Raw genomic sequence first — 57,671 nt, 5'->3', positions numbered from 1 at the left:
AGCTGAGTTTTATTTTTCCAAAGAGTGCTTAACATTTCATGTGCTTGTAATAGGCACTAGCAGCGTTTTTTTTATAGACCTTTATTGCCCATTCCCATTGATTCTTAGTTTTGTTCTTGAATAAAAAATTCCCCAAAACAAACACGCGAATGTAATTCTTCAATTCTTAAAAAACACCTATTTTATAAAGCATTAATATAAGTTAATGATTTTAAGTGTTTTTTAATCTCAAGGTTGCTTGCGGTGTGTTTTTTTGTCTCTTTTTTGGAATTTAATATTGTTAATATATAAAATTTAAAGAATAAAATATCTTGATTTTATAAAATATTACTACTATTGTAGCCGCAATGTAACAATAAAGTTGTTACCAATTGTTGTTCAAAAGAGCATTTATGTAGTTTGTAGTCACAAAATCTCTCACTTTTTAAAAAACGATAGGGTTACATTTCCATGAATAAAAAATTCTCCACGCTAACTGTTTGCATCAAAAAAGCATTGCTCCCAACTCTTTTACTTGGAACATGTGCACCAGCCTTTGCAGCTGATCAACAAGATGAAAAAAAGAAAGTTACAAAAGAAGATATTGAGCTGATAGAAGTCCGCGGCTATGCGGCGTCAGTTGAGAAAAGTATTAATATGAAACGCTTTTCAAACAGCGTAGTTGATGCAGTTTCTGCTGAAGATATCGGTAAATTTCCTGATCAAACAGTTGCAGATGCATTGCAACGAATTCCTGGCGTGCAAGTAGAGAAAGACTTAGGTGGTGAAAGCGACCGAGTGAGTATTCGTGGTACAGCACCTCATTTAAATATAACGCTGTTAAATGGCCAAAATGTGGCTTCTGCAACGGCTTCAGCATCAATTACACGCCCGTCGCGTGGTTTTAATTATTCATTATTACCAGCAGAAATGGTCGATACTCTCGAGGTTTATAAGTCTGCTGAAGCTGACATTGATGAGGGGTCAATTGGTGGCACTGTTGTAGTAAAAACACGCAAACCGCTTGATAGTGAAGCTAACTATGCAGCGCTTTCAGTAAAAGCATTCCACTTTGAAAACGCAGATGAAACTAAGCCATACGTGTCTGGTTTATATTCATGGAAAAATGAAGCCCAAGATTTTGGTTTTAATGTTGGCTTCGTGCACAAAGAAACAGCAACGCAGCGTGATAGTAAAGAAGTACGTTTTGGATATCGCAGCACAGATGCTAACCAAGATGGTAATGCAGAATTTTATCCAGGGGCAGTGGGTTACAACCGCTACGCAAGTGATAGCGATTTAGATACCGCAACAGCGACATTCCAATACGCTGCAAATGATAACCTTGATTTTGTTTTCAATAACTTATATTCAAAATCAGAACATGAATCATATGGCACGTATTCAAGCGGTTTTATCCTGCAAAATATTGCTAACATTGAGAACCCCGTTATCGTTGACGGTACGGTTGTCGCCGGTGATTTACCAGCACACAATAACTTGGGTTATTATGGTAATGCGGGCTACCGTGGTGAATTTAAGACTCAAGCTCATGATTTAAAAGTGACTTACAAAGCAGATGATTACACTGTTACAGGTCAGCTAGGTTACAGTAAAGCTGACGGTGAGGTGAGTGATGTTTATTCAGAGTACTATGCCAATACAAATGCGTCATTTACGTTAGAAAATGGTACGCCAGATGTGACTTTATCGGCAGATTTAAGCCCACAAGATTACCGTTTAGATTACAACCATAAAAATGACATACTCAATGACTCTGAGGAGCTTTATGCGCAGTTTGACGTTGAATATTTACTAGACACTGGTTTTTTCACTGCAATTAAAGCGGGTGTAAAGTACCGTGAGCATACAAAAGCTGCCAGTTTGATGAAAGCCAACTATCCAAAAGTGTCAGCAGCAGGTGAGAGCTTTAATTTGGGTATGTTTGCAAGCGATTCTACTAGCGACGGCATTTTATGGCAGTTTGATAATAACCAGTATGCAGATTGGATCTCGTCTACTAGCCCAACATCAGGTCCTTATGAGCACCTTGACTACACCTTCGATCTTGAAGAAACCGTTACAGCTGGCTACGTCAAAGCCGTGTTCGAGCACAATAAGTGGCGCGGTAATATGGGCGTACGCGCGGTTAAAACAGAGCTTGACTCTCGTTCAGTTGAGTACACAGGACGTAGTTTTGCGCCTGAAAATATTCAAGATGTATATAGCTCAAATAGCTACGATGACTTCTTACCAAGCGTAAACATTAATTATGACTTTACGGATGATGTTGTGCTTCGCTTTGCTGCGGCTAAAGTAATGTCTCGCCCTGACTACGATTTTTTATCAGCGCGTAAAAGTGGCTACTGTGCAGCGGCAACAGGCTGTAAAGGTTCACAAGGTAATCCAGACTTAAAACCTTATCGTTCGACTCAATATGATTTATCAGCTGAGTGGTACTTTAATGAGTCATCAATATTGTCATTAGCTTATTTCTACAAAGATATTGATTCGTATATCACCAATACAACGATTGAAAAGCAGTGGACATGGACAGACCCTGATACCGGCGTTGAAGAGGTTCGTGATTTCTTAGTGACTCAGCCTCAAAATGGCCTAGGTGGTGAGAATTCGGGCTTTGAAGTGAACTACACTCAAAAGCTTATGTATGGTTTTGGTATTCAAACCAACTATACATATTCAGATGCTGAACTAGAGCAAACACCGGAGCAAAAAGCCGCAGGTGAAGAAGCTGTGTTGCCAAACAACTCAGAAGATACTTTTAATGCGACGGTTTATTATGAAAACACTGCTTTCAGTGCCCGTGTTTCTTATACATATCGTTCAGAATATTTTTATACTAATTACCTTGGCTTAAACCAGTATAAGGATGGTTTTGGTCAATATGATTTAAATGTTAGCTATAACATTTCTGAAGATTTTAATCTTATTTTCCAAGCTATTAACTTAACAAATGAAGAGCAAAAAGCGACTTCAGGTAATAGCACTGGTATGCCAGATGCTAATCGTCCATTAGCAATTCATGATTATGGTCGTCGCTTCTTGATTGGCGCACAAATGAAGTTCTAATACTCATTTTAGTTTAGTGAAATTAAAGGCACAGCAACATGATTGCTGTGCCTTTTTTATGAGGTTGATCATGTATTTAAAAATTTTATCGCTATTGAGCATGTGCTTGGTTTTAAGTGCGTGTAGTTTATTGTCAAAAAATGAAACAACGTATACTGAAAAACAACTGCTTGGTACGATTTACCAACCACAGGTCGCAAGGGAGTTTCGTGCTGCTTGGGTTGCCACAGTAGCAAACATTAACTGGCCAACTGAGCCTGGGTTAGCTGTTACAGAGCAAAAACGGCAAGCGATTCAAATTCTCGATAAATTACAACAGCATAACTTTAATACTGTGATTTTTCAGGTACGCCCGCAAGCAGATAGCTTCTATCAGAGTAGTCGTGAGCCTTGGTCTTATTATTTAACTGGCGAGCAGGGCAGAGCTCCAGCACCATTTTATGACCCACTACAGTTTTGGATTGAGCAAGCACATAAGCGTGGCCTAAAGATACATGCGTGGTTCAACCCTTATCGAGCCCATCATCCTGATGGTGGTCCTGTGTCTGAACACTCTGTGGTCACACGTATGCCAGACCAAGTGGTAAAACTAAAAAATAGTACTTATTGGTTTTTACCAACCGATCAAGATGTGGTTGCTCACACCTTAAATACATTAACGGAACTTGTTAAAAATTACGATTTAGATGGTATTCACTACGATGACTACTTTTATCCTTACCCTTCTTATAATGAAGGCGAAGATTTCCCTGACGCATTACAATATCAGGCTTATGTAAAAGCGGGCGGCGAGTTAACAGTTGCAGATTGGCGTAGAGAAGCGGTCAATCAATTTGTTCAACGCCTTTATGCTCGTGTTAAAGAAACTAAACCCCATGTGTTAGTTGGCATTAGCCCATTTGGTATCTACAGACCCAATAATCCAGACTCAATTCGTGGCATGGATCAGTACGAGAAGCTCTATGCGGATGCTAAGTTATGGCTAATCGAGGGGTGGCTTGATTACTTAACTCCACAATTGTACTGGCCAATAAACCAGTACGCGCAAAGTTATCCACTGTTGGTAAATTGGTGGCAAACACAAAACACCAAACAACGTCATTTATGGCCGGGTATTAACGCACTTCGGTCGTTTGATACAGCGGGTGTCGATGAAGTGGTTAATCAGATCATGATTAACCGAGGATTTTTAGCATCGCCAGGGACTGTTTTTTGGAATGTTGCGGCGCTTGACGGTAGTCGATTAATGAGTGATGCATTAGCAAAAGGCGTGTTTCAGCACCAAGCATTAATACCGCAAACCCCTTGGATAGACATGCCAGCGGTTGAGCCATTTAAAGTTTCATATGAACGTTCAGCAAATTACATTGAGCTATCTTGGCAGCATGCAAATGAACCACAAGTAACGCAGAGCTTGGTGTATTTTAAATACGGTGACGATTGGCATTATCAGCTTTATGCAAACAATAAACATACGCTCAAAGTTGCTACAGAAAAAGAGCAACAAGCATTAACAACAATTAAAGTAATAGCCGTTGACAGATTAGGTAATCAAAGTGATGCAGTTCAATTAGAATTTTAGTTGAGGCTGTACTGCGTGTCCCCTAATTTGTTACGCTTTAAAAAACTAAAAAATGGATACTAAAGTGAAAGCAGTTTTGTTAAGTGCAATCGTACTGATTGGTAGCTCTTATTCATCATGGGCTACTGCCGCAACAAAGCATATCAAAATAGTAAAACCTGTGGTTGCAGCGTTTAAAGCAGGGGATAAAGCGGCGATTGCAGAACGAGTCCACTATCCATTGCAGCGTAAAGCCCCTCTTAAAGACATTGAGAATAAGCAAATGCTTATCGATAAATTTGAGCAGGTATTTGATCAGCAATTTGTTGAGTCGATAGCTAACTCAAATATTCGTCATGATTGGGAGATGATGGGTTGGCGCGGTATTATGTTTGATTCAGGCAAACTTTGGTTAGACTTTGATGGCTCCATTTGGGCTGTGCCTTATGAATCAGAGGCAGAAAAAACATTACGCGAAGCGCTTATTGAAGAGCAAAAACAAGCTTTACACGAAACCCTTCGCGAATTTACTCAGCCGATACTAACTTGGAAGACAAAAAAGCATTTAATTCGTATTGATGAGTTGGCAGAAAATCAATACCGCTATGCGGCTTGGGATATTGAACAATCAATGCTGGATGAGCCAAGATTGGTGTTAACAGGGGGCACGTTAAGCTTTGATGGTAGTGGCGGTAACCATTTTTATACCTTCATGAATAACGGCTATCGCTATGTGTGTCATGTTATCGTGCTAGGTACTGAACAATCTCCGACAGGGCAATTAGAAGTATTTAAAAATAATGTACAGATTTTGTCTGAGTCTGCTTTGAGTTTTTAGGTGTTTTTACTTACTTTGAACTACACTTACTTTTTTAAAGGAGTAAGTTATGAGTACAAAATTTTGGATTTTAAGAGCCACTAGAGTTTTCACGCTGGTGGCTATTTTATTGTTTATGGTAGAAATCCTTAAAGGTCACGACACACAAAGTGCATTGAGTTTTGCGTTACTTTGGTCATTTATTGCAACGGCAATTTTTATCGCAACCCGTTTATATCACTCATCAAAAGGGCGACATTGTGCACTTTGTAATGACACCCCGGATGATAAAAAAGCCAGTTAACTTAGGTTGTAAACAAATACACCGCCCCATACTAGCGCACAAATTGTAAGAGCAATAAGTACGGCTGCTGACCCCAAGTCTTTAGCTAGGCCTGATAACGGATGAATTTCAAGGCCTATGCGGTCTATTGCTGCTTCAATTGCCGTATTGACCACTTCAGCAAACATCACAAATAGCACAGATACAAGCAGCATGATTTTCTCATACAGGGTAATTTGCCAGACAAAAACCACGGCTATGGCAAGGGCCAATAGTATCAGCTCTTGTTTAAAAGCAGATTCATGCTTTGCTAACCACGTGAATGCACGTTGGGAATTTTTAAATGCAAGGCGAATACGTTTAATGCCTATGGGTTTGTTAGTGCTATCAAATTGCATAGTATGAAATCTCTATTTCGTTAGCTTTGTTTTGAGCAAGCATAAAAAATGTCTTGCTCAGGATTATATTTAGTACTTCCGACATGGGTTAAGCCAAGTAGGGTGTCAAAAATGTTATCGTGCGAAAAAGCATGGTTACGCTGTTGTTCAATACATTGGTTAAAGCGGCTATCGGCTAGCTTATTACTCCAAAACAGCATAGGCACTTGAGTTTGCTCTTTTGGCGCTAATGCATATGGAAAACCGTGTAAATACAAACCTTTTTCACCTAACGACTCACCATGATCAGAGACATATAGCAGTGATTTATCATCCGCTTTACTGTCTTTAAGCAAGTTGATTAGTTTACTCAGCACTAAGTCGGTATAAGCAATGGTATTGTCATAAGTGTTTGTGAGTTGCTCGCTGCTACAATTTTGGATATCGCTACGTGGGCAGTCAGGCAAAAATTTAGTGTCTTTTTTTGGGTAGCGGCGATAGTAGGTTGGCCCATGTGAACCAATCATATGTAACACCACTAGTTGGTGCTTTGCATTACTCTTGGCAAGTGTTGCTGCTAACTCATCAACAAGTACCTCATCAAAACAGTAATGGCCATCACAAAGTGGATTGCTCTTTGTCGGTTCTATCGTTTGTGATTTAACACGTACACAAACCCCTTTGCAGCTGCTGTTATTATCAATCCATGTTACTTCAACTCCACTTCGTTGAATGATATCAAGCGCATTCTCTTGGCTTTGTGCTATACGTGAATCATAGCTGTTGCGGTCTAATCGAGAGAACATGCAAGGTACAGAAATTGCGGTTGCTGTACCGCATGAACTAACATTACTGAAATATTTTACCCCAAGCTTACGTGTATTTTGATTGGTTGGTTTTTCATAACCTTGCAGTGAAAAATTGGCAGCTCGTGCTGTTTCGCCTACTACCATAATGGTGAGTGAGCTTTGCTGCTTAGCCAATAAATGCGGTGTTTTATCTAATACTTTGAATGGTAAAGGAGGATAAAAATAATTATCGCGCAAGTACTTATAACCTGCAGTGTAAAATGCAAAAGGAGTTATGTAGCTCGTTAATTGGCGGTTATTACGCCCTACAGAGGCATAATCTTTATAAAATGGTACCGCAATAATGGCTACAACGATAACAGCTGCAAGGTTTAATAGCGCAAAGCTTTTTAGGCGTTCGCGAAAGTGGCCAACAATCTTAAAGCGAGAAAACAAATAGGCTGGCAGCACCCCAAGCACACCAATAAAAGCGATAACTTGTACATTCAGGTATGAAAATGCCTCACCTGAATTTGTTTCTAAGACATTTTGCAACATGCTTTTATCGAAGATCACGCCATAGTTTAAAGTGGCATAAAACAGCAGTGACGAGAGCACCACGCTTGTCAAAAGTATGGGCTTTACAAAGGTGATTAACGACAGCCAACTTAGCACCATTGCCGTCAATGCCAATAAGAAAAACGGCACGGTTATTATGAATAACCAGTCGACATGCCCAGGCTTGGCTGCCGCCTCAAACACGTTATATAAAAATAAGCCGTTAAAAGCGATAACTAAATATAAAGACACTAGCCAGACAAATTGGCTGTAGCTAACGGGCCATTTTTTAGTAAAAAGTAGTTTGATTTGCATACTCATAGTCATTCCTCATCGCTATGATTTATTCGGTAAGCGATACAGCTTTTCGGTATAAGCAAGATTGCTAAATAAGACATGAGCCAGCGCTTTTTTGGCAAGATTTAAGTCAGTGGTGGGTTTATCAATGGCAACTTGGCTTTTATTGGTTGTGTCATAACGCCAATAACTCACTTTTTGGTTTGGCATTAGTATTACCGCCTCACCATTTTCTACATAAGCAAAGTTGTCGTAATACTGCATCATGGCGCGCTCAACAGGGTATTGTTTAGTTAAGTCATAGCCAAGCATGGGAGTTGCTTGCCCTACACCTAATAAAGACAACAAAGTAGCAGGTAAGTCTATTTGGCTGACTAAGCGAGTATCGCGCTTTGCTTTCACATCACTGTTTAGGATCACAGCAGGGATATGGAAGGATTTAAGCGGTACAGGCTCTGAGCCAAACACCCGTACATCATGATCAGCAACCACTAAAAATACCGTGTCTTGCCAGTAATTTTGCGTTTTTGCCTTTGCGATGAATTTACCTAGTGCATAATCAGCGTATTTAATTGCTAGGTCGCGTTTGTAGTTTTCTGGGTCGTGGCCATCAGGTAGCGTTACTTTACCTTCTGGTATATCGAATGGGTCGTGGTTACTTGACGTAAACACAAGGCTGAAAAAAGGCTTGCCCGTTTTATTTAACTCGTTTAGCTCTTTATCAGCTTGATTAAACAAGTCTTCGTCGCTTACTCCCCAAGATGAGATAAACTCTGGGCTTTGTATGTCATTAATATCGACAATATCGCTAAAGCCATTCCCTAAGAAAAAGCTTTTCATGTTATCAAAATGGCTTTCACCGCCGTAGATAAATTGGGTGGTATAACCGGTGCGGGCTAATACATCGGCAAGAGAAAAAAAGTTGCGCTGTGATTTAGAAAGTTTTACCACAGAGCGTGAAGGGGAAGGAGTAAACCCCGTTGTAACTGCTTCGATACCACGAACAGAGCGTGTGCCAGTAGCGTATAAATTATCAAACCCCCAGCCTTGTTGATAAAGCTTATCTAGTTCAGGAGTCACGCCAATGCCACCTAATTCACCAACAAAGCGTGCGCCTAAGCTTTCTTCTAAAATGATAACTAAATTCTTTTGTTTACCGGTGTTAAACGGCAGGTTGTTAGCAAGAGTAGGAATGCTCTCAGTGATAAATTGCTGTTTATAGGCGGCTTGCTTGACTGTTTGTAAAATTTCATCACGTGGCATGGTGCCATACAAGCTACTGGCATTTTTTTCATTGCCCATATTTTTAATAGCAAATGCGACACTGTAAGTTGAATTAAGGGCCAAGGAGTTAACCAGCGAGTCACTTGAAAAGTACACTAACGCAGGATTTAACGGGCGATGACTTACAGTACCTCTTGCGCTAATTAAACAAACTAATAAGGTGGTAACGAGTATTACAACTTGGCTAACTTTTTTAGTGTTTTGTTGTTTACTAAATGCTGCGCTTATAAAGCGATACGTAAACACACAACTTAATGTTGCAATAATTAAGCTGCTTATCATAGCCAGCAGATGGCCATTTAACAGCATAGAGAATACTTCTTGAGGATAATCTAGGTATTCGACAAATAAGCGATTTGGTCGCACATCGTATTGGTTAATAAACGCGGGTGTCGAAGCCTCAACAACCACGATTAAAGTCACAACTAGGCTGCTATAAAGAGTAAAAGCATGTTGAAATAAAGTGGTCTTACTGCGCAAAAACACGTTAGCAAGTAACATCAAAACAGCTAAGGCTGATAAGTAACCAAGACTACTTAAGTCGATTCTCAGGCCACCCATTAGCACCGCTAAGCTATCGCCATCAACGAGCCGTTGCTGTTGCCATAACAGCAAGCCAATTCTCGACAGCATAAAAACTGCCATTAATAATAAGGTAAAACGAAACAAAGGTTTTAAAACGGAGAGTTTTGCTGTCATAGTCGTACTTACTTAATCGAAACTACGGCAATAGTAGGAAGCAAAACTTAAGAAATCCTTATGGTAATCTTAATATTTTCTAAACCAGAAAAACTTCAGTAAATCTTAAGTGAATCTTAAGTTTGGTGGCGTAACCTGATGACGTAAAAGTGTTTTTACCTATTTGAGTAACATATGAAATTGTTAATTATTGAAGATTCAGTGTCATTAAGACGTAGTCTACGAATTGGCCTTGAAAACCTAGGTTTTACCATTGATGAAACTGGCGATGGTGCTGAAGGTTTGAGTATGGCAATGACAGGAGATTACGAATTAATCATACTCGACATTATGTTACCCAGCATTGATGGTATTACCCTATTACAAACAATTAGAGCAAAGCAGCTCGATGTGCGTGTGCTGATTTTATCTGCCAAGCAAGAGCCTGAAGACAAAGTGAAAGGGCTGCTGACAGGGGCCGATGACTACCTAACAAAACCATTTTCGTTTGATGAGCTTCATGCAAGGTTATTAAACTTGATGCGTCGCGGTGGCTTGAAAACAATCAGTGACGTGATCCGCATAGATAACCTGGCTTTGAACTTACAATTAAAACTGTTGCAAGTCGGTGACACTGTCATCGACCTTACACCCAACGAATACAAAATTGTTGAGTGCTTATTTAGCAATCAAAATAAAGTGATTACATCAGAAAAGTTAAGTACTTATATTGCAGGGCAATATGACTTGGTTTCGAAAAACTCTATTGAGGCTCATTTATCATCGGCACGTAAAAAGGTTAGAGCGGCAGGTGGTGAGTTACCTATTCAAACCAAGCGCGGCTTTGGTTACATAATTCAAGGAAGGTGATGAAATCAATTCGCAGTAAATTAGTTTTTACTCTATCCATAGCTATAACAGGGCTTGTTTTAGGTATTTTATTAGCTACAGATATTGCCGTCGACAGCTGGATAGATAATGAGTTTAACCGTGGCTTACACTCAAAAGCTGGTATGCTAATGACACTGGTGCATGAGGACGACCAAGGGATAGGTTTTAACCACCCAGGTGAGTTTATGCCGGAGTTTGATGGCCGAGTTGAACCTGAGTATTTTCAAGTGTGGACTGATGAGGGCGTACTTATTCGCTCACCAAGTCTTGATTTATTTCCAGTAAAGAGCCTTAAGTTTCAAGAACTAAAACTCGGTGAAGCGAAAATAATGACCACCCAGTTACCAGATGGTCGAGATGGACGGATCATTTATACTCGCTTTCAACCGCAGTTTGATCCACATTCGCACCACAGCTCTTATGATGGGGTGAGTAAGCCGAACTTTAAAACACTTACGTTGGCTTATGCCGCATCTTCCGAAGAAGTTGATTTTATATTATGGCTTATCGACATTATTTTTGTGGTCACCACAGTAACAGTCATTGTCTTTATTCGTTTATTTGTGCGTAAATCGGTCGACAGCTCGCTAGCACCACTCAATAAATTAAATCGTGATATAAGTAAGCTCAGTATCGCTGATAAAAACGCAATAATTGTTGTTAAAGAACCAGTTAAAGAGCTGCAGCCGATTGTAAATAGCTTAAATGCCTTTATTCAAGAAAATAGGCAGCTTTACTTTCGCGAAAAACGTTTAACCTCAGACATCGCTCACGAACTAAAAACCCCTATTGCTGAGCTAATCAACATGACCGAAGTGGCAATTCGTTTTCCTGATGAAAAAGAATTTGAAGCCGATTTTAAACCCGAGGTACTAAAAATTAGCCAACGGTTAAAAAGCATTGTGTCGAACTTATTGCTACTGCATAAATACAGTAATGAAGCCTTACCAAAACAAGACGCTTGTGATTTAAATCAGGTCATAATGCGCATCTTAGAAAAGTGCGATTTAGAGCGAGTTGAATTTGCACTTCAAGAAGATATACCGGCGATTGTTAGTAATCTATTTGCACTTGAATCAATCATCACCAACCTTGTCAATAACGCCAAACAATATAGCCCAGAAAAGAGCGTAGTGATTGTAAGTACGCAGTTGAATGACGAGGGTAAGTTGCAATTCTCTGTTACTAATGAATTAAAAGTATCCTTAACAGATGAAGATATTAGCCAGTTATTTGATCCACTATGGCAAAAAGACAGTGCCAGAACGTCTAATGATAACTTCGGTTTAGGTTTATCCATTGCCAAGGCGTTAAGTCGAGCAATTGGTGCAGAGCTTCATGTTTCGTTAAGTGGGCAAAACATAATCTTTAGTTTGATTATTGCTTAAGGTTTTGCAGCTAATTATTTTATGTGCAAAACTGTTCGTACTAACATGTAATAAAAAACAACAATAAGGAACAACACAATGGGAAAAATTATAGGGATTGCTTTAATTGTTATTGGTGTAGCACTCGCGGTTTGGGGTTACAACGTGTATGACTCGGCGAGTGCGCAAATTAGCCGAACTTTTAGCGGCGATACGCCGATTGAAGCTTGGTTAGGTATGGTGGGTGGCGCAATTTGCGCGGTTGTGGGTATTTTAAAAGTTAAATAGCATCAAATATTGAAATCGCTCAGCTAATACCTGATACTGTAATTATATACAGTATCGGGTTTGGCTATGAAAACACAATTACCAGCAAAATATTATTTAAGTCACTTCTTTGAGCTTGCTGAGTTTATTCAATCTCAGTGCAGGCATCTGCTTTTAGCAGAGCAGCAGCAATTTCTTAAAAAACTCCTTCAACTTGATGAGCAAAGCTTGTGTACTTTGCTGCGTATTTATTCTCGTAAGCCAAAAATTGTCGCATTGTCATCATTAAATTATGAAGAGATCCCTAATCTTCACGGTGCTATTTTTAAGTTAAAACAACAAGGACTGGTAGCGCATCCTAACAACGACGAATTAGATCTATTGCTTGAACATTTAACAAAGCCAACCCTGTTAACCTTATTAGCAAACGATGCGTTAATGGCGACTCAAGCTGATTACAAAAAGTCAGCCAGTAAACAGAGCTTAACCCAACTGTGTAAACAACATATCGATCGTAGCCACGCTGATTTAGAGGCATTGTTTAGTCAGTTTGTAGTTAATAGCCGAGACCAATACTATGAATATTTTGAGTTTTTATACAGTGGCCGACTGAGTGGCGGCGATATAAATCATCAAAACCGATTTGTGATGCGTGACTTAGGAATTGCAAAAGTGCGTAGCGATGTCAGCGAGAGCTTATCGCGTTTTCAAACGCTAGCCGAGGCACAAACACATTATCAATTAAACCAATTACGCATGCAGTTTAAGCAAAGCGAGTCACAAACACAGTATCAAAACTTAGCCCATGCGCTTTTAGCTATCAGCTGTGAAGATGAACTAGCCCAGAGTATTAAAAATAAGTTACTTATTCGCCTATACAAACAACTCAAAGAGCATAACTTAGCATTTGCATTTGAGTTACTTGAGCACTGTGAAGGCAGCAGTGAAGCGCAAGAGCTAGCTATTCGCCAGCGTTATAAGCAAGGAGATAAAGACTGGGTTGAGCAAAAGCTTGAAAGTATTATTCAAGACCCACTTGATGATGGCATTTTGTATTTTGCTGAAGATTTTTTACAGCGTAAATATAACAAGCAACAACGTTCACGCTTAACACAAATGCTCATGGATACAGAGCATCAATTAGAGGTTGATGATATTTACCGTGGCGATGTAGAGCAAGGAGTGTGCGAGCACTATCAACAGCTTGGTAACACGGTATTTTTTACTGAGAATAATCTTTGGTTGAGCTTCTTTACCTTAACGTTTTGGCAAGAGCTTTTTATAGAGACTCCGCACCCGCCGTGTAATGAATTTGATATTTACCCAAAAGTGTTGCAGGCTGATTGCTTTTACACTTTGCAACAAACACAAATTGAGCAAAAGCTTGCAAATTTCACTAGCAATGAAGCCTTGTATAAACATGTCTGCAAAAATGCAGGGCAGTTTTACGAAACACCTAATGGTGTTTTTATGTGGCATAGCGATATTTTAGAGCCGCTAGAGGTATTAATAAAACACAGCTCGCTTGCAAATTTAAAAGCGCATTTATTACAAATGTCAAAAACCTTTAAGCAGCTAAAAGACGGCTACCCAGACTTGATGGTGCTAAAAGGGGATAAGCTCACCTTTGAAGAAGTAAAAGCCCCTGGCGACAAACTAAGACGTAACCAACTTGTCAGTGTTGAGGTGTTAAAACAGCAGGGCTTTGCAGTAAATATCGTTGCAGTAAATTGGTTTAATGATCCGAACCGTATTTATAGTGTCGTTGATATAGAAACCACGGGTGGCGTACAAGGTAATAATAAAATCACCGAAATTGCAGTTGTGCAGTTACAAGCGGGCGAAGTGATAAAGCAGTGGGCAAGTTTAATCAATCCTGAGCGAAGTATTCCTGCCTTTATCACTAAGCTAACAGGAATTAATGCTGCGATGGTGCGTGATGCTCCTCGATTTGAAGAGGTTGCCGATACACTGCGTTCACTTTTAAAAGGCAGTGTTTTTGTTGCCCATAATGTGAATTTTGATTACGGTTTTATTCGCAAAGAATACAGTGCAATCGGGCAGGGCTTTAAAATGCCAAAGCTTTGTACAGTGGTTGAGTCGCGCAAAGCATTTCCAAAGCTTAAGTCTTATTCACTCGGTAATTTAGCGGCACATTTTGAATTGAATTTAACTAATCATCACCGAGCATTAGCCGATGCGACTGCTACTGCAGAGCTGCTAAAACTTATCCAACAAACACAATCAAAAAAGGCGAGTTAATCTCGCCTTTTAAACTTAAAGGTTATGGTTATTCGTACTCGATAGGGTCGGTAACGTTATTTAATGCGAAAGCTTCTAAGCGTTCTTGGCAGGCACCACATTTGCCACAGGCTTTGTCGCGGCCGTTGTAACAGGTCCATGTTTGGCTGTAATCAAGACCCATTTTTAAACCGTCTGTTAAAATGTCGATTTTGGTATTGTTTAAGTACGGGCTGAAAATCTCAACAGCGTCGTAATTAGCAATACGGCAAACATCATCCATTTTTTGCACAAACTCAGGGCGACAATCAGGATAAATAGCATGATCGCCTGAGTGCGCACCGTAATAAACTTTGCTGGCTTTTAAAGACACCGCATAACCCACAGCAAGTGAAAGTAAGATCATGTTGCGGTTAGGCACAATTGTGCTCTTCATGCTTTCTTCTTCGTAGTGACCTTCTGGCACGTCAATATCGTCGGTCAGTGATGAACCACCAATCAATTGGTTGATCGCTGAAATATCAACAATTTTATGTGGAACACCTAATTTTTCACATACTTGAGCGGCAACTTTAAGCTCTTTAACATGACGCTGGCCGTAGTCGAACGACAGGGCATACACTTCGTGGCCTTGTTGCAGGGCTTTATTTAATACGGTAAACGAGTCCATACCGCCGGAATAAATAACAACTACTTTTTGCGTCATAACTGTTTTGCTCTTACTTTTGATAGAGGTTTACTTCAGGGCGCGATATACTACACGGCTCGGGCCTAAATAACAATTTTTGCCAGTGTTTTTGGTTTATCTGATGGTATGTATTTTATACCGTCGTGTCGTAAGTGAGATGTCTTTTGTACAAAATTAACGAAGTGTTTGAAACAATTCAAGGTGAAGCGAGTTTTACGGGTACACCTTCAATCTTTTTACGTTTACAAGGCTGCCCTGTAGGCTGTGCTTGGTGTGATACGAAGCAAACATGGGATGTTGATAATGTATATAAAGTGTCTCTTGATGACACGGTCGAGAAAAAAGCGGATTCTGATCATTGGGCAGAAGCATCAGCAGAGCAAGTATTAGCATTATTTAAAGAACGTGGCTATAACGCTAAACATGTGGTGATCACCGGTGGTGAGCCTTGCATGTACGACCTAAATCCAGTGTGTGAATTATTACATGCAAACGGCTACTCAACTCAAATTGAAACCAGCGGCACATTTGAGATTTTAGCGCCTGAGCAAACATGGGTGACCGTATCACCAAAGATTAATATGCGTGGTGGCTATAAAGTACTGCGCAGTGCGATGCAGCGTGCTGACGAAATAAAACACCCTGTTGCAATGCAAAAGCATGTTGAAGAGCTTGAAGACTTATTCTTAAAAACGGGTGTGAATCCACGTTTAGTGTACCTTCAACCAATTAGTCAAAAGCAGTCAGCGACCAAACTTGCTATTGAAACATGTATTGAGAAAAATTGGCGTTTATCAGTTCAGGTGCATAAGTACTTAGGGATTAGTTAGCCTGCTGATGTACTGATTAAAGATGCGTGTTGTGCTCTGTAGAATATATCTTTGAAAGGGCACGCTCTACTCTTTAGTCAGTTGTTCATTCATTAATATTCAATGGATAATGAGTAACTTAGCTAAATCAATTTTTTCGATTGGTGATATCGATATTTCCGATTGTTCATTTCTCTGTAACCTCTTTAAACTATCCTACAAAATATCAGTGCTTACTCTTGGTTTTTAGTTTTTTGGAACCATATAAAGGTAAGTATTGCTTATGCAATTGGAAATAAACTCAAATATTTGGAGATAAAAATGGGTGTATTAGTTGGCCGTCAGGCACCAGACTTTACTGCAGCAGCTGTTCTAGGTAACGGTGAAATCGTTGAAAACTTCAACCTAAAAGAAACTATCAAAGGTAAAAAAGCAGTTATCTTCTTTTACCCGTTAGACTTCACTTTCGTTTGTCCTTCAGAGTTAATCGCTTTCGACAAGCGTTTTGAAGAGTTCCAAAAGCGTGGCGTTGAAGTAATCGGTGTTTCTATCGATTCACAATTCTCACACAATGCATGGCGTAACACTGCCGTTGCTGACGGTGGTATTGGTCAAGTTAAATATGCACTAGTTGCAGACGTTAAACACGAAATCTGTAAAGCATACGACGTTGAGCACCCAGAAGCTGGTGTTGCTTTCCGTGGTTCTTTCCTAATCGACGAAGAAGGTAACGTACGTCACCAAGTAGTTAACGACCTTCCACTAGGCCGTAACATCGACGAAATGATCCGCATGGTTGACGCGCTAGCGTTCCACAGCGAGCACGGTGAAGTATGTCCAGCAGGTTGGACTGAAGGTAAAAAAGGTATGGATGCAAGCCCTGAAGGTGTTGCTAAATTCCTTTCTGAAAACGAAGGCGACCTATAATTTAGGCCTTTGTTAGCGAATTAAAAAACCCGCCAATTGGCGGGTTTTTGTTTTTAAGCTCAACGAGATTAATTAAAGCGCATTGTTAGCTTAGTATAGAAATAACGACCACGTGGGTTATGTACGCTCGATACATAGCCATATAAGTCGCCATCACCATCGCCGATCGCGAACGGAGGATCTTCATCAAACACGTTATTCACACCCACAGATAGTTTGATTTTATCTGAAAAGTTATACGCAGTTTGTAAATCAACCAGTGTTTGCGAATCTACCATACGTGATGTGTTGCTATCAAAGTCTAAGTTTCCATCAAAGTCGATGTCTGGTGTATCTTCAAACTCGCCTGTGTAGCTAACGTTCACATTGGTATTGAAGTCACCCATTTCCCAATTTGTTGAGAAAATCCAACGGTTTTCAGGGTAACGGTACTCGCCTGTGTAATCGCGACCATCTTTTTTAAATTCGTTTTGGTATGCCCATTCTAAATTGAATTTTAAGAAGCCGTAATCGTTCATAGCATGAGTGTAGTTTGCCGACACATCAACACCCGATACTTCTTGCGATGAAACGTTTTCAAAGGTGCTGTAAACTTTTTGGATTACACCTAAACTTTGACCATTTTGTGGTGCTAAACGCACACAGACAGTGCTGTTTTGATCGTTACAGTTGTTATCATAGATAGGGCCGAACTCTTGTTCGTCTATCTTATTATCTTGTGTAATGCTCCATACATCGATTCCAAAGCCAAACTCAGCGGTTGGTGCCCAAATGAAGCCCACGTTCCATGACTCTGATTCTTCAGCTTCAAGGTTCGGGTTACCCGCAAATTGGATATTGTAATCTAGAGCATTACAATCCTGTCCCGTTGCCTGACAACGATAAGTATCTACAAAGAACTGACTTTCTTCAGATGGACCTAAACCAATTTGTGCCAGTGAAGGAGCACGGAAACCTTGAGCCCAAGAACCACGCACAGTAATTGAATCTGTTGGTGCCCAGCGCACAGCTACTTTAGGGTTTGTTGTTGAACCAAAGTCACTGTAATCATCGTAACGACCTGCTAATTGCAGCTCTAAGTTTTCTGCTAACGGAATTGAAAACTCAATATAAGCAGCATACTGATCGCGCTCTGCTGCAGCTGATACAGACTCAGTACCAAAGATTAACCCGCGTTGGAATTGGTCATCTGGAATATCGCTCACATCTTCTTCACGGTATTCAATACCTGCAGCCATCATCACTACATCATCGCCAAAGCTAAATGCTTCACCACTGATATTTGCATCAAATGATGTCATGTGAGATTCGCCGCGACGAACTAAGCTTGTGGTAATACGATCAATAACTGCTTGGTCATTATAGGTGCCACCGAATGGGTTATAGTTACCTGCGTCAATTTCTTGTTGCAAGAAATCAGTGCGCACCCAACCTTGGCTTCTATCGCCTGTTTGCATTGATTTACTACGGCCTTTTTGAACTGCCGCTTCCCAGCTCCAGTCACTGATCTCACCTCTTAAACCAGCAACAAAACGTAACGTATCTGACTCAATGTCCCATTGACGAGGGCCTGCATCTACCGTTCTGTAGCGACCAATCTCGATATCTTGGCCAAATGGGTTATTTGGATGACTTGCTGGCACTGTTAAGCCTGCATCTTCATCAAGAGGTGTAGGGGCACCAGCTGCTTGCGATGTATTATGTTGTACAGCCACTTCTAAGAAAGCTGAAATACCGTTATCAAAGTTGTATTCAAACTGTGATATAGCACCAACACGCTCTGACGCCGGAGTTACATAACCAAATGGACCGTAGTCAAATAAACAGCTCCCACTTGCTGTGGCATTTTCTGCCGGGCATGCAGGGTCAATTGTTTTTTCGCCATCTACGTAAAAGTAGCCAGGGAAGCCACGCGATGAACGAAAATCCATGCCGCCATAAGGTTCTTGATTTGCAGTACCTAAGCGACCCATTTCATCAGAAGACAGCGCTGTGTTGTTAAAGTAGTCAATAATGATTGACGCACTGCTTTTTTCAGTACTCGTACCCCAAACTAGGCTTGCCGTTTTTTCTTCGTAGTTAGGACCATCAGTACCGCCGTAACCTAGGTTTACTTCCAGACCATTAATATCTTTCTTTAAGATGATATTAACTACACCTGCAACTGCATCAGAACCATAAATTGCTGATGCGCCATCCTTTAAAATATCGATACGCTCAATAGCAGAGACTGGGATTGAGTTGATATCAACAAATGAATTGGTAATGCTTTCTGCAAAGGCACTAATAGATACACGGCGGCCATTAATTAGTACCAGTGTTGCATCTGAACCTAAGCCACGAAGACTCACTGCAGCGGCACCATTTGCTGTTGAGTCTTGGTTATTACCGCGCGTAGAGAAAGTTCCATTACCTGCAACTGGCATACGCTCCAATAGTTGCTGTAGATTGTCGTAACCCATATTGTCGATATCAGCACGACTAATAGATTGTACCGGTGAAGGGCCTTCAATATCAGAGCGCTTAATGCGAGAACCTGTAACTTCAATACGCTCGACCTTTTCAGCTCCATCTGATTGTGCGGCAACAGACATAAAACTTGTGCCACTTAACGCTGCAATTGTAAATGCATAGAGAGGTCGCTGTATAAAGCGGTGGGTGTTCTTCATAAATTTCAATCCTTGTTTAATTGTGAAAGTATTGTGAAAATATCACAGTAAAGATTGATATCATGTAAATGATAATGTTTGAAATAGCAAAAAAGTATGGGTTTTTCGAAAGAGTATTGATTTATTTGTAAAAAGCGAGAGTTTATAAGGGATAGGAGCCTAACCTTAAGTTAGGCTCAAAGAGCAGAATTATGCTTTATGTTTCATTAGGCGTTCTTTTTCACGCGCCCAATCTTTGTTTTTTCCGTCTTCGCGTTTGTCGTGCATCTTTTTACCTTTAGCAAGGTGGAACTCCAACTTCACCCAGCATTTTTTCCAGTACATTGCAGTTGCGATTAAAGAAAACCCATCGCGTTCTGTTGCACCGATAAGACGATCGATTTCACGCTTATTTAAAAGTAACTTACGATAACGAAGAGGATCGCAAATCACGTGAGTAGAAGCACTATTGAGTGGCTGAATTTGACTGCCAAGTAAAAATGCTTCGCCGTTTTTAATATGAATATAAGTCTCAGAGATGTTTACTTTACCAGCTCGGATACTTTTTACTTCCCAGCCCTGTAGTTCAACCCCTGCTTCGAACTTATCGTGTAAAAAATACTCATGGCGCGCTTTTTTGTTAAGCGCGATGGTATTACTTGTCGATTTAGATGATTTTTTCTTAGCCATAGTGGTTCATATTATACGTAAAAACAGCGTTTTTACATCGCTTTTTTAAGGCTTTGCATAAATTTTCACGCTACTAAAATTTGGGGAAATAGGCAAAGCTTGCTAAAATTCGCCGACACAGTTGGGAGTGAATATGCCGCAGATAGAAAAAAGTGCGCTGGTAATGTACAGCAGTAAAGAAATGTTTGATCTTGTGAACGATGTAGATGCGTACCCAGAGTTTTTGCCGCATTGCTCTGATGCGAAGATAATTGCACAACAAACCAGCGGCATGACAGCCAGCTTAGAGATCTCGAAAGCAGGTTTGAAAAAGTGGTTCACCACCGAAAATACCTTTATTGATGAGCAAACGGTTACGCTACGCTTAGTGGATGGGCCGTTTAAAAAGCTACAGGGTAAATGGCAGTTTTTACCTCTTGATGAGCAAGCATGCAAAGTGCACTTACATTTAGAGTTTGAATTTGCTAGTAAACTAATTGAGCTTGCTTTTGGTAAAATATTTAACGAAGTTGCTAAAAATATGGTGAATGCGTTTACTCAGCGCGCGAAAACTGTTTACGGAGCACGCACATGATTACTGTTGAGGTTGTATATGCGCTACCTACCACAGCGACAAGTTTACTTGTTGAAGTACCGGTAGGGACTAGTGCAGAGCAAGCGGTGATAAAGTCAGGTATTTTTGACAAATGTCCTGAAATCGATGCTAACAATTTAACATTAGGGATCTGGAATCGAACCTGCAAATTAAATCAGCAGGTTAAGGATGGCGACAGAATAGAGATTTATCGCCCATTAATTGCAGATCCAAAAGATGCACGCAGACGCCGAGCAGAAAAAGCAAAAGAAGAAGGCCGAGCAAACAAAGTAACGGGCGGTCGCCCTTTAAATAAAGCATAACAAAAAGGGTAGCTAAGCTACCCTTTTTGTTAAGTGTGATTCGTTACTCTTGCTCGAGCGGTGTATTGAATTCACTTGGCTGTTCATAATCACCTGAAAGTGAAACCAGTTTATCGTTTTCAAAGTTAAGCGTTAGTGATTTACGCTGTTCGTTACTACGACCAATATTAAATACATAAAGATAATGCCATGTATTATTGTCGAATGAATCTTCAGCTACTGGTTTACCAAGTACATAAAGAACTTGTTCGCGTGTCATATTGACGCGAAGTTTATCAACGTCAGATTGCTCTAAAAAGTTACCTTGTGGAATATTGATACGGTAAACCCAGCTTGAACACCCTGCTGTAGCACTTAAAGTAAGGGTAAGTACTAACCAAAAAGAAAAAGTTTTAAACGACTGCATTATTTGTTTGAATCCTTATTTTTTATACACTGCATGATACCGATTAGTCACAGAAGGTAAAACCCTTTTCAGTAATTGTTTTTACTGAAATGCGATTAACAATCACGAGGCATAAATTTGACCACAGATAATACAGAAAGTTTACCCGATCCAATAAAAAACAGCGATAACTCAGATGCTTCATGGCATTTGTATATTGTTCAGACTCGTTTAGGGCATTGGTATACGGGGATCAGTACCAATGTGCAAAAACGTTTTGAAGCCCACCAAGCTGGCAAAGGTGCGAAAAATTTAAAAGGCAAAGGGCCGCTTAAATTAATTTACCAACAGCAAGTGGGTAGTCGCAGTGAGGCAAGTAAATTGGAGTGTCGCGTAAAAAAGCTCACTAAGGCGCAAAAAATACAGTTTGTAGCCACATCTAAATTACCTATTAAGTTAGTCGGTTAGCTTATCCATAAATTCTGCTATTTTTTGAATAGCGTGTTCATATAAATCGAAATTGATGTGTGCAATCGTATCAGTGCTTTGATGATGATGCTTATCGTGACCCATACCAAAGTAAATATAAGGAATGTCAGCTTTAGCAAAAGAGTAGTGGTCACTTGCCTTAAGCCAGTTAACTTTTAAATCAAACAAACGGTTTAAATAGTGCGAAGAACTTGTTGCTATAAACCGTATTTTCTCGTCAGACAGTGAGTTTATGGTGTTTTTGTACTGCGATTGATGATTTAAAAATGCGATCATACGCGGTTTGTGCTGATTAACCACCAACATGTCTAAGTTAATGTTCAGCTTTACGTCGCTAGGATTTAATGTAGAAACGAAGTAATCACTACCATGTAAGCCATTTTCTTCTGCATCTGTAGCAACAAATACAAGCTTATATGGGGATGTTTTCTCAGCAAAAATGGCTGCTATATAGAGAAGGGCTGCAACACCGCTGGCATTATCATTAGCGCCAGGGTAAAGACGACTGCCTTGTAAACCTAAGTGATCGTAATGTGCGGTTAACACGATTAATTTGCACGATTGGCAGCTGTTTGGCTGAACGGCAATAATGTTACTAGCTTGGGGTTGCTGGTAAAAGGTGCCCGAGTAGTGAAAGTCTTGGCGTTGAATTTGATAACCAAGGTCACTAAATCGCTGGGTAATATATTCTGCAGCCCGCTTAGCACCAACAGTATTCGTTTTTCGGCCATAAAACTGGTTTGAAGTAAGAGTCGCTATATCGTGTTCAAGCTGTTTCTGTGAACTTGCATTGACTTGAAAACAGCAAAAGTAAATTAAACTAGTCGTGATAAGACAGTTTTGCAGTATGTGAACGAAGCGCACGTAGCTTGCTTTCATAGCGTTTTTTATCTTCCTCAAAGTCAGCTTTATCGTTAGCCATGGTTAAATATTTTTTAGCCAGTTTTAAATCGCCAAGTTGATAATAAGTTCGTGCTAAACCAAAATCGGTATCATGTAATTTGGGGTCAAGCTCACGGGCTTTTCTGTAATGCTTGATAGCATCTCTATAGCGTTTTGTTGTATAGGCATCATTGCCAAGCGAAATATGATAATACGGGTTTGCTTGGCGTTTTTTGTCGAGCATAGCTAAAATTTCGCGACCTTGCTGTACTCTGTCAGTTAAATTATAAAGCCGAGCTAAATTGCCAAGAGCAGTGTTGTTGTCTGAGTTTAAGGTGATTGCATATTGATACGCTGTTTCTGCACGCTGAAAATCATTGTTAAGCCTAAAAAGTACCCCAAGATTTCCCCATGCACCAGAGTATTTATAGTCCGCATTAATCGCAGCTAAATAATAACTGTAAGCAAGGTCATAGTCATTTTTCAGCATAGCTGAAACACCTTTGTTGTTGTAGAACATTGCGGTGATTCGGGCTTTATTAATGTTAGTCGTTCTAAATGCTTCTTGGCGACTATTCGGATCAAAATCGATAATAATTGCCCGTTCTTGTGGGTAAATCACCTTATGATTTATGGATGCTCTGTTGCTTTCTTTTACTTTTAAGTTTATGTGGCCTGTTAGCAAATTAAAGCCGTTATTGAGGGCCCAATATTCAGGTATATGAACTTGTTGAAATTGCCCTTCGAGTCCGAGGTGCTCAGCTAAGCTGTAGGCTAATATTGATAGCGATAAACAGTTTGCATTTAGATTGGCATAGCTTTGACCTGCCGTAAGTGTTGCACCTGATTGATATGAAAGTGACGAGTCTCCATTTTTAAGCAAAAAATAAAGTAACTTTTTGGCATTTTGTAACGTTCGAGCTTCTTTAGGAAAGGCATTGTTGAGCTGCTCTTTAATATGAGGGGTCAATGCAAATATCTGCTCTTGGCTTTCGACTTCAGATACAATGAATTCGTTGGCTTGTGTTAACGACAGCGGTGGGGGAACTAAGTTAGTTTGTGTACTATTGCAAGCGGTTAAAAAACTCAGACTCGATATTAAAGCAACGGTAATTGTTTTCATCTGACCCTCTAAATTCATGGCCTAATACTATTTAAGTATAGGCCGTGAATAAAAAAGGGTCAGTGTTATCTGTTACAAAACATGTCAGCGTTTATCAAATGTAGCAACAAGGTCATCTAAGGTTTGTGCGCTACTTGCTAAATCTTTAATCGCTTGCTCTGTATCAATTTGCTCACGCATCACGGTATCGCTGATATCACTAATTTGCTCAATGTTGCGACCTACATCAGCTACCACGTTACTTTGCTCTTCAGTAGCGGTCGCAATGAGTGTTGCCATATCATTGATTTCATTAGCTGCATCATTAATGGCATTGAGTAACTCTACTGAACTTTGCATTGCTTCAACGCTAACCTGAGCCTGTGATTTCGAGTGATTTATATGATTTACCACTGAGTCAGAGGTGTTACTTAGTTCACTGATCATGGTTTGAATTTCAGTTGTTGATTGTGAAGTGCGGTTTGCAAGTGCTCTTACTTCATCTGCCACAACAGCAAAACCACGGCCATGCTCACCAGCTCGTGCGGATTCAATGGCCGCATTAAGAGCCAGTAAATTTGTTTGCTCTGAAATACCTCTGATTGAGTCAACGATACTGGCAATGGCTTGTGTTTTATGTGCCAGCTCATTCACTTGCTCTGTAATATTATCGATATCGGTCGCCAGTTCTATTATCGCTTCTTTACTTTGTGTGACCTGAGTGTGGCTTTGCTTAGTATTATCTTTGCTGCTTTGTGTTAACTTGGCAGTATTTGCAGCACTTGAGGCTATCTCTTGCACGGTAGCGCCCATTTCATTAATAGCAGCAGCAACAGAAATAGTTTGCTCTTTTTGATTATCAAGCGCTTCAGAGTTCTTTTGCGCTTGTTTAAAAACATGAGAGGCACTTTGTCTTATTTCGCTACTTTCTTGTGCAACTTGGCTGATTGCTGTTTCTATCTTAGAAATAAATTGATTGAAACCAGCTGATAAATTAGCAAGTTCAGGCTGCTCTGAGTCAGGTAGTCGGTACGCTAAATTAGCATCACCTGAGCCTAAACGAGTAAACATTTCAGCCATTTTTGAAAGAGGAGATGACAGTGTGCGTGCTAATAATAAGCCTGCAAAGCTCGCTATCAGTGCAATAACAATAGCAAAGCTTATAATTTGCCATTGTAAAACTTGAATGCTCGAAAATACTTCATGTTTTGGTACCTGAGCGATAACAAATAGATCTGTATTTTTGATTGGACTTGCAGCAATTAAAGTGGCTTCACCATTAAGCTCGATTTCTTGAAGGTTGAAGTCTTGGTTTGTTAAGAGTGTGTTTGTAATACCCGGCGAGTAGATACTATCAAGTTTTGCTTTCGCGACTTTATCAGCATCTTTATGCAGCTGGATTAACCCATTTTTGTCAGCTAAAAATACAAACCCTGTTTCTTCGATTTGGAAGCGCTTTAGCATTGCTTGCATATCGTCAATGCTTTTTGCAAGGCCGGCTAAACCAATGCCATTGGTTTGCTGGTGGTTTACAAACATTTTCACATCAGTTGGTGATTCTTGATAGATACTAATAGAAAACGGCTGCGTTGTGTTAGTGAACGCAAAAAACCAACCATCTTGATCTTTAGTTAAAACTCGCAAGAAACCGTCTTGATTCCAGTATTGTGCCGTTTCACGATTAGCCCAAGAAGCGGTTGCTAAATCGTATTGCTTAACGAGGCGGTTAAGCTCTTTTAGCAGTGTTTTATCATCAGTATTGCCTGAACGCGCCCACTCTAATACAAATTCGTTACTAGAGAGTTGCTCAGCGGCGCTGATCATTTGATTTATATCGTGAGTAATATAATTATCAATTGCTTGCAGCTTGCTAGGTAGCTCAGATTCAATCATTCGTTGTTCGATGATTTGTTTTGCACTGTACAGAGCTGTTGCGCCAATGAGAGCGGCAACAATTAATGCAATTGCACTGCCAAGCAGTGTTATCTTTTTAGTAATGGTGAGTTGATTTAACGCCATGAAAGTGTCTTAGTTTACAACATTTAAGTCAGTAATTTTAGCATACACTTTGCAGATGACGAATCAATGTAGGAACAAAAAAAAAGCCCAAAGCATATTAGCAATTGGGCTTGGTTTCTAACAAGCGAAACTTACTTTCCAGGGTTAAACAATTTTCTTCATTGCTGACATATAACCACGTAGCTTGCTACCTACTACCTCAACTGGGTGCTCACGTAGAGCTTTGTTTACAGCAATCAATGCTTGGTTATCTACTTGATTACTTGTTGTATCTAAGCCTTTACCAATTACATCTGTGTCGATGTTTTTCATAAAGTCTTGTAATAGCGGTAAACACGCATGGTTGTATAGGTAACAGCCGTATTCTGCTGTATCTGAAATTGTTCTGTTCATTTCGAATAGCTTTTTACGCGCAATGGTATTTGCGATAAGCGGCGTTTCGTGTAATGACTCATAGTAAGCTGACTCTGCGATAATACCTGCAGCAGTCATGGTTTCGAACGCAAGCTCTACACCAGCCTTAACCATTGCAACCATTAAAATACCTTGGTCGAAGAACGTTTGTTCGTTGATTTCTTGATCTGTATTTTGTTGCTTTTCAAATGCTGTTTCAGCTGTTTCAGCACGCCATGCAAGTAATTTTGCATCGTCTTCAGCCCAATCAGCCATCATGCCACGAGAAAACTCACCGCTGATGATATCGTCCATATGCTTGTTATAAAGCGGACGCATAATTGTTTTTAGCTCTTCGGCTAGTTCAAACGCTTTTATTTTTGCTGGGTTTGACAGGCGGTCAAGCATGTTAGTGACGCCACCGTATTTAAGAGCTTCGGTGATTACTTCCCAACCGTATTGAATTAATTTAGATGCGTAGCTTGGATCAATGCCTTTTTCGACCATTTTATCAAAACAAAGTAGTGAACCTGTTTGCAGCATACCGCATAAAATTGTTTGCTCGCCCATTAAGTCAGATTTTACTTCTGCAATGAATGATGACTTTAATACACCTGCACGATGACCACCGGTGCCAACAGCGTATGCTTTAGCTTGTGCAAGACCATGACCTTGAGGGTCGTTTTCAGGGTGAACAGCAATAAGAGTCGGTACACCAAAGCCACGCTTGTATTCTTCACGAACCTCAGAGCCAGGGCATTTTGGTGCAACCATGATAACTGTTAAGTCTTCACGAATTTGCATGCCTTCTTCAACGATATTGAAACCGTGTGAATATGCTAGTGTTGCGCCTTGCTTCATTAAAGGCATGATTGCAGTAACAACAGAAGTATGTTGTTTATCTGGTGTTAGGTTTAGTACTACATCTGCTGTTGGAATAAGTTCTTCGTATGTACCAACAGTAAAGCCATTTTCAGTTGCGTTTAAGAATGATTGACGACGCTCGGCAATAGCTGACTCACGTAATGTATAAGAAACATCTAAGCCTGAATCACGTAAGTTCAAACCTTGGTTAAGGCCTTGAGCACCACAACCGACAATAACGAGTTTTTTTCCTTTTAAAGCATCAACGCCTTCAGAGAACTCTGAAGGATCCATAAATTCACACTGCGCTAATTGCGCTAACTGCTCTCTTAAAGGAAGAGTATTAAAATAATTCGCCATTGTTAGTGTCCTATAAAAAACTAATTTGTTAGAAAACAAAGAGCCAATCTGTTGCCCCTTGTGTGAGTTAACAGTATGCAATTTTTTGCCTTGCGTAAAATGATATATTTGAATTAAAGTGTTTCATAAAATGAAATGGTGGGTTTATGGATCACAAACATCTACATTACTTTTTGGCTTTAGCTAAGACGCTTCATTTCGCCAGAGCGAGTGAGCTTTGTCATATTAGTGCACCTACGTTAAGTCGAAATATTAAACAGCTCGAAGAAGAAGTCGGAGTGGTGCTATTTAATCGGGATAACCGCTCTGTAAAATTAACGCGAGAAGGTGAGTCTTTTATTGAGTATGCTAATGCGACATTGGCCAGTTGGCATCGTTTTAAAGCAAATGTCCAAGAGCCCCAGCAACATATTTATGGCAATGTCAGCATATATTGCTCTGTGACTGCATCATATAGCTTTTTACATCAAATATTAGAACAGCTTCGCATGCAGCATCCTTATATAGAGATCACCTTAAATACCGGCGATCCCGCGTTAGCTATTAACCGAGTATTAGATGGCCATGAAGCAATGGCAATCGCAGCAAAGCCAGCAAAATTACCTGGGCAAGTTGCTTTTACCAGTATTGGTTACTCTCCTTTGGTATTAATTGCACCAAAAATTGTCTGTCCGATCAGCGAAAAGCTTGCAAGTGCTGAGCAAATTGATTGGTCTGCTTTAGAATTTATTGTTGCTGAGCAAGGTTTATCAAGGCAGCGCCTAGAGCAATGGTGGCGAAAAAATAATATTCATGGCCGTATTTATGCTCAGGTGGCAGGGCACGAAGCAATGGTTTCTATGGTGAGCTTAGGTTTAGGTATTGCTATGGTTCCTAAAATCGTTCTAGATAATAGTCCATTAAAAGACAAGGTGCAGATAGTTAGTGATGCAGAGCAAAGTATTGATGGCTTTGAAATAGGTTTAGCAGTGCTAAACAAAGAGCGCCATGATCCTGCTTTAAACGCTATTTGGAGTATTGCACAATCAATGACACAACAGGCAATCTAATATTTTAAGATGATACAGTTGAAAAGTAGTTGTTAGTGAGCGGCTTGGCGGATTTTATATTAGTTATTTAGTATTGGTTTAGAAAAAAGTATGTCGTGTTTTATGCTGTTTTTTTATACTTCAAGCGGTTTTTATATTGATTTTTTTTAAGCGATTGCTAACGTGAATCTAAATAATAATATCAGGATTGCAAAGATTTATGACCCTGTCAGCACAAGCCGGACATTCTTTAAGTTTTTCAAGTCACTGTTTAAAACAAGCCATCCCTTTGATGGTTAAGTATAAAATACCTATTACGCCACTCAATTATGCGCTGTGGTATTGCTATGTTAGCGAAAAGAATCACGAGCTCAGTCAAGAATTAGACACTATTATCAATAAATATAATACCTGCAGCACTGAGCAAGCCAATTACTTGTTTAACAAATACCTTTCAAATGATGACATGGCTTTGTTTTATCAACTATCTGATGGATTTAGTGATGTTGTTGGTAAGGTCCATCATGATATTAGCGAGGCACTAACTTATTCCGCAGAGTTTGATTCGGTTTTAAAAGAGTGTCGTGACAAACTTAATGAGGCCGATATAAGCCAAGAGAGTGGCTTTGATGAAGTTCTTCTGTGTGTTGAGCGTTTGAGTGACAAATCTGCTGCCTTACAAAATCGTGCTCAGGACTTTCAAAATCAACTTGCGCATGCTTACTCAGAGATCACTGAATTAAAACAAGAACTCATTAAATCTCAAAGTAAGGCTGAAAGAGATCCCCTGACAGGGCTGTTCAATAGAGGCAAGTTTGACGAAGATGTGGTTCAGTTTTGCCAAGCACCTGATATTTCTGGGGTTGCCGTACTTGTTATGGTTGATATTGATCATTTCAAATCATTTAACGACACTTTTGGTCATCAAAAGGGTGATCAAACATTGCGCGCTGTTGCAACTAAATTATTAAAACATGTCTCAAGTGTCGGGCAAGTATACCGCTATGGTGGAGAAGAGTTCTGTTTTACAGCACATTTTGCCACAATCAGTGATATGACCAATTTTACCCAACAGTTACGTCAAGCTATAACTAAGTTACAGATCAAAGACCCTAAATCTGAGACTATCTTAAGACACGTCACTGCAAGCTTTGGTGTTGCGATTAAATCTAAAAATAGTCAACCAGAACAACTTATTGCAATTGCCGATAGGGCTCTTTATTTAGCTAAAGAACATGGCCGAAACCGCGTCGAAATTATCGAAGAGTAACCAGCATAAACAGAGTTTATCGATATTTGTATCAAATTTGTGAATAGTTGTAACCTAGCAAGGACAGTTTGTTCACATCTTGATAGTATGCAGTTATTAGAAAATCTTTTTGGTCGTAACAACAATAATGAAGTCTCAAGCGATCAGGATGTGCGCAGCGATATATGCTTTGACTGTCATGTTAGTGAATCAAGCGTATGCTGATGATTCAACTCGCACTGAACGTGAAAGCCGCAAGGCAAACCAAGAAATAGAAACCAATCAATGGCATATTAGTATTAATACTGGTATTGGTACTATTACAAATCCATTACACGGTGGCGATAACTTACCCTTAGTTTTGCTCCCTGAAGTTGCCTACTATGCAGATAAGTGGTTTTTTGACAATGGCCGATTAGGTTATTCTTTTTTAGAGAGTAACTCTCATGTGCTTAATGTTGTCACTGAGTTTAACCCCGAAACTCGCTTTTTTATCGATTTTCATCCAAGCAATGTATTTGCGCTAAATTCATCTAGTAGCTTTATAGTCGAGTCGACAAGCAGCGATGAATTAAGCAGTAAAACAGTATCTGTTGATGATATTCGCCATCGACGTTGGGCGCTCGATGCAGGTCTTAGTTATCATTACATTCAAAATAACCACGTCTTTTCTGTGCAAGCACTAATGGATGTTTCTGGTGTTTACAATGGAATGCGAAGTGCGTTGCAATGGCAGTCTCATTATCAAGTAGGTAACCTCAGTGTTGCACCAAGTATCGGTATTTGGTACAAATCAGCCGACCTTAATGATTATTTTTATGGTTTATCGGCTGAAGAGACCTCATATGGGGAAATTGATGTTGGCAGTAGTTGGCAACCTTATGCTAAAATCGACGCCCGTTGGCCATTGAGTGAGGCTAACTCTCTTCGTTTTCATTTAGCATATTATGACTATTCAGCCGTGGATGACAGTCCGCTTTTTGAACACACGTATTCAATGACTGCTTTTATAGGATTCAATCATATTTTTTAATATGAAGTATTTTGTTTTTAGTCTGTGTGTGTTTGCAGTAGTTACTTGGCCGTTCCCAAGCCATGCGCAAGCGACTCAGTTTGATATCTCACCTAAAGTGTGTGTTGTGCTACAACAGCATGAGTTTTGTGATCTTGATTTAAAAATTAGCTGGCAAATAGCGCAGCCTCAAGATCTGTGTTTATACCAAAATGAGCAGCAGATACAGTGCTGGCAAGGTCTTCGCAAAGGGGTGTTAAACCATAAAGCGCGGGTTCAGGTTGAAACAATATACTCCTTAGTCAATCCGCATACGGGGAGCGAAATTGCAACCGCAAAAGTCGAAGTGCAAAGCACTGAAGCAAAAACAAAGAGACGAAGATTGCGCTCACCGTGGAGCTTTTTTTAATTCAGGAGCAACCAATGGCAAAGATTTTACTTGTTGAAGATGATCTAGGCTTACAGCAGTTAACCAAGGATTACCTTCAGCATAATGGGTTGGATGTTGCGGTCCTTGAACGCGGCGATGAAGTATTCGATTATTTAGAGAATAACCCAGTTGATTTAATGATATTAGATGTCATGTTACCAGGCAAAGATGGTTTTAGTGTCTGCCGTCAAGTACGTGATAAATTTAATCTACCCATTTTAATGCTCACCGCCAAAGGCGAAGATTTTGACCAAGTGATTGGGCTTGAACTTGGTGCTGACGATTATGTTATTAAACCTGCAGAACCGCGTGTTTTACTTGCACGCATTAATGCATTATTGCGCCGAGGCCAAGCTTCAAATAAAGCACCTGAAGAGCTCACGTTTGGTGATTTAAGCATTGATAAAACCAGTCGCATTGTTACACTTAAAGGCAACGAAATTACACTTACATCTCATGAGTTTGAGTTACTATGGTTACTCGCTTCAAATGCAGGTGAAGTGTTAAGCCGTGAACATGTACATCAACATATGATTGGTCGTCAGTATGATGGCTTAGACCGTACCGTTGATGTTCGCGTATCTCGGATCCGCAAGAAACTAGGTGATAATAGTGACAAACCATATCGTATCAAAACTGTTTGGGGCCAAGGTTACCTTTTCGTATCTGATGCATGGGACATGTAATCATTAATGGGGAAACTATTTGCTAGCTTATATTTATATATAATAGTTTCTCTGTTTTTAGTTAGTGGGGTCATAGAACAGTTATGGCCCTATGAAGACACACAGCAACATATTGCACTTGATCAAGAATTTGGAAAATCACTTTGGCTTCTCAGTCAAACAGAAGATGGTTTAACAAAACTAAAGCAAGAGTTTAATAGCGAGATAATCAATCGTAGCGATCTTGCCCTTCCTGAAAACCTGAAAACGCAACTCAATGAAAAGCATTACCTCTATGTGTTTAATCATGACCAGCGTGTAGTTTGGTACGTAGCGCTGAATGATGCGCAATTGTTGCATATAGGCCCTTTATCTGTAGCTAACCCTAGCTTTAGTTCCGTTTGGCCTTACTTTTTATTATTAACAGTGATTGGCTTACCTGTTGGGCTATGGAGCTTTTTACTTTGGCGAGACTTTAATAAGTTAACACTTGCATGTGAAGCTGTGGGTGGGGCACAGGATTTTGAATTACAAGATGCATCTAAATCCTTTTTTCTTCCCATTACCGATACCTTAAATGCGTTGCAAGAACGTATTCAATATCTTTTAGCAGCGCAGCAAGAACTGACTTCGTCTGTTTCTCATGAATTTAGAACACCACTTGCGCGCTTAAAGTTTGCAGTGGCGATGCTAGAGGAACAAATTGAGAATGAGAAATCGTTTATCTATATTGATAATATGCAGGCAGATATTGCTGAGCTTGAAGCCTTGGTTTCTGAAATGCTCGAATATGCACGACTTGACTCTCATCAACCCAGTTTAAAAAGCCATTCTTGTGATTTAACCGCATTAGTTAATAGTGTGGTAAATAAACTTGAGTTTGCTACAGACATTGACATTGCAGTTAATGCGCCGTCACAGCTTTATTATAATTGTGATGAGCACTTTATTGCGCGCTGCATTCAAAACTTACTCGGTAATGCACAAAAATATGCGCATCATAAAATAAATTTGATACTTGAAGAACACCCAGATGCCGTTCAAATAATAGTTGAAGATGATGGCCCAGGTATTGCTCAGTCTGAATGGCAGAGCATCTTAAAGCCCTTTACACGATTAGATAAAAGCCGTGATAAGAAAACAGGGGGTTTTGGGTTGGGGCTTGCGATAGTGGCTAAAATTGTCAGTTGGCATCGAGGACAACTACAGGTGTGTGACTCAACGCTCGGTGGTGCGAAATTTGTTATTCGATTATTTAAAGATAAATAAATCTCAAAAACCTTATACCAATCTACAATGGCCGAGAACAACTTAATGACGTAATTGTTACCTTGTTATAAAGGCGGGGTTATTGCCACAACTATGTTTACTTAAGTAACTGGCTATTACTTTGACTAAATGTCACAGATATAAAAAAAGCGCCTGAGGCGCTTTTTAAAGGTTAAAACCAAAAATAAACAAGTAGCAAAGTAATAGACCATACTAATTTATAAAAGTTCTCAAAAAATTTAATTATTTTTCATCTAATAGTGGCATTAGCATTTTTTCAAGACCATTGAGTTTTACTTCGTATATCATCGCAAGTTGTGCCCCTAATTGACCCTCAGGAAATCCCTGCTGTTTAAACCACACTAAATATGGCTCGGGTAGGAGCAGCAATGGTCGACCTGCATACTTGCCAAAGGGCATCTTTGTATTTATGGCACGTTTGAGTAGTGCTGGATCCATCTTATTCTCAGATTTGTATAAAAGGGAGATGATACGGTAAAACAAGGAGAGAAAATAGGCTGTGACGGGCAAGAAACAGCCTATTTAGTGAGGGAGGTAGGCCCTCTGAAAATATTCACTAATTTCTAATAACTATTAGTGAAGTTGATATCGACGTTTTTTTGTAAAACCAAGCTGTTTGAGTTTAAGCAGAATATTAGGGTCATCAATTCTATCGGGTGTGTCGATTTCACGAAGAAAATGATCGCTTGGTACTTGATAAACATCTAGCATCTTGTTGAATAGCACAGCTCTAATATCCGTTGCTGTCATACCATTTTGCTGTAACTCATCAAGCCGCTGTTGTATATCTACAAGTTTCCCGGAACGTGCATCATCCGTGTTTGCTAAAAACTCACTGGTAAACTTATCTTTCATTTAAATAACCTCAATCCATTTAACTACAGTGTATCAAAAAGGCGCAAAACCACAGTGAAGTTAAACGTTTTTGTGTTAAAAATAGATACTTAGCTTAGTACCTTGAGATTGATTCTACTCTTTTTTTAGTAGAGATTGCTATTGTTGATGTAAAGCTTTGTAAATAGCGTTGACCTAGTAAGGGGACGAGGGTTTAAAGGTAAGAAAATAGGCTTGGCAACTAACTGAATATAGTGAAATAATTCTCGGTTCCATTTAGAGGAACCGAGAATTATTTTTTACATTATGAAAAAAGTTTTTGTTTTACATGCTCCGCAAAGCCACTACCGGCCTCTAAATAGAAGTTGTAAGTAGAGTCAACCCCCATATCTTCTAATTCTTTTTGCTGATCAGGGTAATTTGCTATCGCCGTTACTTGACCTTGATAACCTGAAGCCCGAAGTTGCTCCAAGGCAAAAATATTTTGCATATGCTTAGGCATTGCTAACATAACCATACCAACATGTGAATGGTTTACTCGTTGCCAAAAATCAGGGTCAGTTGCGTCAGCAAGTAATACTCGACGACCACGTTGAATATGTTTCTCCACCACATCGGGTTTTATATCGATACCAGCAACAAGGTTTGGATGAGTTTGACTAATTGTTTCATAAGCACCGGTTCCAATCCGACCCATACCAAATATCACAATCTTAGTATCGTTAAGGTTAACTGGCAGCTCCTCTGCAAGCCGAGTATCACTTTCAAATTTAAGTAACCAGCGCTCAATTTTAACGTAGATTTCATTCGAACGTTTGTTGAGCGGGGATGCCAAAATAAAGGTGATCGAAACAGCAATTGCCATTACTGCAAGCCATTCTGAAGTGATCATATTGCTTGATGCTGCAACGGCACAAACAATAAGCCCAAACTCACTGTAGTTTGCAAGGCTAAAAGCACTTAACAAAGATGTACGTGCGCGCAGTTTGAATGCATTAGTTAATACATAATACAGCGCCACTTTTATCGGTAATACGAAAACTAATATCAGCGCAACAAGTACTGCGTGGCTAGTTAGCTCTGCATTCAAACCAATATTCAAGAAAAAACCAACGAGTAATATATCTTTTAGATTAAGAAGAGACTTTGATAATTCACCTGCTTTTTTATGTGCAGCGAACATCATGCCTATTATCAATGCACCTAAATCACCTTTTAAGCCTGCAAATTCAAAAGCGTGATAGCCAATAACAAGGGCAAAGAAAAAGCCAAATAAAGGTAATAACTCACCGTGCTTTGAGCGGTTTAATACCCAAAACATTACTGGGCGTAACAGAGGTAAAGCAACTAATAGCGCCAGCGCCCAAATGTTCGGCGCTTTTCCTGTACTAATGGCCAAGAAGATCACCGCGAAGATGTCTTGCATAACCAGAATACCGATGGAAATTTTACCGTGTAGACTGGCCATCTCGCCGCGCTCTTCAAGTACCTTCACAGCAAACACTGTACTTGAGAAACTAAAAGCAAAGCCCACTAACAATGCGCTTTGCCATGTAAGCTCGCTGAATAAAGGCAGTGCAATTGCACCAAGCAGCAGCATGAAAGCACTGAACAGTGTACTACTAATTACAATATGTAACGAAGCAGGGGCCCACACCTGAGGCTTGATTAAATTAGCCACTTTTAGTTTAAGGCCAATACTAAATAGCAGCAGGGTAACACCTAAGTTTGCAAGGGTATTGAGTAATTCTGTTGTTTTATAGCCATATAAATTAAGCGCGAAGCCTGCTAACAAAAAGCCAATAAGAGGAGGAAGCTTTAACTGGTAAACAGCAAAGCCACAGACAAACGCAGTAGCAAAGTAGATTAATTCCATAATTATTCTTGTAACTTCATTTGTTAGCAGTGTAGCGAAATATTTCTTATTGGAAAACAATATCGAAGCAGAAGAGTTTAAAAAATAAACACATTTGCGCTATTTATTGATTAATCCGTCAAAAGCACCATTTTTTCGCTGACAATAGCTTTTAATTGTGGTTAAGATGCAATAACGAAGGAATTTAAGTCGTCTTTTATTAAAGTTGGCTTAAGGAGAAAAGATGTTTAAGAAAATCCTTGCATCAGTAGGTATTGGTGCAGCTAAAGTTGACACTGTACTTGAGACAGAGCACTTGCAACCAGGTCAAAAGTTCAACGCTATGATTGTGATCAAAGGCGGTGATGTTGATCAAGAAATTGCTGGTTTAGATTTGGCGCTTATGACGCGTGTAAAAGTTGAAAGCGAAGAAGGCGATTATTTTACCAATCATGTCATTGAAAAGTGGCGTATTCCAGATATTGGTATTATCAGTGCCGGTGCAGAAAAGCATATCCCGTTTGAAGCACGACTACATTCTGAAACCCCAATAACAGAAATCAATGCCGGCTATAATCAATCCCATGTCTGGCTTGAGACAGGTTTAGATATTGATTTAGCACTCGACCCAACGGATCGTGATGCCTTACACATTTACCCTAATGATGCTGTTAGTACATTAATGGAAGCAATGGATAGGCTTGGTTTTAATTTAGTAAAAGCAGATGTTGAAAAAGGTTATTTGCGCGCACCTACTTTTCAATCTCATTCAGGCTGCTACCAAGAGCTTGAATATCGACCAAACAGTCGAAGCTTATTTGGCTTACAAGAGATTGAATTATCATTTGTTCCTGAAGCTCATAAAACACATGTGCTAATTGAGCTTGACCGTGCCTTTAGAGGTGATGGTTATGTGGATTTAACTATTGAGCATGATCACGTAAATCTATCCCAGTTATGTGACCAGCTTGAACGATTATTTGCTTAAAGACTAACGACTAAATAGTTAGTTAAAACCCAGCTAAGGCTGGGTTTTTTGTCTTCGAAAAGGAGCGTTATGTATATTGTTAAAAGTTATGACGAACTTAGTAAAGATGAGTTGCTCGCAATTTTACGTGCAAGGGTAGACGTATTTGTAGTAGAACAAAACTGTCCTTACCCGGAAATTGACGATGTTGATAATGATGAATTAACTCAGCACGTATTTTTATTTAGAGAGCAGCAACTTGCAGCCTATGCACGTTGTTATAAGAAAAATGAGCAGTATAGTGCATTTGGTCGTGTGCTGGTTGCGCAGCAATTTCGCGGTGAAGGGTTAGCGACTAAACTCGTGCAAATGGCAATTGATACCTGTCTAGAACACTGGCCTGATAAAGCAATTATGATTGGGGCTCAATGCTACTTAACAGGGTTTTATCAGCAGTTTGGCTTTGAGAATGTGGGTGATGATTATTTAGAAGATGGTATTCCACATCAAGATATGTGTCTGAGGTAGCCAAATGGCTACCTCAGCAATGTGTTAACTTAACAGTGAGTTTGCAAACACGAGTGAGATGGCAAGTGGGCAAATGAATTTTATATACCATGGCCATACTTTCCAGAAGAAGCTATTCGCAACATCAGGGCAGCCTTGCTGAATTTCTTTTAATAAAGATGCTCTATGCCAGATCCAGCCTACAAAAATACAGCACATTAAGCCAAGAACTGGTTGGCCAATTTTAGTGGTTAAAGTTATTACAAAGCCAAATAGCGTCCCTAGATTAAACACTATCGTAAAACTTATCAGTGCAATAATACCGCCGATGATCCAAGTTGCTTGCACACGCTTTAAAGCAAAGCGTTCAACTGCATAAGACACTGGGGCTTCTAGCATTGAAATTGATGAAGTTAATGCGGCGATGCTCATCAAAGCAAAGAAAGCAAAGCCAACAAAAATACCCACATCTCCCATACTTGTAAACAGGGCAGGTAATACCTGAAACACCAAGGTATCTTCAGAAAGTAATGCGCCTTCAGGCGAAAATATCTGTACGCCTTGTGCCTGTGCTACATACATTGCAGGGATAATTAATAAACCGGCTACAAAAGCAATAAACACGTCAATAAGCGTTACATATGCACCTAGCGATACGAGGTTTTCTTTTTTACTGATGTATGAGCCATAAATAATCATCACACTTGTACCGAGCGATAGTGAGAAGAATGCTTGACCTAAAGCATTAACAAGTAGCTCAGGATTTAAAATTGAAGAAAAGTCAGGCACTAAATACGCTTTTAAGCCAGCAATAGCCCCATCTTGCGTCATTACATAAATGATCAGCATGAACAAAATACCTAGCAATGCAGGCATTAAGCGCTTTGACCACTTTTCGATGCCGTTTTCTACACCTTTCGAAATAATAGACACGGTCAAAATGATAAAAGCAGCTGTGAATATCAAGTTTCTTGATAGTGACTGCTCACTTAACCAAGTGCTTGCTTGGGCTTGCCCAGATAACTGTGCGACAGGCTCTAAAGTAGCACTTAGCATCCAGCCTGCAACAATAGCATAAAAGCTTAAGATAAGGCCTGCACAGATAATGCCACCAAACCCAACCATAAATGCAAATTTCTTCTGCCACTGATGATTAGTCACTTTTCTAAGCGAACTGACAGCATTAGCTTGCCCATGACGACCAATGACTAGCTCTGCCATTAATGCAGGATAAGCTAAACAAAACGCCAGTACTAAATAGGCAACCAAAAAAGCGGCACCGCCATTACTTGCTGTTTGTGTTGGGAAGCCCCAAATGTTTCCTAGGCCAACGGCAGAGCCCGCTGCAGCCATTATAAATCCAAAGCGGGAGCTGAACTCCCCACGTGATGCGCTCATATTATTTTACTTCTCTATCTTTGACGGCGCTGACAATCTACTTGAATTAACATCAAATAAAAAGAGTTAATCTAGGTCAAATTCGTTCTATATATTGTTATCTTTGAAGTCAGCGTACATTTCGTGCAATTGTTCTCTACAATACGAGACAATTAACATAATTGAAACATATTTAAAGGCTTTTATTTTGAATTGAAAGAGTAAAACAAGCGCCTCCGAGCTGTTTGCTCTTTGTAACGCTGACAGTGCCGTGGTGCCAGTCAGCAACTTTAGCGACAATGGCTAAACCTAGTCCATAACTTTCACCATCTCGATTACGATGAGTCTGCTCTTGGAAAAATGGACTGAATACTTTATGCCAGTTTTTTGGATCTATTCCCGGACCATCATCTTCAATTGTAAAAATAACCTGATTTCCAGCTTGTTTAGCGGAAATCAGAATTTCTGATGTCGCAAAATCACAAGCGTTGCTCAATAAATTAACGATTGCTCTGGCTAACCAGTGTAGATCGGCACATACAGCGCCAGGTTCGATTTGTTGCTGAATGCGAAGCTGACGTTGCTCCAGTTTAGGTTCTAGTTGGTGAACTAGAGTAAGGGTATAACTATCAAGATCTGACTCATTAAAAGTGAGCTGATTCGCTTTTTGTTCTAGTGTGGCAAAAGCAAGATAGCTTTTTAGCATCGACTCCATTTGATCAAGATCTTGCTCCATACGGGCAAGGTACTCCAGACGTTTTTGTTCGTTTGGACTATCTTGTGCTGCCTCTAACCCAAACCGTAAACAGGCAATAGGTGTTCGTATATCATGCGATAAACTTGACGCCATCAACTTGTTTTCTTCAAGTAGCTTTTCTATCTGGCTTGCCATGCGGTTAAAGGTTAGCTCGACGTCCTTGATATAGGTAAAATGTGATACATGAATGCGGCTTTTCAAGTCACCTTTAGCAAAACGTTGCGCCGCGTCATTTAACACCGATAAGCGCTTTGCTAATGGAGTAATGATAAAACCCATGAACACACAAAGCCCAGCATAAAAAAGCATAGTTAGTAACACATCGTTACCTTGTTCATGGTTATGGTCTTTCATTAAGCGCATTTTTAAATGGTGTGACCCTAAGTTTGGTTCACTGTAAAGCAAGTAATAACCTTGTTGATCTTCGAGAATAAGCCCGCTTGGCTGCGTAATTTGTGCAAGTAATGATTGAGGTAAAGCAAGCGATTGGGTTGGTCTGTATTCAAGCTGAACAGTAAAGTCATCATTAAGTTGCTTGATAGCTTGTGGGCGTTGACTGGGTGAAATTGCTGCTAATTGTTTTGCAAAACCTTTTATCATTTGGGTTTCGCTATAAAAAACGTCATGAGGCGTTTGGGTTTGCTGACTGAACGCGTCAATAAGCCAACCCAAAATGATAATTGAAAGGAGTGCACTGCCTAATAAGGAAAGGTAAAACTTTTTCACACGCGTTTACTGCCACGCTGTCGAAACAAGCAAATAGCCTTTGCCCCAGATCGTTTTAATTTTTTCTGGGTGTTGTGGATCATCATTAAACTTTTTACGTAAAGACGAGATGAGCACATCGACACTTCTGTCTAAGCCATCATACTCTCTGCCTTTCGTCGCCTTAAACACGGCGTCTCGTGATACCACTTGGCCTGCATTACTGGCAAGGTAATGTAATAATAAATATTCTGCACTTGAAATATGAACTTCATCTTCGCCAAAGTACACAGTACGTGATTCTGTATTGATAGTGAGTTTACCAACATTGATTGTGGTACTTTCTTTGCTGGTATCTTGCGAGTCAGTTTTAGAGCGCAATGCGGCTTTTATGCGCGCGAGCAGAGCACGAGGACGCACAGGCTTCATCATGTAATCACTAGCACCTACTTCAAGACCAATCACTTCATCCATTTCTTCGTCGCGTGCTGTCAGCATGATAATAGGAGCCTGATAGAACTGCCTTAAATCACGACAAACACTAATGCCGTCTTGTCCGGGCAGCATTATATCGAGTAACACTAAGTCAGGAGCTGTTTTACGTACCTGCTCAACAACGAGGTCGCCTCGTGAACAAATAGTGGTTTTATAACCTTGTTCAATTAAGTATTCGGCCACCCAATTGGCGAGTGAAATATCATCTTCAACTAATAATATTGTTCCGTAATGTTCCATTATTTACTCCAAACGGTTAGAACAGTCGCCAACGGCGTTTCTTTTGACGATTTTTATAAACCCACTGTAATTGTATTTCAGTGGTGGCAACGACTTTGCCGTTGTCACTATTAATAAGTTCAAAGCCAATTGTTTCTGCTGAGTCGAATTCGTAGCGAAATAAACCCTTTTGTTGCATCAGCCAGCATTGAATGATGTGTTTGCTTTGTTCGTTGCGTAAGCAATAATTGCCTATGCTCTGTTGTTGCCAACTAATGTCTACATCGGCGTAACAGCTTCTGCCCTCACGAAGTGCAACACAGGTGTCAGGTAATGCAACCAAGGCATTAGCTTTAGTATCAACGGATTGTTGTTCTTGCGCATGTAATGAGGCAGAAAACCCGAACGCTATGATGAAATAATACTTAAAAGACATAGCGCACGCCTACCTTGGCTTTATGCTGATACTGTTGTGAAATAATAGGGCTTTGGTGAATATCACTAGAAAACCAAGTAGACAGCCAGCCTGTTAAGAATACCCAATGTCTGTTAAGCGGATATTCGGCATGAAATTCAAAGATCAGGCTGTAAGAGGTATCAGGGCGATAAACAGGGCGGTTTGCAAGTGCTTCTGATTCTGAAATACCAAAATAATAATTAGTAAAGTCTTCAGAATAGGCACTTAAGCCAACACCAGAACGAAACTCCCAGTTTCGCCATGGAATAATTTGGCTATAAAACGAATTCATTACCCAGCCATTATGTGTGCCGGAAACATCTTGTAAATACTCAAATGAAATTTGCGAGTTTTCAAAGCGGCGAGATAAACGCAAGCCAACATCAAAATCGTAATTTCTATTTCTTATCCCTGCTAGTTCATCGATGACATCGTCACCATAAAAGGCGAGACCAGTTTCATCAAAACCAGACTGAATGTTTGTACCGACTAAATCAAGACCCCATTCAAACTTGTCAATCAAGCTATAGCCCATAGTTAGGCCACCACTTAATTGGCTTTGGTCATAATCGAGGTAAAACTTTTCATACGATATTGCAAGGTGAATGTCTGGCTCAAAACCATCATTGTAAGAATCCATGCCTACTAGGTAAGAGTCTTCGATGTAATAACCAGCTCCAATGCCCCAGTCCCAAGCAAAGCCTTGGCTTGGCTCCAAAGTGTTGTCAGCATAATAGCGATTACTGGCATGGCTTGATGCAGCGAAAAACCACAAGCAAAGTACTAAAATGGTGGCGTAAACTCGCAATGTCTCATCCTTGTTTCGAAAAAGTAATGTCGTAAGAGGATATAGTATATTGTTATCGAGTTCCTGTAATCTGTAAAAAAATGTAGGTGAGGGCTTAGATGTGTAAGAAAGTGTTACGAGTACTAAAAGATAGGCTGTTTGTTTATGGGTAAAACAAACAGCCTAGATGTTATTGTACTTTAATCTTATCGAGCAGGATGCTGCTGAGGTAATATTGCATCATAGGTGTTAGAGCACTAATTTCAGTGCGATTACACGGACCTTGTTGCTTAGTTAATGAACTCATACGCATCACAGTTTGGTAAGGTGGTACCTGTACTTTTTTGTTAATGCGCTCTAGACGAGCTTGTTCAGTATTTTGTGCATGAATAAAGCTGGCAACTTCTAGCTCATTTTTAATAGTTTGCTGTTGCTCTACACGATAAATAAGAGGCTCACGGTGAAAGCTCGCGCTGTCGATTGAAGATTTTGCAAACCAGACCACATCTCCGGTCTTTTTATGCGTTAGACGCATGCTAACTTGTGCCAAAATAGTTGCGCATTGTTGAGTTGGATATTGCGCAGCAACATCTGCAAACAATGGAAATGCTTTATCGGGTTTAACTAGCAGATATTCAGTATCATCAACCAAATCTAAATCAAGTTGATGAATCGACAAAGCGTAATCAGCTTCATCACCTTTTATTACTTTTAATTGTTTTTCGATTAAAGCATCTGAAATTTGTTTATAAAGAGTGTCAGTAACACTCGTTTTGTCGGCAATAATAGTGACAGTCTGATTCTTTTTAACGGCATGGGCTGGCAATTGAACAGACTTAACTTTAGGAGCTTCGTGCTCTGTTTGATACTCAATTTGAAAGTATTGGCTTTGCAGTGTCGGTTTTTTTGGCATAGTTAAAAGCGGTGCTGGTTCTGGTTTTAAAGCGCAACCAACTGAGATAAAACAAAAAATCAAAACAAAAAGAAAGCGCATATAGTATAATCTACCCATAAAAAATAAAGATTAAGCGTATTGTACGTTAGTCGAAGCAAAAGTTCATGATATTATGTTATGAGAAACTTCCTAAACGAATTTAAAAAAATAACTAATGAAGTACAGTTTACGTTTTATTCCTTTCTTTTTTCTCCTTCTTATTCAGCTTTTTTCAAGTCGGTATGCACTTGCTAGTGATCAGCAATGGCAAACATTCGTCAATGATTATAATAAATATTTAACCCGCAAGTTAACAAGTAAAGGTATTCCTGGCGGTTCATTGGCGATTGTGAAGTTAGGTGAAGAAGATTTCATCAAAGGGATTGGGCGAACAAAAATAAAGGATGGTCGCAGGGTAAACCAACATACTCGGTTTCGTTTAGCTTCGGTGTCAAAAACTTTTGCAGGCTCACTTACTGCAAAACTTGCGGCACAAGGCGAATTTAATATTGATGATCCAATTAGTAAATTTATTCCTGAGTTTTCAAATACCGTCTACAAAGATGATTTAAAAATTTATCATATATTGAGTCATTCAAGTGGCTTGGTGCCAAATGCCTACGATAACTTAATTGAGTCACGGATGAGTTATCCCGACATTGTTGAACGTTTATTAGCAGTAGAGCCAATTTGTAAGCCCAGTGAGTGTTATGGCTATCAGAATGTGATGTTTAGTTTAATTGATTCAGTAATTTTAAAATCAACTCAAATGGATTATTCCCACTGGATCACTGAATATATTTTTGCGCCACTAAAAATGAATGATGCCAGCGTTGGTTTTGAAGGCATGGTAAAAGATGAAAACTATGCGCATCCACATGTGCGTGGCAGAAAGCGTTGGTATACATCACGTTTAAAGAAAAATTATTATAAGGTGCCAGCAGCAGCAGGTGTAAATGCAAGCGCCAGTGATATGGCAATATGGCTAAACGCCCAGTTAGGGCAATTCCCTGATGTGCTGCCATTGGATGCGCTGATCAAACAAACACGCCCATATACGCATACCAAAAAGGAAACTCGCCGCAGAGTATGGCGAGAGCACGTAAATGATGCTTTTTACGGATTGGGGTGGCGTATTTATGACTATGATGACGAAGTACTTTATTACCATAGTGGCTGGGTGCAAGGTTATCGTAGTGATCTTGTGGTGTTTCCACATTTGAATATTGGCTTTAGTTTAGTGTTGAATGCCGAAACGGGTTTGATTAATGAATTAACTACTGAGTTCATTAATCGGGTACTTAAATACACTCGTGCAGAAAAATAGCAAGCGGCTCATGTTTGGTTACAAAATAAAATTGATTCAGAAATAGAAAAGCCAGCGAGTAACGCTGGCTTTTATTTTTAAATTGCCGATACGGACTTAGCCGCGTGGTAATTGAATTTTTTTATCTTCGCTTTGACGATACAGTACAATTGTGTGACCAATTGTTTGAAGCTTCTCTGCTTTAGTCTCGCGAACAATCGCATCAAAAATCAATGCTTTAGTTTCACGATCATCAGTAGGTACCTTAACCTTGATTAATTCGTGAATGTCTAACGCGCTGTCAATCTCAACCAAAACACCTTCGGTTAAACCGTTAGCACCAAGTAATACAACAGGTTTTAAACTGTGTGCTTGACCTTTTAAAAACTGCTTTTGTTTGTTCGATAATTTCATGTTGTTACAAATTTTGCTGAATATGGCTTGAATTAAGGGTATTCTAACGCCATCTAGAGAATATTACTAATTAGTTACGTATTAATTTTATGGCAAATAAAAAACATTCAGCCAGTTCTAAGCGTTGGCTGAAGGAACATTTCGACGATCCTTATGTTCACGAAGCGCAAAAGAAAGGCTGGCGTTCTCGTGCGGTATTCAAATTAGACGAAATTCAAAACAAAGATAAATTAATCAAACCATCAATGACGGTGGTTGATTTAGGTGCGGCTCCAGGTAGTTGGTCACAATACTTAGCAGAAAAAGTAGGTGATAATGGTCAAGTTATTGCGTGTGATATCCTACCAATGGATTCGCTAGCAGGTGTCGACTTTTTGCAAGGCGACTTCCGTGAAGAAGCCGTGCTTGATGCGTTATTAACTCGTATTGACGGAAAAAATGTTGATGTGGTGTTTTCTGACATGGCACCAAATATGAGCGGCAATACATCTGTTGACCAAGCTGGTAGTATGTACCTAGTAGAACTCGCGTTGGATATGTGTCACCAAGTTTTAAAGAAAAACGGCGCATTTTGTGTCAAAGTATTCCAAGGCGAAGGATTTGATCAATACTTGCAGGACGTACGTAATAGCTTTAAAGCGGTAAAAATTAGAAAGCCCGATGCTTCGCGTGCCCGTTCTCGGGAAGTTTATATAGTGGCGACAGGCTACAAACTGTAGTACAGTTGTGCAGCGTTAAGTTGAATTTAAATTAATTGGATACAAGAGGTTAACCCCTTGAGCGATATGGCGAAAAATCTAATACTCTGGCTGGTCATTGCAGTAGTGCTAATGTCAGTGTTTCAGAGCTTTAATGGTGGTGATCAAGTTGATCGCCAAACAAGTTACACTCAGTTTGTAAGCGATGCTCGTAGCGGCGCTATTCAAGAAGTTTCAATCGAAAGCACAACAGGTACTATTACTGGCACCAAAACAAACGGTGAGCGCTTTCAAACTATCATGCCAATGTATGATAAAGACATTTTGAACGATTTATTAAAAAGCAATGTCAATGTGAAAGGTGTAAAGCCTGAAGAGCAGTCTTTCCTCGCCAGCATTTTAATCTCTTGGTTCCCAATGTTACTGCTTATTGGTGTATGGATTTTCTTCATGCGTCAAATGCAAGGTGGTGGCGGTAAAGGCGCGATGTCTTTCGGTAAGAGTAAAGCGCGCCTGATGAGTGAAGACCAAGTTAAAACTACTTTTGCTGATGTTGCTGGTTGTGACGAAGCAAAAGAAGATGTAACTGAGCTGGTTGACTTCTTACGTGACCCATCTAAATTCCAAAAGCTAGGTGGTAGCATCCCGAAAGGCGTACTAATGGTAGGTCCTCCGGGTACAGGTAAAACGTTACTTGCAAAAGCCGTTGCAGGTGAAGCAAAAGTGCCGTTTTTCACAATCTCAGGTTCTGATTTCGTAGAAATGTTCGTTGGTGTTGGTGCATCACGTGTACGTGACATGTTCGAGCAAGCGAAGAAAGCCGCACCGTGTATCATCTTTATCGACGAAATTGATGCGGTAGGCCGTAAACGTGGCGCCGGCATGGGTGGTGGTCACGATGAGCGTGAGCAAACACTTAACCAAATGCTTGTAGAGATGGATGGTTTTGAAGGTAACGAAGGTATTATTGTTATCGCAGCAACCAACCGCCCTGATGTATTAGACCCAGCGTTATTACGTCCTGGTCGTTTTGACCGTCAAGTTGTTGTTGGTTTACCAGACATTCGCGGACGTGAACAGATCCTAAAAGTACATATGCGCAAAGTACCACTAGGTGACAACGTAGAAGCGGCTGTAATTGCACGTGGTACGCCAGGTTTCTCTGGTGCTGATCTTGCTAACTTAGTTAACGAAGCTGCGCTATATGCTGCACGTGGTAACAAGCGTGTAGTAAGCATGGCAGAGTTTGATGCAGCAAAAGATAAAATCATGATGGGTGCAGAGCGTAAGACCATGGTGATGAGTGAGCAAGAAAAAGAAATGACTGCTTACCACGAAGCGGGTCACGCGATTGTTGGTCGCATGGTGCCTGAACATGACCCTGTGTATAAAGTATCGATTATCCCTCGTGGCCGTGCACTGGGGGTTACTATGTACTTGCCAGAGCAAGACCGCGTGAGTCACTCAAAAGAGTTGCTTGAGTCAATGATTTCGAGTCTTTATGGTGGCCGTATCGCTGAAGCTTTAATCTATGGCGAAGATAAAGTAACAACGGGCGCAAGTAACGATATTGAACGTGCAACTGATATTGCTCGTAAAATGGTTACTCAGTGGGGTCTAAGTGAAAAGCTAGGTCCATTACTTTATGCTGAAGATCAAAACGAAATGTACATGGGTGGCGGTGGTAGCCGTGCTATGAGCATGTCAGATGAAACAGCTAAAGTTATCGATAGTGAAGTGCGTTTGTTCTCAGACCGTAACTACCAACGTGCTGAGCAAATATTAAAAGATAACATCGACATTCTTCATGCGATGAAAGATGCACTTATGAAGTACGAGACGATTGATGCTGGTCAGATTGATGACTTAATGGCTCGTAAGCCAGTTCGTGAACCTCGTGATGTTCATGACCGTCGTCCAGATGACAAAAAATCTTCGGCTCCGAAAGTAGAATCGGCCCCCGAAGAGATAAAAAGCGAAGATTCAGTAAAAAAGGATGAAACAAACCTTGATGACAAAGCTGAATAATCGCTAAAATAGAAAAAGCAAAAGCCCCGCATGCCGGGGCTTTTTTGTAGCAGAAAACAATACTGTATTTTTTGCCATGGAAGCAGTAAAGGTGATCGATGACCGCTATTAAATTACCCCGAGGTCGCACTTTACACCTCGACGACCCTATTGTAATGGGGATTTTAAACGTAACCCCTGACTCTTTCTCAGATGGCGGCAACTACTGTCAGCTCGACAGCGCTGTCAAACAAGCGCAAGCTCTTTTAAATCAAGGCGCAAAAATTATTGATATTGGTGGTGAATCCACTCGCCCAGGCGCACCTGATGTGTCTTTAGATGAAGAGCTAAAACGCGTAATCCCATTGGTTAAAGCACTTAGGCAAAGTAGCGATTGCATTATTTCTATAGATACCAGTAAAAGCGAAGTGATGCGTCAAGCTATTATTGCCGGTGCTGATATCATAAATGATGTAAGAGCATTGCAAGAACCTGGGGCTATAGATGTACTTGCTGAGTACCCAGATGTGGCTATTTGTTTAATGCACATGCAAGGGCAGCCACGAACTATGCAAAGTAATCCGGTATATACTGATTTATTTGCAGACATAAATCGTTTTTTTGCCGAGCGTATTGCAGCATGCGAGCAAGCGGGTATTCAGAAACATCGAATTATACTGGATCCAGGTTTTGGATTTGGTAAAACACTGGCTCATAACTATCAAATCCTTGATAGGTTTGATGAGTTTAATCAATTTAATCTACCAGTGTTAGCAGGCTTATCACGCAAATCAATGATAGGTAACTTATTAAAAAGAGACACGAGTGAGCGTTTAGCAGGTAGCTTAGCGGGAGCATTAATTGCGGCCCAAAATGGCGCTAAAATTATTCGTGTACATGATGTATTAGAAACAGTCGATGTGCTTAGCGTATGGCAAGCATGTAAGAAAGGAATTACAAATGAGTAAAACAAGAAAATATTTTGGCACGGATGGCGTTCGTGGCATGGTTGGGGAGTTTCCAATCACCCCTGAATTTGCTTTAAAACTAGGCTGGGCTGCTGGTCGTGTACTATCAAAAATTGGCACCAAGAAAGTTATAATTGGTAAAGATACTCGTATCTCAGGTTATATGCTGGAAACATCGCTTGAAGCAGGTTTAATTGCGGCGGGTATTGATGTTGTTCTTTTGGGCCCTATGCCGACACCTGCTGTTGCTTATTTAACCCAAACATTCCGTGCTGAAGCGGGCATTGTAATTAGTGCATCGCATAATCCATATCATGATAACGGTATTAAATTCTTTTCAAGCAGAGGCTTAAAGCTACCTGATGAAGTTGAGCTTGAAATAGAAGCTATGATGGATGAGCCTATGACCTGTGTTGCCTCAGACAAACTAGGTAAAGCTCGTCGTTTAGAAACAGCGGATGGTCGCTATATTGAGTTTTGTAAAAGCCAATTCCCACAAGGCCTGTCTTTAGAAGGGTTAAAAATTGTGCTTGATTGTGCCAATGGCGCTACATACCACATTGCTCCTTCGGTAATGCGTGAGCTAGGCGCAGAGGTTATCTGTCATGCTTGCGAGCCAAATGGGGTAAATATCAACTTAGAGTGTGGTGCAACCCATGTTGAAACTCTTAAACGCAAAGTATTAGAACATAATGCTGATGTGGGTATTGCTTATGACGGTGATGGTGACCGCGTAATGATGGTTGATCATAATGGCAGAGTTTTTGATGGTGATGATATTGTTTATATCATTGCATGCCAAGCTGCTAATGACGATATTCTAGGTGGTGGTGTTGTTGGCACCGTTATGTCAAATATGGGCCTAGAGAATGCCCTAAAAGCGCGCGGTATTGGTTTTGCTCGTAGTAAAGTGGGCGATCGCTACGTGATGGAGCTTTTACAAGAAAAAGGCTGGAAAATCGGTGGTGAGAGTTCAGGGCACGTATTGAATTTAGACCTGATCAGTACGGGTGATGGTATTATCTCGAGCTTACAAGTACTCGCAGCTATGGTCGCGCAAAATAAAACATTACAAGATCTAGGCGCTGGCTTTACAAAATACCCAATGAAAATGATCAACGTACGTTACCCTCAGGGCACAGATCCAACACAAGCTCAGGCTGTTATCGATATGGTTGCTGAAGTTGAAGCGCAACTAGGAGATACAGGACGAGTGTTACTTCGAAAATCAGGGACTGAACCTGTTGTTCGCGTGATGGTTGAAGCTGAGCAAGAGAAAATTGTACTTGATAGTGCTCAAAAAATTGCCGCAGTTGTTGAATCTGTGAGCAAACAAACCGTGGTATAACAATAACCTCTTGTAACTTAGGGCAAGTCGAGTTAGTATCTTGCCCGCTTTCTAATGTGGAGTGGAAATATGGCAGCACGTAAGCCGATGGTAGCAGGTAACTGGAAAATGAACGGCTCATTAGAGCTTGTTGAACAGCTATCTAGCGCTATTAAAGATGTTCAATCGGATGAACTTGATATTGTGGTTTTTCCACCATTCCCATTAATTAACGCTGTAACTCAGCAAGATGTTGTGGTTGGTTCGCAAACTGTTTCTGAGAACCAAGCAGGTGCATTTACCGGTGAGGTAGATGCGCAACTGGTTAAAGACTTAGGCGCAACATACACACTTGTTGGACACTCTGAACGTCGTAGTATTTATGGCGAATCAGATGAGGTTGTGGCAGATAAATTTGCTCGTGCGCAAGATGTTGGTTTAACACCGGTACTATGTGTTGGTGAAAGTGAACAGCAACGTGAAGCAAATGAAACCGAATTAGTGGTTGCAGCACAAATTGATGCTGTAATTAACAAATTAGGTGTAGCAGCACTGAAGAATTCTGTGGTAGCATACGAGCCCGTTTGGGCCATTGGCACAGGTAAGACTGCCTCACCTGAGCAAGCGCAAGCTGTTCATAAGTTTATCCGTGAGAAAATTGCTTCTTTAGATGATGACTTAGCACAGCAATTAACCATCTTATATGGTGGTAGCGTGAATGAAAAAAATAGCGAATTATTATTTGCACAACCAGATATTGACGGTGGCCTAATTGGTGGCGCAAGTCTAAAAGCAGACTCATTTACTGCAATCTGCGAAAGTGCAAAAGGGACCGTATAAGATGTACGAAATTTTATTAGTAGTTTATTTAATTGTTGCTTTAGCTCTAGTTGGTATGGTTTTAATCCAACAAGGTAAAGGCGCAGATATGGGTTCATCATTTGGTGCAGGTGCTTCTGCTACCGTGTTTGGCTCATCTGGTGCTGGTAACTTTATGACTAAAACAACCACAATCTTAGCAACAATTTTCTTTGTGCTAAGTATTGTTCTAGGCAACCTAACAGCTGGTCAAATTAAAAAGACAGATGAGTGGGAAAACCTAGAAGCTGCGCCAGCTGTTGAAACTGTTACTCCTGCACAAAACGATGTGCCGGTAACAGAAGAAAAGAGCTCTGACGTACCAAATTAATTGGCTTAGGCTAATACCTGTTAAGCTGTTTTCATTCCTCAAGTAAACAAAAAGCTTAACAACATACAGAATTGTATGCGGATGTGGTGGAATTGGTAGACACGCCATCTTGAGGGGGTGGTGGCTTCGGCCGTGGGGGTTCAAGTCCCCCCATCCGCACCAAAATTAAAAAGCCGTAACACACTGTGTTACGGCTTTTTTCGTTTTAGTGCTTTATACAACACACGATGCACTTTTTTAGTGCCATTATTCTAATTTTATATCGTCATTTTTTATATCAAGCTGATTATTATCGCTTTTTAAACTTGGAGCACACCTTGCTTACTTAGTTGTATCTATTCTCTTAAGGATACAAAGATGGCGAGAATGAGTTATCTCAGTGCAATTGAGCGATATGAAGAACAACAATTGCTGATACACAATTTACTACTGTCTATTTTAGCGAGTGTGCAAGCTTCAATCACCAACGAACAAGACTATCAGCAACTTGTAAAACAGTATCCGTTCTTAGAGTTACAGTATTGCTTAAATGAGCAAGGTATTCAGCTCGGTGATAATGTCTGCTTTAAACGTCAGTACAAGAAGCATTTGGCGCATAAAGGAGCAGGGCAGGATTTAAGCGCTAGGCCTTATTTTTTATTAGTGTCGAGCGCACCTGAAGCACATTTCACCTCTCCTTATATCTCGACAGCAACTAGGCATTTATGTATTTCTGCAATTAAACCGGTCGAAAAGAAACAAGGGGGCCATTATTTTCTTGTGATAGATGTCTGCTTAACTGAGCTGGTTGAATTTATTATGGGTGATACTAAACGTGCAAGCATGACCGCTTACTTTAAAGCTGGCTACGGCTTAATTGTTGGTTGTTTGTTTTGTTTAGTCTTTTATTTACTCTATCAAGTATTCATCGGTATGCTAGAACTGTTAATGAGTGAGCAGCCTCATTCTGATCCATTAAAACCTTTTACAATCATCATTTTCGTTACTCTTGCATTAGCCATTTTTGATTTAGGAAAAACAATTCTCGAGGAAGAAATTTTGATGCATAAAGATATCTTCCGCCATAGCTCGACTCGCCGCACTATCACGCGTTTTATTTCGACTATTCTGATTGCAGTATCGATTGAGGCATTATTAACTATGTTCAAGGCTGCGCTTGGTCAAACTGAGTATGTTATTCCTGCTGTGCTGATGATGTTTGCTGTGGCGGGGCTGTTATTGGCTTTAGCTATTTATGTTTATTTAGGTGCAAAAGCTGAAGACGTGCTTTCGCACGTCCAGCGTTTAAAGATAAAACATTAATTAAGGGCGCAGACTTTTATTTTTAAAGCGTCCCGCCAATGCCAATACTTGGGTTTACATAGACAGGCCCAACTTTAAAAGGGGCATTAATATCAAGGCTAGCATAAGGTGTGCATGCATTTAGTAGCACTAAGGTGGCTGCTAGCGCGGCTATTTTTAGAATGCGTTTTTTCATTACATTTGCTCCTGAATTACAATACCTGCGCCTGCAGGATCACGAATAATGGCTACACTGCCATTTCGCACTTGTTGAGTCGGCGCCATAAGAACTACACCACCTGCGGCTTTTACTTTAAGGAGTGTGTCGGAAATATTGGCAACTTTAATGTAGTTAACCCAGGTATTGCCAATGTTAGTGTCAGGCTTTTTAACAAAACCAATAGCCGGTTTATTATCGGCTGTTAGATATTTATAGTTATTTTCACCCAGTGATTTAGTCTGAACAGAATAATTGCCAAGCGATTGATAAAAAGACTGACTTTGCTCAGGGTTGTCAGTCCAGACTTCTTGCCATATCCAACGATTATCACTGTATGTAGCAGCTGGGTCACCATTAACTGTGTTGATCAAAGAAAATACCGCGCCTTGCGGATCTTCTAATACTGCTATGCTGCCTCGTCCTTTAATTTCTGTACTAGCAATTAAAACTTTACCGCCAGCTGAGACTGTTTTTTCGCTTATTGCAGCGATATTGTCAGTACTTAACATGCTCAGCCAATGACTGGCATTTTGCTTATTATCAAGCTCAGCCATACCTGCAATTAATTGACCGTCTGAGGTAGCGAGTAAATAGCTGTCGTTAACCTGCTTAAACTGCCAACCAAACACATCGCCATAGAAGGCTTTAGATTGTGCTAAATCAGGGGTAATAAGATCGTGCCAAACTACATGACCAATACGCTTGGTACCTGTATCGCTAATAGCAGGTAGTTCGCTAGAGGTGAGTTGACAGCCTGTAAGTGAAATCGCAGTGGCTGCGGCTAAAATGGCAACACGCAAAGGGGTAGGTAATTTCAAAGTTTGCTCCTTGCAAAATGGGGTCAACTAAAAGCATAGACTATTTATTGTTTGTTATTCAATCAAAAGTAAGAGGAGTTAATGAAGATTTAATTGCTTTTAGCTAAGCGCTACTGGTTTACTTTCTAAAAATTATAACCTTGTCTGTTTGCATGCAAATGAATGGTGAGATCAAGGAAGGAGTTGTTTTGGGTAAAATTATGCTATTTGTAATACATATTAAGGAGGATGTTGTTTAAAATTAATAAAAAATAAAATAATTATACATGTTTTCACAAAACTGACATATAATGCCCTTCCAGAGGAAAGATGCTTATAGCTAAGCGTCTTTTTTTATGCCTGAAATTTATGGGCGAAAATACACACACGGTATCCTTTGGAGTTTTAATTGAAATTACGTCATCTCTCACAGTTAACTGTGGCCATTGTTGCTGCATTATCTACTTCAGCGTTTGCTGAGCAAGAAAAAACCTCTGCTAAACAAGATGCTTTCGAGAAAATCGAAGTAACAGCGCGTAAGCGTACAGAAAGCATTTTTGAGTCGCCAACAGCGGTGACATCAATCGGTGAAAACCTGATTGATAAAGCAAACATGAGCAACCTAGAAGACATTGGTAAATACGTACCTAACCTAAACATCACCCGTTATGGTGTAGGTAATGCGGCTCATGCATCAGTGTTTATTCGTGGTATTGGTTTACAAGACCACGTGATCACAACTGATCCGGGTGTAGGTGTTTACTTAGACGGTGTATACCTTGGTCGTCAAATGGGCTCAAACTTATCATTACCAAATGTTGAGCGTGTAGAGGTGTTACGTGGTCCACAAGGTACTTTGTACGGTCGTAACACATTAGGTGGCGCAGTAAATATTATTACTAAGCAACCTGGTGACGAAGGCATTGTAACGACAACGGCAAAAGTAGGTAGCCGTGGCCGTTTAGCGGGTGACATTTACTTTAATAACAGCCTTACCGACACTGTAAGCATGTCTGCAAGCGTGTCTTATAAGCAACGCGATGGTGTAGGTGAAGCGATTAACCTTGCTAACCCAGAAAAAGAAATCGGTGAAGAGCAAGAGTTAAGCGGTCGTATGGCGCTTAAATGGCAAGCAAGCAGCGACTTATCTTTTGTGTTCTCAATTGATGGTGTTGATAACGAATCAGGCCAATCACCATACACAATTGAATTAACAGCGCCACTGGATCCGAATGACCCATTCAATGGTGATTTCCCATTACTAACAGAAGATATGTTACCAAGTGATCCTGATGATTTAGCATCAACGGTAGCAGGTATTGAGTCGACAGCTTACTCAGGCTGGGGCACGTCTTTAACCGCTGATTGGCACATCAATAATACCTACACAGCTAAGTTCATCACCAGCTACCGTAGCTCAGAGTATGAAGGTGGTCTTGATGATGACGCTGTAGCTCTTAACTTATCTGAATTCCCTGAAGAAGGTGGTGCAGATCAGTATTCATTCGAAATCCAATTAAACGGTAGCTTCGATAACATGGACTTTGTGTCTGGTTTGTACTTCTTTAATGAAGATGGCTTCACAAGTTCTGGTCCGTTCGTATTTAGCCCATTCAACACACCAGATGGCCTTTTAAATGATGGTACTACCGCGTCGTTTGGTGATTACGGTTACTTTGATATCAACCAAGAGACTAACTCATACGCAGCTTATATCAATGCAAGCTATGACCTAAGCGATGATTTAACTGTCGGCGGTGGTCTGCGTTATTCGAAAGATAAAAAAGAAGCCGATGCCTTGTTCCCAACGTTTGCGACACGTAAATACGTAAGTGCTGATTTTGATGCAGTAACATGGGATTTAAATGCGTCGTACCAGCTTAGCAATAACATGAACGTGTATGGCCAAATCCAAAAAGGTTATCAAACAGGTGGTTTCCCACCGCGTCCATTTGGTGGTCCTGATCAATTTGTTTCTTTCGATGAAACAAAAGCTATTAACTATGAGCTAGGCCTTAAAGGTCAGGTACATGAAGATGTATCTATGATGCTTGCGGTGTTTGTTACTGACTACACAGACCTTGCATTACCATTCTCAGATCCAACTGCAGGTGGCGGTTTCGTTACTATCGTAGAAAATGCGGGTGAATCTAAAGCACAAGGTATCGAGCTTGAGACAACAATTGCATTTACTGATGACTTTACGCTACGTAGTGCTATTGGTTATTTAGATTCAGAAATCACAGAAGTAGATGACGGTGTATTAGGTATTGGTAAAGGTGATTCACCAGCACTAACACCACGTTGGACTGTGATGGTCGCACCTTCTTATTTCATTGATTTAAGTAACGGTGGCACAGTGGCAGTAAACGCAAACTACTCTTACCGTAGCGATATGCAAGGTCAATCAGTTTTCAACCAAAGTGAACACATTGATTCGCGTGAATTAGTTGGCTTTAACATCTCTTACTTAAACCCGAACGGTGACTTTGAAGTGACTCTTTACGGTGAGAACGTGTTAAACGAAGTTTATGATGTAGGTCGCTTACAACAATCTGGCTTTGTTGGCGTGATGCGCAGCAACGACCGCAGCGAATTTGGCTTAAAATTCAAAAAAGAATTTGAGCTTTAATTACTAACAAAAAAGGGGCAAGTAAATACTTGCCCTTTCTTTTTAATTATTTTTCTCTTGTTCGCGCTTTTCGCGCGCTTCTCTTAATTCTTCAGCCAGTTCTTTTGCTTTTTGCTTGGTTTTTTCGGTTAGTTCACCTGCTGCTTCTTTGCTCTCAATCCATGCATCTAAGGCAATCTCTTTACCGTCGTCATACATGTTTAAGCCCATTTTTTTACTCTCTTCGAGTAATTCTTGCAGCGAGTCATCATTAAACTCATTGGTGGCGTCTTTTACGTCGCCCCAAGCGTCATTAAGAGCTTGCTTTACTTCTTCTTTTGCTTCGCTAGCATCTTTCTTTGCTTGCTCGGCATCGTCACATCCTGTTAAGGCTATACAGCCTAATAAAACTAAGCTTGCTAATTTTTTCATAATTTTCTCTAATGGTTATCCAACTCCACAAGCAGTATAAACAAATAAAAATGAACATAGCTAGAACAACACGTTTAAGTTTTCGATTAATGGATGGCAATGATGCCGAGCTTTTATATGAGCTCGATAACGACCCAGAGGTAATGAAATATCTAACTCGTGGCAAAATATCCAGTATGCAGACCATCAAAGAGGTATTCATTCCACGCTTGAATGCATATCGTAATGAGCAAAAAGGGTGGGGGCTTTGGCAGGTAAATATCATCGAGAGCAATACATTTATCGGCTGGGTATTAGTACGGCCTATGGGCTTTTTTGAACAGCCTGATTACAGTGATTTAGAAATTGGTTGGCGCTTTAAACAAATGAGCTGGGGTAAAGGTTATGCGTCTGAGGCAGCATTAGCTGTTGCCCATGGGGTATGTCAGGATCCAACAGTTAAATCGCTCTCAGCGACAGCACTGAAAGATAACATCGGCTCTATTAAAGTGATGGAAAAGCTGGGGCTTAAATTTATTAAAAACTATAACCATACAGATGAGCACGGCCAATTACCTGCGGTGCTCTACTCTTGTCCAAAAGAGCAATTAACACCATTTGAACACAACTGATTGACCCAACCAGCTTTAACATGCGTAAATGGGTGAAAGTTTCATCAATAAAAAAGGAAGTTCTATGACTCATATAGTTAAGTATGCAGTGCGATTATGTTTCGTAGCCGTATTATTTTGTCATCAGTCACTACTTGCTAAGCAAGCAGCTGTGGCTATGCCTGATAGTTACAGCAGCGACACCGCTCGTGCCATTTTAGAGCAGGGGGGTAATGCAGTTGATGCAGCAATTGCTGCACAGTTTGTGCTAGCGGTTACTTTACCTGAAGCCGGTAATATTGGCGGTGGCGGTTTTATGCTGATCCAAAAAGATGGCAAGGGTGATTTTATTGATTACCGTGAGACGGCTCCAGCTGCTGCACACAGAGATATGTATCTTGATGAAAAAGGAAATGTCATCGATAACATGTCGGTATACGGTATTCACGCAAGTGGTGTACCGGGCAGTGTTGCAGGTATGTGGCTTGCGCATCAAAAGCACGGTAGTTTAGAGTGGAAGACTCTGCTAGAGCCTGCAGTTAAGTTAGCTGAGCAAGGTTTTGTGGTTCATCCAAAATTAGCCGCTAGTATTGAGCGTTACATTGCGCGAATGGCTAAGAAGTCGGTTAACA

The 57,671-nt window shown here is 40.2% G+C and carries 55 protein-coding genes, 1 tRNA gene and 1 pseudogene (1 of these 57 only partly in view); 33 read left to right on the top strand and 24 right to left on the bottom strand.

The features are described 5' to 3' along the window. The first annotated feature begins 450 nt into the window (after window positions 1-450). The 4 genes from QL229_RS02005 to QL229_RS01990 all read left to right on the top strand — a co-directional run bounded on the left by QL229_RS02005 (window position 451) and on the right by QL229_RS01990 (window position 5,751). Entirely contained in the window at window positions 451-3,069 is a 2,619-nt protein-coding gene (locus QL229_RS02005) for a TonB-dependent receptor (RefSeq protein WP_138556995.1), read from the top strand. 70 nt (window positions 3,070-3,139) lie between these two features. Continuing rightward, window positions 3,140-4,651, top strand: coding sequence for a family 10 glycosylhydrolase (locus QL229_RS02000; RefSeq protein ID WP_138556994.1), 1,512 nt, complete (start codon window positions 3,140-3,142; stop codon window positions 4,649-4,651). A gap of 64 nt (window positions 4,652-4,715) precedes the next feature. After that, entirely contained in the window at window positions 4,716-5,468 is a 753-nt protein-coding gene (locus QL229_RS01995) for a hypothetical protein (protein ID WP_281546443.1), read from the top strand. Window positions 5,469-5,517: 49 nt separating this feature from the next. Then, window positions 5,518-5,751 carry a hypothetical protein gene (locus tag QL229_RS01990; RefSeq protein ID WP_135924040.1) on the top strand — a complete coding sequence of 78 codons (234 nt, stop codon included), beginning with the start codon at window positions 5,518-5,520 and terminating at the stop codon, window positions 5,749-5,751. Here the strand turns inward: QL229_RS01990 and QL229_RS01985 are convergent. Genes QL229_RS01985 through QL229_RS01975 form a run of 3 tightly spaced genes read right to left on the bottom strand, consistent with a single transcriptional unit; the run spans window position 5,748 to window position 9,733 of the window. After that, window positions 5,748-6,128, bottom strand: a complete 381-nt coding sequence (locus QL229_RS01985; protein ID WP_138556992.1) for a diacylglycerol kinase — start codon at window positions 6,126-6,128, stop codon at window positions 5,748-5,750. The genes QL229_RS01990 and QL229_RS01985 overlap by 4 nt on opposite strands. 20 nt (window positions 6,129-6,148) lie before the next feature. Further along, window positions 6,149-7,780, bottom strand: coding sequence for a phosphoethanolamine--lipid A transferase (locus QL229_RS01980; RefSeq protein ID WP_281546442.1), 1,632 nt, complete (start codon window positions 7,778-7,780; stop codon window positions 6,149-6,151). Between the two features lie 9 nt (window positions 7,781-7,789). Further along, on the bottom strand, window positions 7,790-9,733 hold the full coding sequence (locus tag QL229_RS01975) for an LTA synthase family protein (RefSeq protein WP_138556990.1): 1,944 nt from the start codon (window positions 9,731-9,733) through the stop codon (window positions 7,790-7,792). Window positions 9,734-9,907: 174 nt separating this feature from the next. Between QL229_RS01975 and QL229_RS01970 the strand changes: the two genes are divergently transcribed. The 4 genes from QL229_RS01970 to QL229_RS01955 all read left to right on the top strand — a co-directional run bounded on the left by QL229_RS01970 (window position 9,908) and on the right by QL229_RS01955 (window position 14,499). Continuing rightward, window positions 9,908-10,582: a response regulator transcription factor gene (locus QL229_RS01970; RefSeq protein WP_138556989.1), complete on the top strand. Its 675-nt coding sequence runs from the start codon at window positions 9,908-9,910 to the stop codon at window positions 10,580-10,582. After that, window positions 10,582-11,991 (top strand): ATP-binding protein, encoded by a 1,410-nt coding sequence (locus QL229_RS01965; RefSeq protein ID WP_138556988.1) that lies wholly within the window; start codon window positions 10,582-10,584, stop codon window positions 11,989-11,991. Before QL229_RS01970 ends, QL229_RS01965 begins: the two co-directional genes overlap by 1 nt. Before the next feature lie 78 nt (window positions 11,992-12,069). Beyond that, window positions 12,070-12,258, top strand: a complete 189-nt coding sequence (locus QL229_RS01960; RefSeq protein ID WP_135924046.1) for a DUF3185 family protein — start codon at window positions 12,070-12,072, stop codon at window positions 12,256-12,258. Between the two features lie 66 nt (window positions 12,259-12,324). After that, on the top strand, window positions 12,325-14,499 hold the full coding sequence (locus QL229_RS01955) for an exonuclease domain-containing protein (RefSeq protein ID WP_138556987.1): 2,175 nt from the start codon (window positions 12,325-12,327) through the stop codon (window positions 14,497-14,499). Between the two features lie 28 nt (window positions 14,500-14,527). Here the strand turns inward: QL229_RS01955 and queC are convergent, their stop codons facing one another. Continuing rightward, window positions 14,528-15,208 carry a 7-cyano-7-deazaguanine synthase QueC gene (queC, locus tag QL229_RS01950; protein WP_281546462.1) on the bottom strand — a complete coding sequence of 227 codons (681 nt, stop codon included), beginning with the start codon at window positions 15,206-15,208 and terminating at the stop codon, window positions 14,528-14,530. A 122-nt stretch (window positions 15,209-15,330) separates the two neighbouring features. Between queC and queE the strand changes: the two genes are divergently transcribed. Together queE and QL229_RS01940 are read left to right on the top strand one after the other, a co-directional pair. Further along, complete coding sequence (queE, locus tag QL229_RS01945; protein WP_135924049.1) at window positions 15,331-15,996, top strand: 7-carboxy-7-deazaguanine synthase QueE; 666 nt, start codon at window positions 15,331-15,333, stop codon at window positions 15,994-15,996. Window positions 15,997-16,296: 300 nt separating this feature from the next. Continuing rightward, window positions 16,297-16,902 carry a peroxiredoxin C gene (locus tag QL229_RS01940; protein ID WP_135924050.1) on the top strand — a complete coding sequence of 202 codons (606 nt, stop codon included), beginning with the start codon at window positions 16,297-16,299 and terminating at the stop codon, window positions 16,900-16,902. A gap of 68 nt (window positions 16,903-16,970) precedes the next feature. Here QL229_RS01940 and QL229_RS01935 read toward each other — a convergent pair whose 3' ends face one another. Then, window positions 16,971-19,571, bottom strand: coding sequence for a TonB-dependent receptor (locus tag QL229_RS01935; protein WP_138556985.1), 2,601 nt, complete (start codon window positions 19,569-19,571; stop codon window positions 16,971-16,973). Window positions 19,572-19,760: 189 nt separating this feature from the next. Beyond that, window positions 19,761-20,240 carry an SsrA-binding protein SmpB gene (smpB, locus tag QL229_RS01930; RefSeq protein WP_063700124.1) on the bottom strand — a complete coding sequence of 160 codons (480 nt, stop codon included), beginning with the start codon at window positions 20,238-20,240 and terminating at the stop codon, window positions 19,761-19,763. Window positions 20,241-20,373: 133 nt separating this feature from the next. On the opposite strand from smpB, the gene QL229_RS01925 reads away from it, so the two are divergent. Further along, window positions 20,374-20,814 carry a type II toxin-antitoxin system RatA family toxin gene (locus tag QL229_RS01925; protein WP_135924052.1) on the top strand — a complete coding sequence of 147 codons (441 nt, stop codon included), beginning with the start codon at window positions 20,374-20,376 and terminating at the stop codon, window positions 20,812-20,814. After that, on the top strand, window positions 20,811-21,137 hold the full coding sequence (locus QL229_RS01920; protein ID WP_135924053.1) for an RnfH family protein: 327 nt from the start codon (window positions 20,811-20,813) through the stop codon (window positions 21,135-21,137). Before QL229_RS01925 ends, QL229_RS01920 begins: the two co-directional genes overlap by 4 nt. A 43-nt stretch (window positions 21,138-21,180) precedes the next feature. Here QL229_RS01920 and bamE read toward each other — a convergent pair whose 3' ends face one another. Further along, complete coding sequence (gene bamE, locus QL229_RS01915; protein ID WP_135924054.1) at window positions 21,181-21,543, bottom strand: outer membrane protein assembly factor BamE; 363 nt, start codon at window positions 21,541-21,543, stop codon at window positions 21,181-21,183. Between the two features lie 117 nt (window positions 21,544-21,660). Here bamE and QL229_RS01910 point away from each other — a divergent pair, with 117 nt between their 5' ends. After that, window positions 21,661-21,990 (top strand): GIY-YIG nuclease family protein, encoded by a 330-nt coding sequence (locus QL229_RS01910; RefSeq protein ID WP_138556984.1) that lies wholly within the window; start codon window positions 21,661-21,663, stop codon window positions 21,988-21,990. Here the strand turns inward: QL229_RS01910 and QL229_RS01905 are convergent. The 4 genes from QL229_RS01905 to ilvC all read right to left on the bottom strand — a co-directional run bounded on the left by QL229_RS01905 (window position 21,979) and on the right by ilvC (window position 27,631). Further along, window positions 21,979-22,890, bottom strand: a complete 912-nt coding sequence (locus QL229_RS01905) for a M28 family peptidase (RefSeq protein WP_138556983.1) — start codon at window positions 22,888-22,890, stop codon at window positions 21,979-21,981. The genes QL229_RS01910 and QL229_RS01905 overlap by 12 nt on opposite strands. After that, a complete protein-coding gene (locus QL229_RS01900; RefSeq protein ID WP_281546441.1) occupies window positions 22,832-24,016 on the bottom strand; it encodes a tetratricopeptide repeat protein in 1,185 nt (394 codons plus the stop codon). Before QL229_RS01900 ends, QL229_RS01905 begins: the two co-directional genes overlap by 59 nt. Before the next feature lie 84 nt (window positions 24,017-24,100). Further along, window positions 24,101-26,014: a methyl-accepting chemotaxis protein gene (locus QL229_RS01895; RefSeq protein WP_281546440.1), complete on the bottom strand. Its 1,914-nt coding sequence runs from the start codon at window positions 26,012-26,014 to the stop codon at window positions 24,101-24,103. Window positions 26,015-26,158: 144 nt separating this feature from the next. Beyond that, window positions 26,159-27,631 (bottom strand): ketol-acid reductoisomerase, encoded by a 1,473-nt coding sequence (gene ilvC / locus QL229_RS01890; RefSeq protein ID WP_135924059.1) that lies wholly within the window; start codon window positions 27,629-27,631, stop codon window positions 26,159-26,161. Between the two features lie 146 nt (window positions 27,632-27,777). Here ilvC and ilvY point away from each other — a divergent pair, with 146 nt between their 5' ends. The 6 genes from ilvY (at window position 27,778) to QL229_RS01860 (ending at window position 33,284) form a co-directional block, all read left to right on the top strand. After that, window positions 27,778-28,680: an HTH-type transcriptional activator IlvY gene (ilvY, locus tag QL229_RS01885; RefSeq protein WP_135924060.1), complete on the top strand. Its 903-nt coding sequence runs from the start codon at window positions 27,778-27,780 to the stop codon at window positions 28,678-28,680. Between the two features lie 199 nt (window positions 28,681-28,879). Continuing rightward, a complete protein-coding gene (locus QL229_RS01880) occupies window positions 28,880-29,929 on the top strand; it encodes a GGDEF domain-containing protein (protein ID WP_135924061.1) in 1,050 nt (349 codons plus the stop codon). 178 nt (window positions 29,930-30,107) lie between these two features. Beyond that, window positions 30,108-30,941: a MipA/OmpV family protein gene (locus QL229_RS01875; RefSeq protein WP_138556980.1), complete on the top strand. Its 834-nt coding sequence runs from the start codon at window positions 30,108-30,110 to the stop codon at window positions 30,939-30,941. A 1-nt stretch (window position 30,942) separates the two neighbouring features. Beyond that, entirely contained in the window at window positions 30,943-31,329 is a 387-nt protein-coding gene (locus QL229_RS01870; protein ID WP_135924063.1) for a DUF3019 domain-containing protein, read from the top strand. A gap of 14 nt (window positions 31,330-31,343) precedes the next feature. After that, a complete protein-coding gene (locus QL229_RS01865; RefSeq protein ID WP_135924064.1) occupies window positions 31,344-32,036 on the top strand; it encodes a response regulator in 693 nt (230 codons plus the stop codon). Window positions 32,037-32,042: 6 nt separating this feature from the next. After that, complete coding sequence (locus tag QL229_RS01860) at window positions 32,043-33,284, top strand: ATP-binding protein (protein ID WP_138556979.1); 1,242 nt, start codon at window positions 32,043-32,045, stop codon at window positions 33,282-33,284. 243 nt (window positions 33,285-33,527) lie between these two features. Here QL229_RS01860 and QL229_RS01855 read toward each other — a convergent pair whose 3' ends face one another. From QL229_RS01855 to QL229_RS01845, 3 genes are all read right to left on the bottom strand, one after another. Next, window positions 33,528-33,743: a DUF3820 family protein gene (locus tag QL229_RS01855; RefSeq protein ID WP_138556978.1), complete on the bottom strand. Its 216-nt coding sequence runs from the start codon at window positions 33,741-33,743 to the stop codon at window positions 33,528-33,530. A 135-nt stretch (window positions 33,744-33,878) separates the two neighbouring features. After that, window positions 33,879-34,160, bottom strand: coding sequence for a hypothetical protein (locus QL229_RS01850; RefSeq protein ID WP_135924067.1), 282 nt, complete (start codon window positions 34,158-34,160; stop codon window positions 33,879-33,881). A 283-nt stretch (window positions 34,161-34,443) separates the two neighbouring features. After that, window positions 34,444-36,015, bottom strand: a complete 1,572-nt coding sequence (locus QL229_RS01845) for a cation:proton antiporter family protein (protein WP_138556977.1) — start codon at window positions 36,013-36,015, stop codon at window positions 34,444-34,446. Window positions 36,016-36,238: 223 nt separating this feature from the next. Between QL229_RS01845 and QL229_RS01840 the strand changes: the two genes are divergently transcribed. Beyond that, the gene (locus QL229_RS01840; RefSeq protein WP_135924069.1) at window positions 36,239-36,982 is read left to right on the top strand and encodes a sporulation protein; all 744 of its coding nucleotides are present in this window, start codon (window positions 36,239-36,241) and stop codon (window positions 36,980-36,982) included. Between the two features lie 69 nt (window positions 36,983-37,051). Then, window positions 37,052-37,489, top strand: a complete 438-nt coding sequence (locus tag QL229_RS01835) for a GNAT family N-acetyltransferase (RefSeq protein WP_138556976.1) — start codon at window positions 37,052-37,054, stop codon at window positions 37,487-37,489. A 24-nt stretch (window positions 37,490-37,513) separates the two neighbouring features. On the opposite strand, the gene QL229_RS01830 is transcribed toward QL229_RS01835, so the two are convergent. From QL229_RS01830 to QL229_RS01805, 6 genes are all read right to left on the bottom strand, one after another. Continuing rightward, window positions 37,514-38,866, bottom strand: a complete 1,353-nt coding sequence (locus tag QL229_RS01830; protein WP_138556975.1) for a sodium-dependent transporter — start codon at window positions 38,864-38,866, stop codon at window positions 37,514-37,516. 172 nt (window positions 38,867-39,038) lie between these two features. Next, window positions 39,039-40,328 carry an ATP-binding protein gene (locus QL229_RS01825; protein ID WP_138556974.1) on the bottom strand — a complete coding sequence of 430 codons (1,290 nt, stop codon included), beginning with the start codon at window positions 40,326-40,328 and terminating at the stop codon, window positions 39,039-39,041. A 6-nt stretch (window positions 40,329-40,334) separates the two neighbouring features. Then, window positions 40,335-41,042, bottom strand: coding sequence for a response regulator transcription factor (locus tag QL229_RS01820; RefSeq protein ID WP_135924073.1), 708 nt, complete (start codon window positions 41,040-41,042; stop codon window positions 40,335-40,337). Window positions 41,043-41,058: 16 nt separating this feature from the next. Beyond that, window positions 41,059-41,457 carry a DUF3019 domain-containing protein gene (locus tag QL229_RS01815; protein ID WP_135924074.1) on the bottom strand — a complete coding sequence of 133 codons (399 nt, stop codon included), beginning with the start codon at window positions 41,455-41,457 and terminating at the stop codon, window positions 41,059-41,061. Continuing rightward, complete coding sequence (locus QL229_RS01810) at window positions 41,447-42,286, bottom strand: MipA/OmpV family protein (protein WP_138556973.1); 840 nt, start codon at window positions 42,284-42,286, stop codon at window positions 41,447-41,449. Before QL229_RS01810 ends, QL229_RS01815 begins: the two co-directional genes overlap by 11 nt. Window positions 42,287-42,455: 169 nt before the next feature. Further along, window positions 42,456-43,259: a hypothetical protein gene (locus tag QL229_RS01805; RefSeq protein ID WP_138556972.1), complete on the bottom strand. Its 804-nt coding sequence runs from the start codon at window positions 43,257-43,259 to the stop codon at window positions 42,456-42,458. A gap of 115 nt (window positions 43,260-43,374) precedes the next feature. Between QL229_RS01805 and QL229_RS01800 the strand changes: the two genes are divergently transcribed. Further along, window positions 43,375-44,526, top strand: coding sequence for a serine hydrolase domain-containing protein (locus tag QL229_RS01800; RefSeq protein ID WP_138556971.1), 1,152 nt, complete (start codon window positions 43,375-43,377; stop codon window positions 44,524-44,526). Between the two features lie 96 nt (window positions 44,527-44,622). Here QL229_RS01800 and yhbY read toward each other — a convergent pair whose 3' ends face one another. Beyond that, window positions 44,623-44,919 carry a ribosome assembly RNA-binding protein YhbY gene (gene yhbY, locus QL229_RS01795; RefSeq protein ID WP_135924078.1) on the bottom strand — a complete coding sequence of 99 codons (297 nt, stop codon included), beginning with the start codon at window positions 44,917-44,919 and terminating at the stop codon, window positions 44,623-44,625. A gap of 89 nt (window positions 44,920-45,008) precedes the next feature. On the opposite strand from yhbY, the gene rlmE reads away from it, so the two are divergent. From rlmE to QL229_RS01755, 8 genes are all read left to right on the top strand, one after another. Beyond that, window positions 45,009-45,638 carry a 23S rRNA (uridine(2552)-2'-O)-methyltransferase RlmE gene (gene rlmE, locus QL229_RS01790; protein WP_135924079.1) on the top strand — a complete coding sequence of 210 codons (630 nt, stop codon included), beginning with the start codon at window positions 45,009-45,011 and terminating at the stop codon, window positions 45,636-45,638. A 57-nt stretch (window positions 45,639-45,695) separates the two neighbouring features. Continuing rightward, window positions 45,696-47,645, top strand: coding sequence for an ATP-dependent zinc metalloprotease FtsH (gene ftsH / locus QL229_RS01785; protein WP_281546439.1), 1,950 nt, complete (start codon window positions 45,696-45,698; stop codon window positions 47,643-47,645). Window positions 47,646-47,743: 98 nt separating this feature from the next. Next, window positions 47,744-48,592, top strand: a complete 849-nt coding sequence (gene folP / locus QL229_RS01780) for a dihydropteroate synthase (protein WP_135924081.1) — start codon at window positions 47,744-47,746, stop codon at window positions 48,590-48,592. Continuing rightward, complete coding sequence (glmM, locus tag QL229_RS01775) at window positions 48,585-49,940, top strand: phosphoglucosamine mutase (RefSeq protein WP_135924082.1); 1,356 nt, start codon at window positions 48,585-48,587, stop codon at window positions 49,938-49,940. The genes folP and glmM overlap by 8 nt, the downstream gene beginning before the upstream one ends. 69 nt (window positions 49,941-50,009) lie before the next feature. After that, window positions 50,010-50,759, top strand: a complete 750-nt coding sequence (tpiA, locus tag QL229_RS01770; protein ID WP_135924083.1) for a triose-phosphate isomerase — start codon at window positions 50,010-50,012, stop codon at window positions 50,757-50,759. Between the two features lies 1 nt (window position 50,760). Then, window positions 50,761-51,108 carry a preprotein translocase subunit SecG gene (secG, locus tag QL229_RS01765; RefSeq protein WP_135924084.1) on the top strand — a complete coding sequence of 116 codons (348 nt, stop codon included), beginning with the start codon at window positions 50,761-50,763 and terminating at the stop codon, window positions 51,106-51,108. Between the two features lie 77 nt (window positions 51,109-51,185). Continuing rightward, window positions 51,186-51,270 (top strand) — tRNA-Leu (locus QL229_RS01760). A gap of 195 nt (window positions 51,271-51,465) precedes the next feature. Then, window positions 51,466-52,410, top strand: coding sequence for a general glycosylation pathway protein (locus QL229_RS01755; protein ID WP_135924085.1), 945 nt, complete (start codon window positions 51,466-51,468; stop codon window positions 52,408-52,410). A gap of 22 nt (window positions 52,411-52,432) precedes the next feature. On the opposite strand, the gene QL229_RS01750 is transcribed toward QL229_RS01755, so the two are convergent. Both QL229_RS01750 and QL229_RS01745 read right to left on the bottom strand, forming a co-directional pair. Further along, window positions 52,433-52,585 (bottom strand): hypothetical protein, encoded by a 153-nt coding sequence (locus tag QL229_RS01750; protein ID WP_171040387.1) that lies wholly within the window; start codon window positions 52,583-52,585, stop codon window positions 52,433-52,435. Next, window positions 52,585-53,427 (bottom strand): VOC family protein, encoded by an 843-nt coding sequence (locus QL229_RS01745; RefSeq protein ID WP_138556970.1) that lies wholly within the window; start codon window positions 53,425-53,427, stop codon window positions 52,585-52,587. The genes QL229_RS01750 and QL229_RS01745 overlap by 1 nt, the downstream gene beginning before the upstream one ends. A gap of 348 nt (window positions 53,428-53,775) precedes the next feature. Between QL229_RS01745 and QL229_RS01740 the strand changes: the two are divergent. After that, window positions 53,776-56,038 (top strand): annotated as a pseudogene (locus QL229_RS01740) (TonB-dependent receptor). 42 nt (window positions 56,039-56,080) lie between these two features. Here the strand turns inward: QL229_RS01740 and QL229_RS01735 are convergent. After that, on the bottom strand, window positions 56,081-56,449 hold the full coding sequence (locus QL229_RS01735; protein ID WP_138556968.1) for a hypothetical protein: 369 nt from the start codon (window positions 56,447-56,449) through the stop codon (window positions 56,081-56,083). Between the two features lie 44 nt (window positions 56,450-56,493). Here QL229_RS01735 and QL229_RS01730 point away from each other — a divergent pair, with 44 nt between their 5' ends. Both QL229_RS01730 and ggt read left to right on the top strand, forming a co-directional pair. Further along, complete coding sequence (locus QL229_RS01730; protein ID WP_281546461.1) at window positions 56,494-57,060, top strand: GNAT family N-acetyltransferase; 567 nt, start codon at window positions 56,494-56,496, stop codon at window positions 57,058-57,060. A gap of 64 nt (window positions 57,061-57,124) precedes the next feature. Beyond that, window positions 57,125-57,671, top strand: the beginning of a protein-coding gene (gene ggt, locus QL229_RS01725) for a gamma-glutamyltransferase (RefSeq protein ID WP_138556967.1). The gene runs 1,112 nt beyond the window's last position; only the first 547 of its 1,659 coding nucleotides appear in the window; the start codon lies at window positions 57,125-57,127; its stop codon lies beyond the right edge, outside the window.

The sequence above is a fragment of the Pseudoalteromonas sp. PAR1 genome (assembly GCF_947311895.1).
GTDB lineage: Bacteria > Pseudomonadota > Gammaproteobacteria > Enterobacterales > Alteromonadaceae > Pseudoalteromonas > Pseudoalteromonas lipolytica_C.
The sequence above is the reverse complement of the archived record's forward strand: the minus strand, read 5'-3'. Positions and strand labels throughout refer to the sequence as shown.

Bases quoted from the DNA above. Each gene is read 5' to 3' on its own strand.
- QL229_RS01870 (WP_135924063.1), top strand. From the start codon at position 30,943: ATGAAGTATTTTGTTTTTAGTCTGTGTGTGTTTGCAGTAGTTACTTGG.
- rlmE (WP_135924079.1), top strand. From the start codon at position 45,009: ATGGCAAATAAAAAACATTCAGCCAGTTCTAAGCGTTGGCTGAAGGAA.
- QL229_RS01985 (WP_138556992.1), bottom strand. From the start codon at position 6,128: ATGCAATTTGATAGCACTAACAAACCCATAGGCATTAAACGTATTCGC.
- QL229_RS01815 (WP_135924074.1), bottom strand. From the start codon at position 41,457: ATGTCTTTTAAGTATTATTTCATCATAGCGTTCGGGTTTTCTGCCTCA.
- QL229_RS01880 (WP_135924061.1), top strand. From the start codon at position 28,880: ATGACCCTGTCAGCACAAGCCGGACATTCTTTAAGTTTTTCAAGTCAC.
- yhbY (WP_135924078.1), bottom strand. From the start codon at position 44,919: ATGAAATTATCGAACAAACAAAAGCAGTTTTTAAAAGGTCAAGCACAC.
- QL229_RS01830 (WP_138556975.1), bottom strand. From the start codon at position 38,866: ATGAGCGCATCACGTGGGGAGTTCAGCTCCCGCTTTGGATTTATAATG.
- QL229_RS01755 (WP_135924085.1), top strand. From the start codon at position 51,466: ATGGCGAGAATGAGTTATCTCAGTGCAATTGAGCGATATGAAGAACAA.
- QL229_RS01820 (WP_135924073.1), bottom strand. From the start codon at position 41,042: ATGGAACATTACGGAACAATATTATTAGTTGAAGATGATATTTCACTC.
- QL229_RS01875 (WP_138556980.1), top strand. From the start codon at position 30,108: ATGTTAGTGAATCAAGCGTATGCTGATGATTCAACTCGCACTGAACGT.
- QL229_RS01895 (WP_281546440.1), bottom strand. From the start codon at position 26,014: ATGGCGTTAAATCAACTCACCATTACTAAAAAGATAACACTGCTTGGC.
- QL229_RS01905 (WP_138556983.1), bottom strand. From the start codon at position 22,890: ATGAAAGCAAGCTACGTGCGCTTCGTTCACATACTGCAAAACTGTCTT.
- QL229_RS01800 (WP_138556971.1), top strand. From the start codon at position 43,375: ATGAAGTACAGTTTACGTTTTATTCCTTTCTTTTTTCTCCTTCTTATT.
- ilvY (WP_135924060.1), top strand. From the start codon at position 27,778: ATGGATCACAAACATCTACATTACTTTTTGGCTTTAGCTAAGACGCTT.
- QL229_RS02000 (WP_138556994.1), top strand. From the start codon at position 3,140: ATGTATTTAAAAATTTTATCGCTATTGAGCATGTGCTTGGTTTTAAGT.
- QL229_RS01925 (WP_135924052.1), top strand. From the start codon at position 20,374: ATGCCGCAGATAGAAAAAAGTGCGCTGGTAATGTACAGCAGTAAAGAA.
- QL229_RS01940 (WP_135924050.1), top strand. From the start codon at position 16,297: ATGGGTGTATTAGTTGGCCGTCAGGCACCAGACTTTACTGCAGCAGCT.
- ilvC (WP_135924059.1), bottom strand. From the start codon at position 27,631: ATGGCGAATTATTTTAATACTCTTCCTTTAAGAGAGCAGTTAGCGCAA.
- QL229_RS01960 (WP_135924046.1), top strand. From the start codon at position 12,070: ATGGGAAAAATTATAGGGATTGCTTTAATTGTTATTGGTGTAGCACTC.
- QL229_RS01850 (WP_135924067.1), bottom strand. From the start codon at position 34,160: ATGAAAGATAAGTTTACCAGTGAGTTTTTAGCAAACACGGATGATGCA.
- QL229_RS01935 (WP_138556985.1), bottom strand. From the start codon at position 19,571: ATGAAGAACACCCACCGCTTTATACAGCGACCTCTCTATGCATTTACA.
- QL229_RS01805 (WP_138556972.1), bottom strand. From the start codon at position 43,259: ATGCGCTTTCTTTTTGTTTTGATTTTTTGTTTTATCTCAGTTGGTTGC.
- QL229_RS01920 (WP_135924053.1), top strand. From the start codon at position 20,811: ATGATTACTGTTGAGGTTGTATATGCGCTACCTACCACAGCGACAAGT.
- QL229_RS01900 (WP_281546441.1), bottom strand. From the start codon at position 24,016: ATGAAAACAATTACCGTTGCTTTAATATCGAGTCTGAGTTTTTTAACC.
- QL229_RS01965 (WP_138556988.1), top strand. From the start codon at position 10,582: ATGAAATCAATTCGCAGTAAATTAGTTTTTACTCTATCCATAGCTATA.
- secG (WP_135924084.1), top strand. From the start codon at position 50,761: ATGTACGAAATTTTATTAGTAGTTTATTTAATTGTTGCTTTAGCTCTA.
- QL229_RS01845 (WP_138556977.1), bottom strand. From the start codon at position 36,015: ATGGAATTAATCTACTTTGCTACTGCGTTTGTCTGTGGCTTTGCTGTT.
- smpB (WP_063700124.1), bottom strand. From the start codon at position 20,240: ATGGCTAAGAAAAAATCATCTAAATCGACAAGTAATACCATCGCGCTT.
- QL229_RS02005 (WP_138556995.1), top strand. From the start codon at position 451: ATGAATAAAAAATTCTCCACGCTAACTGTTTGCATCAAAAAAGCATTG.
- QL229_RS01860 (WP_138556979.1), top strand. From the start codon at position 32,043: ATGGGGAAACTATTTGCTAGCTTATATTTATATATAATAGTTTCTCTG.
- QL229_RS01980 (WP_281546442.1), bottom strand. From the start codon at position 7,780: ATGACTATGAGTATGCAAATCAAACTACTTTTTACTAAAAAATGGCCC.
- QL229_RS01735 (WP_138556968.1), bottom strand. From the start codon at position 56,449: ATGAAAAAATTAGCAAGCTTAGTTTTATTAGGCTGTATAGCCTTAACA.
- tpiA (WP_135924083.1), top strand. From the start codon at position 50,010: ATGGCAGCACGTAAGCCGATGGTAGCAGGTAACTGGAAAATGAACGGC.
- QL229_RS01975 (WP_138556990.1), bottom strand. From the start codon at position 9,733: ATGACAGCAAAACTCTCCGTTTTAAAACCTTTGTTTCGTTTTACCTTA.
- bamE (WP_135924054.1), bottom strand. From the start codon at position 21,543: ATGCAGTCGTTTAAAACTTTTTCTTTTTGGTTAGTACTTACCCTTACT.
- QL229_RS01750 (WP_171040387.1), bottom strand. From the start codon at position 52,585: ATGAAAAAACGCATTCTAAAAATAGCCGCGCTAGCAGCCACCTTAGTG.
- QL229_RS01970 (WP_138556989.1), top strand. From the start codon at position 9,908: ATGAAATTGTTAATTATTGAAGATTCAGTGTCATTAAGACGTAGTCTA.
- QL229_RS01955 (WP_138556987.1), top strand. From the start codon at position 12,325: ATGAAAACACAATTACCAGCAAAATATTATTTAAGTCACTTCTTTGAG.
- QL229_RS01835 (WP_138556976.1), top strand. From the start codon at position 37,052: ATGTATATTGTTAAAAGTTATGACGAACTTAGTAAAGATGAGTTGCTC.
- QL229_RS01840 (WP_135924069.1), top strand. From the start codon at position 36,239: ATGTTTAAGAAAATCCTTGCATCAGTAGGTATTGGTGCAGCTAAAGTT.
- QL229_RS01855 (WP_138556978.1), bottom strand. From the start codon at position 33,743: ATGGATCCAGCACTACTCAAACGTGCCATAAATACAAAGATGCCCTTT.
- QL229_RS01990 (WP_135924040.1), top strand. From the start codon at position 5,518: ATGAGTACAAAATTTTGGATTTTAAGAGCCACTAGAGTTTTCACGCTG.
- folP (WP_135924081.1), top strand. From the start codon at position 47,744: ATGACCGCTATTAAATTACCCCGAGGTCGCACTTTACACCTCGACGAC.
- glmM (WP_135924082.1), top strand. From the start codon at position 48,585: ATGAGTAAAACAAGAAAATATTTTGGCACGGATGGCGTTCGTGGCATG.
- QL229_RS01865 (WP_135924064.1), top strand. From the start codon at position 31,344: ATGGCAAAGATTTTACTTGTTGAAGATGATCTAGGCTTACAGCAGTTA.